General features: G+C 67.8%; 60 protein-coding genes, 1 tRNA gene and 6 pseudogenes (2 of these 67 cut by a window edge). 34 read left to right on the top strand and 33 right to left on the bottom strand.

The genetic code is table 11. From position 1 onward, the window contains the following. On the top strand, positions 1–373 hold the 3' end of the coding sequence (locus AAFF41_RS00655) for a helix-turn-helix domain-containing protein (RefSeq protein WP_343323212.1). It extends 1,100 nt beyond the left edge of the window; the window shows 373 of its 1,473 coding nt (coding positions 1,101–1,473); the start codon falls outside the window, past its left edge; its stop codon occupies positions 371–373. Positions 374–638: 265 nt separating this feature from the next. Here AAFF41_RS00655 and AAFF41_RS00650 read toward each other — a convergent pair. Then, positions 639–878: pseudogene (locus AAFF41_RS00650) on the bottom strand (site-specific integrase); the annotation flags it as partial. Then, positions 870–1,106 (bottom strand): annotated as a pseudogene (locus AAFF41_RS00645) (helix-turn-helix domain-containing protein); the annotation flags it as partial. The pseudogenes AAFF41_RS00645 and AAFF41_RS00650, both read right to left, overlap by 9 nt. A 56-nt stretch (positions 1,107–1,162) precedes the next feature. On the opposite strand from AAFF41_RS00645, the gene AAFF41_RS00640 reads away from it, so the two are divergent. Continuing rightward, positions 1,163–2,122, top strand: coding sequence for an IS481 family transposase (locus tag AAFF41_RS00640; RefSeq protein WP_343323211.1), 960 nt, complete (start codon positions 1,163–1,165; stop codon positions 2,120–2,122). 94 nt (positions 2,123–2,216) lie between these two features. On the opposite strand, the gene AAFF41_RS00635 is transcribed toward AAFF41_RS00640, so the two are convergent. Then, positions 2,217–4,040, bottom strand: coding sequence for an IS481 family transposase (locus AAFF41_RS00635; protein WP_343326226.1), 1,824 nt, complete (start codon positions 4,038–4,040; stop codon positions 2,217–2,219). A gap of 558 nt (positions 4,041–4,598) precedes the next feature. Next, positions 4,599–5,468 carry a hypothetical protein gene (locus tag AAFF41_RS00630; protein WP_343323210.1) on the bottom strand — a complete coding sequence of 290 codons (870 nt, stop codon included), beginning with the start codon at positions 5,466–5,468 and terminating at the stop codon, positions 4,599–4,601. A gap of 534 nt (positions 5,469–6,002) precedes the next feature. Between AAFF41_RS00630 and AAFF41_RS00625 the strand changes: the two genes are divergently transcribed. The 7 genes and pseudogenes from AAFF41_RS00625 to tpg all read left to right on the top strand — a co-directional run bounded on the left by AAFF41_RS00625 (position 6,003) and on the right by tpg (position 15,629). After that, entirely contained in the window at positions 6,003–6,515 is a 513-nt protein-coding gene (locus tag AAFF41_RS00625; RefSeq protein ID WP_319752602.1) for a hypothetical protein, read from the top strand. Between the two features lie 427 nt (positions 6,516–6,942). Further along, a pseudogene (gene dnaE / locus AAFF41_RS00610) lies at positions 6,943–10,518 on the top strand (DNA polymerase III subunit alpha). Beyond that, the gene (locus tag AAFF41_RS51295) at positions 10,500–10,889 is read left to right on the top strand and encodes a DUF6300 family protein (RefSeq protein WP_351521636.1); all 390 of its coding nucleotides are present in this window, start codon (positions 10,500–10,502) and stop codon (positions 10,887–10,889) included. Before dnaE ends, AAFF41_RS51295 begins: the two are co-directional and overlap by 19 nt. A gap of 147 nt (positions 10,890–11,036) precedes the next feature. After that, entirely contained in the window at positions 11,037–12,134 is a 1,098-nt protein-coding gene (locus AAFF41_RS00600; protein ID WP_319752600.1) for a hypothetical protein, read from the top strand. A gap of 66 nt (positions 12,135–12,200) precedes the next feature. Further along, positions 12,201–12,591: pseudogene (locus tag AAFF41_RS00595) on the top strand (helix-turn-helix domain-containing protein); the annotation flags it as partial. A 386-nt stretch (positions 12,592–12,977) separates the two neighbouring features. Continuing rightward, positions 12,978–15,068: a telomere-associated protein Tap gene (tap, locus tag AAFF41_RS00590; protein WP_319752598.1), complete on the top strand. Its 2,091-nt coding sequence runs from the start codon at positions 12,978–12,980 to the stop codon at positions 15,066–15,068. Between the two features lie 3 nt (positions 15,069–15,071). Then, positions 15,072–15,629: a telomere-protecting terminal protein Tpg gene (gene tpg / locus AAFF41_RS00585; RefSeq protein ID WP_319752597.1), complete on the top strand. Its 558-nt coding sequence runs from the start codon at positions 15,072–15,074 to the stop codon at positions 15,627–15,629. 250 nt (positions 15,630–15,879) lie between these two features. On the opposite strand, the gene AAFF41_RS00580 is transcribed toward tpg, so the two are convergent. After that, positions 15,880–16,224 (bottom strand): hypothetical protein, encoded by a 345-nt coding sequence (locus AAFF41_RS00580; RefSeq protein ID WP_343323207.1) that lies wholly within the window; start codon positions 16,222–16,224, stop codon positions 15,880–15,882. Positions 16,225–16,559: 335 nt separating this feature from the next. Here AAFF41_RS00580 and AAFF41_RS00575 point away from each other — a divergent pair, with 335 nt between their 5' ends. Beyond that, entirely contained in the window at positions 16,560–16,964 is a 405-nt protein-coding gene (locus AAFF41_RS00575; protein WP_343323206.1) for a hypothetical protein, read from the top strand. 26 nt (positions 16,965–16,990) lie between these two features. On the opposite strand, the gene AAFF41_RS51290 is transcribed toward AAFF41_RS00575, so the two are convergent. Continuing rightward, positions 16,991–17,182, bottom strand: a complete 192-nt coding sequence (locus AAFF41_RS51290; protein WP_425526224.1) for a helix-turn-helix domain-containing protein — start codon at positions 17,180–17,182, stop codon at positions 16,991–16,993. Positions 17,183–17,194: 12 nt separating this feature from the next. Continuing rightward, positions 17,195–17,704, bottom strand: a pseudogene (locus AAFF41_RS00565) (transposase); the annotation flags it as partial. Between the two features lie 177 nt (positions 17,705–17,881). On the opposite strand from AAFF41_RS00565, the gene AAFF41_RS00560 reads away from it, so the two are divergent. The 6 genes from AAFF41_RS00560 (at position 17,882) to AAFF41_RS00530 (ending at position 21,731) form a co-directional block, all read left to right on the top strand. Further along, the gene (locus AAFF41_RS00560; RefSeq protein WP_319752594.1) at positions 17,882–18,190 is read left to right on the top strand and encodes a hypothetical protein; all 309 of its coding nucleotides are present in this window, start codon (positions 17,882–17,884) and stop codon (positions 18,188–18,190) included. Positions 18,191–18,320: 130 nt separating this feature from the next. Next, positions 18,321–18,950, top strand: a complete 630-nt coding sequence (locus AAFF41_RS00555) for a nucleoside deaminase (protein WP_319752593.1) — start codon at positions 18,321–18,323, stop codon at positions 18,948–18,950. Between the two features lie 355 nt (positions 18,951–19,305). Then, a complete protein-coding gene (locus tag AAFF41_RS00545; protein ID WP_319752592.1) occupies positions 19,306–19,866 on the top strand; it encodes a Crp/Fnr family transcriptional regulator in 561 nt (186 codons plus the stop codon). A gap of 371 nt (positions 19,867–20,237) precedes the next feature. Then, the gene (locus AAFF41_RS00540) at positions 20,238–20,543 is read left to right on the top strand and encodes a DUF6247 family protein (protein WP_319752607.1); all 306 of its coding nucleotides are present in this window, start codon (positions 20,238–20,240) and stop codon (positions 20,541–20,543) included. A 76-nt stretch (positions 20,544–20,619) separates the two neighbouring features. Then, on the top strand, positions 20,620–20,799 hold the full coding sequence (locus AAFF41_RS00535) for a hypothetical protein (RefSeq protein WP_319752591.1): 180 nt from the start codon (positions 20,620–20,622) through the stop codon (positions 20,797–20,799). A 398-nt stretch (positions 20,800–21,197) separates the two neighbouring features. Then, positions 21,198–21,731 (top strand): hypothetical protein, encoded by a 534-nt coding sequence (locus AAFF41_RS00530; protein WP_319752590.1) that lies wholly within the window; start codon positions 21,198–21,200, stop codon positions 21,729–21,731. 250 nt (positions 21,732–21,981) lie between these two features. On the opposite strand, the gene AAFF41_RS00525 is transcribed toward AAFF41_RS00530, so the two are convergent. Further along, positions 21,982–22,503, bottom strand: coding sequence for a hypothetical protein (locus tag AAFF41_RS00525; protein WP_343323205.1), 522 nt, complete (start codon positions 22,501–22,503; stop codon positions 21,982–21,984). 368 nt (positions 22,504–22,871) lie between these two features. Between AAFF41_RS00525 and AAFF41_RS00520 the strand changes: the two genes are divergently transcribed. Then, positions 22,872–23,273 (top strand): DUF6009 family protein, encoded by a 402-nt coding sequence (locus tag AAFF41_RS00520; RefSeq protein WP_319752588.1) that lies wholly within the window; start codon positions 22,872–22,874, stop codon positions 23,271–23,273. Between the two features lie 273 nt (positions 23,274–23,546). Here AAFF41_RS00520 and AAFF41_RS00515 read toward each other — a convergent pair whose 3' ends face one another. Beyond that, complete coding sequence (locus AAFF41_RS00515) at positions 23,547–23,744, bottom strand: hypothetical protein (protein WP_319752587.1); 198 nt, start codon at positions 23,742–23,744, stop codon at positions 23,547–23,549. A gap of 163 nt (positions 23,745–23,907) precedes the next feature. Between AAFF41_RS00515 and AAFF41_RS00510 the strand changes: the two genes are divergently transcribed. Next, positions 23,908–24,273 carry a hypothetical protein gene (locus AAFF41_RS00510; RefSeq protein WP_343323204.1) on the top strand — a complete coding sequence of 122 codons (366 nt, stop codon included), beginning with the start codon at positions 23,908–23,910 and terminating at the stop codon, positions 24,271–24,273. A gap of 19 nt (positions 24,274–24,292) precedes the next feature. Here the strand turns inward: AAFF41_RS00510 and AAFF41_RS00505 are convergent, their stop codons facing one another. From AAFF41_RS00505 to AAFF41_RS00470, 8 genes are all read right to left on the bottom strand, one after another. Further along, positions 24,293–24,814, bottom strand: a complete 522-nt coding sequence (locus AAFF41_RS00505; protein ID WP_319752586.1) for a hypothetical protein — start codon at positions 24,812–24,814, stop codon at positions 24,293–24,295. Positions 24,815–25,194: 380 nt separating this feature from the next. Then, on the bottom strand, positions 25,195–25,503 hold the full coding sequence (locus tag AAFF41_RS00500; RefSeq protein ID WP_343323203.1) for a hypothetical protein: 309 nt from the start codon (positions 25,501–25,503) through the stop codon (positions 25,195–25,197). A 26-nt stretch (positions 25,504–25,529) separates the two neighbouring features. Beyond that, positions 25,530–25,976 carry a hypothetical protein gene (locus AAFF41_RS00495; protein ID WP_343323202.1) on the bottom strand — a complete coding sequence of 149 codons (447 nt, stop codon included), beginning with the start codon at positions 25,974–25,976 and terminating at the stop codon, positions 25,530–25,532. 137 nt (positions 25,977–26,113) lie between these two features. Continuing rightward, a complete protein-coding gene (locus AAFF41_RS00490; RefSeq protein ID WP_319752583.1) occupies positions 26,114–26,311 on the bottom strand; it encodes a hypothetical protein in 198 nt (65 codons plus the stop codon). Between the two features lie 3 nt (positions 26,312–26,314). After that, positions 26,315–27,010, bottom strand: coding sequence for a hypothetical protein (locus tag AAFF41_RS00485; protein ID WP_343323201.1), 696 nt, complete (start codon positions 27,008–27,010; stop codon positions 26,315–26,317). A gap of 438 nt (positions 27,011–27,448) precedes the next feature. Next, positions 27,449–28,327, bottom strand: coding sequence for a Rossmann-fold NAD(P)-binding domain-containing protein (locus AAFF41_RS00480; protein WP_343323200.1), 879 nt, complete (start codon positions 28,325–28,327; stop codon positions 27,449–27,451). Beyond that, positions 28,328–28,483, bottom strand: a complete 156-nt coding sequence (locus AAFF41_RS00475) for a hypothetical protein (protein WP_343323199.1) — start codon at positions 28,481–28,483, stop codon at positions 28,328–28,330. 373 nt (positions 28,484–28,856) lie between these two features. Beyond that, the gene (locus AAFF41_RS00470; RefSeq protein ID WP_343323198.1) at positions 28,857–29,123 is read right to left on the bottom strand and encodes a hypothetical protein; all 267 of its coding nucleotides are present in this window, start codon (positions 29,121–29,123) and stop codon (positions 28,857–28,859) included. Here AAFF41_RS00470 and AAFF41_RS00465 point away from each other — a divergent pair. Continuing rightward, a complete protein-coding gene (locus AAFF41_RS00465; RefSeq protein WP_343323197.1) occupies positions 29,017–29,994 on the top strand; it encodes a transposase in 978 nt (325 codons plus the stop codon). The genes AAFF41_RS00470 and AAFF41_RS00465 overlap by 107 nt on opposite strands. A gap of 42 nt (positions 29,995–30,036) precedes the next feature. On the opposite strand, the gene AAFF41_RS00460 is transcribed toward AAFF41_RS00465, so the two are convergent. Then, positions 30,037–31,251 carry an SMI1/KNR4 family protein gene (locus AAFF41_RS00460; RefSeq protein ID WP_319752578.1) on the bottom strand — a complete coding sequence of 405 codons (1,215 nt, stop codon included), beginning with the start codon at positions 31,249–31,251 and terminating at the stop codon, positions 30,037–30,039. A 385-nt stretch (positions 31,252–31,636) separates the two neighbouring features. Here AAFF41_RS00460 and AAFF41_RS00455 point away from each other — a divergent pair, with 385 nt between their 5' ends. Beyond that, positions 31,637–32,188, top strand: coding sequence for a GNAT family N-acetyltransferase (locus AAFF41_RS00455; RefSeq protein ID WP_319752577.1), 552 nt, complete (start codon positions 31,637–31,639; stop codon positions 32,186–32,188). Positions 32,189–32,431: 243 nt separating this feature from the next. Then, positions 32,432–34,057, top strand: coding sequence for a M48 family metalloprotease (locus tag AAFF41_RS00450; protein ID WP_343323196.1), 1,626 nt, complete (start codon positions 32,432–32,434; stop codon positions 34,055–34,057). Between the two features lie 297 nt (positions 34,058–34,354). Here AAFF41_RS00450 and AAFF41_RS00445 read toward each other — a convergent pair whose 3' ends face one another. Further along, positions 34,355–34,573 carry a hypothetical protein gene (locus AAFF41_RS00445; protein ID WP_319752611.1) on the bottom strand — a complete coding sequence of 73 codons (219 nt, stop codon included), beginning with the start codon at positions 34,571–34,573 and terminating at the stop codon, positions 34,355–34,357. 33 nt (positions 34,574–34,606) lie between these two features. Then, positions 34,607–34,975, bottom strand: a complete 369-nt coding sequence (locus AAFF41_RS00440; RefSeq protein WP_343323195.1) for a hypothetical protein — start codon at positions 34,973–34,975, stop codon at positions 34,607–34,609. A gap of 115 nt (positions 34,976–35,090) precedes the next feature. Here AAFF41_RS00440 and AAFF41_RS00435 point away from each other — a divergent pair, with 115 nt between their 5' ends. Then, the gene (locus AAFF41_RS00435) at positions 35,091–35,570 is read left to right on the top strand and encodes a hypothetical protein (protein ID WP_319752574.1); all 480 of its coding nucleotides are present in this window, start codon (positions 35,091–35,093) and stop codon (positions 35,568–35,570) included. A 148-nt stretch (positions 35,571–35,718) separates the two neighbouring features. Further along, the gene (locus AAFF41_RS00430; protein ID WP_319752573.1) at positions 35,719–36,399 is read left to right on the top strand and encodes a hypothetical protein; all 681 of its coding nucleotides are present in this window, start codon (positions 35,719–35,721) and stop codon (positions 36,397–36,399) included. A 187-nt stretch (positions 36,400–36,586) separates the two neighbouring features. On the opposite strand, the gene AAFF41_RS00425 is transcribed toward AAFF41_RS00430, so the two are convergent. Beyond that, positions 36,587–38,203 carry an ISL3 family transposase gene (locus AAFF41_RS00425; protein ID WP_343323194.1) on the bottom strand — a complete coding sequence of 539 codons (1,617 nt, stop codon included), beginning with the start codon at positions 38,201–38,203 and terminating at the stop codon, positions 36,587–36,589. A 126-nt stretch (positions 38,204–38,329) separates the two neighbouring features. Here AAFF41_RS00425 and AAFF41_RS00420 point away from each other — a divergent pair, with 126 nt between their 5' ends. Continuing rightward, the gene (locus AAFF41_RS00420; RefSeq protein ID WP_319752572.1) at positions 38,330–38,500 is read left to right on the top strand and encodes a hypothetical protein; all 171 of its coding nucleotides are present in this window, start codon (positions 38,330–38,332) and stop codon (positions 38,498–38,500) included. On the opposite strand, the pseudogene AAFF41_RS00415 reads toward AAFF41_RS00420, so the two are convergent. The 4 genes and pseudogenes from AAFF41_RS00415 to AAFF41_RS00400 all read right to left on the bottom strand — a co-directional run. After that, a pseudogene (locus AAFF41_RS00415) lies at positions 38,478–38,793 on the bottom strand (transposase); the annotation flags it as partial. The gene AAFF41_RS00420 and the pseudogene AAFF41_RS00415 sit on opposite strands and share 23 nt — an antisense overlap. A gap of 650 nt (positions 38,794–39,443) precedes the next feature. Beyond that, positions 39,444–39,746 (bottom strand): hypothetical protein, encoded by a 303-nt coding sequence (locus tag AAFF41_RS00410; protein ID WP_319752570.1) that lies wholly within the window; start codon positions 39,744–39,746, stop codon positions 39,444–39,446. 218 nt (positions 39,747–39,964) lie between these two features. Further along, positions 39,965–40,345, bottom strand: coding sequence for a toxin Doc (locus AAFF41_RS00405; protein ID WP_319752605.1), 381 nt, complete (start codon positions 40,343–40,345; stop codon positions 39,965–39,967). 8 nt (positions 40,346–40,353) lie between these two features. Continuing rightward, positions 40,354–40,602 carry an antitoxin MazE7 gene (locus tag AAFF41_RS00400; protein ID WP_319752569.1) on the bottom strand — a complete coding sequence of 83 codons (249 nt, stop codon included), beginning with the start codon at positions 40,600–40,602 and terminating at the stop codon, positions 40,354–40,356. Positions 40,603–40,787: 185 nt separating this feature from the next. On the opposite strand from AAFF41_RS00400, the gene AAFF41_RS00395 reads away from it, so the two are divergent. The 3 genes from AAFF41_RS00395 (at position 40,788) to AAFF41_RS00385 (ending at position 42,718) form a co-directional block, all read left to right on the top strand. Beyond that, complete coding sequence (locus AAFF41_RS00395; protein WP_343323193.1) at positions 40,788–41,390, top strand: RNA polymerase sigma factor; 603 nt, start codon at positions 40,788–40,790, stop codon at positions 41,388–41,390. Continuing rightward, positions 41,321–42,088, top strand: coding sequence for an ISAs1 family transposase (locus AAFF41_RS00390; protein ID WP_343323192.1), 768 nt, complete (start codon positions 41,321–41,323; stop codon positions 42,086–42,088). The genes AAFF41_RS00395 and AAFF41_RS00390 overlap by 70 nt, the downstream gene beginning before the upstream one ends. Before the next feature lie 246 nt (positions 42,089–42,334). Then, on the top strand, positions 42,335–42,718 hold the full coding sequence (locus tag AAFF41_RS00385; RefSeq protein ID WP_183127833.1) for a hypothetical protein: 384 nt from the start codon (positions 42,335–42,337) through the stop codon (positions 42,716–42,718). Here AAFF41_RS00385 and AAFF41_RS00380 read toward each other — a convergent pair. Then, positions 42,613–43,053, bottom strand: coding sequence for a transposase family protein (locus AAFF41_RS00380; RefSeq protein ID WP_319752565.1), 441 nt, complete (start codon positions 43,051–43,053; stop codon positions 42,613–42,615). The genes AAFF41_RS00385 and AAFF41_RS00380 overlap by 106 nt on opposite strands. 425 nt (positions 43,054–43,478) lie before the next feature. Beyond that, entirely contained in the window at positions 43,479–43,910 is a 432-nt protein-coding gene (locus AAFF41_RS00375; RefSeq protein WP_343323191.1) for a hypothetical protein, read from the bottom strand. A gap of 579 nt (positions 43,911–44,489) precedes the next feature. Here AAFF41_RS00375 and AAFF41_RS00370 point away from each other — a divergent pair. From AAFF41_RS00370 to AAFF41_RS00360, 3 genes are all read left to right on the top strand, one after another. Beyond that, positions 44,490–45,152 carry an ATP-dependent DNA ligase gene (locus tag AAFF41_RS00370; protein WP_319752564.1) on the top strand — a complete coding sequence of 221 codons (663 nt, stop codon included), beginning with the start codon at positions 44,490–44,492 and terminating at the stop codon, positions 45,150–45,152. A 204-nt stretch (positions 45,153–45,356) separates the two neighbouring features. Further along, entirely contained in the window at positions 45,357–45,944 is a 588-nt protein-coding gene (locus tag AAFF41_RS00365; protein WP_343323190.1) for a hypothetical protein, read from the top strand. Positions 45,945–46,269: 325 nt separating this feature from the next. Beyond that, a tRNA-Gln gene (locus AAFF41_RS00360) sits at positions 46,270–46,344 on the top strand. Positions 46,345–46,546: 202 nt separating this feature from the next. Here AAFF41_RS00360 and AAFF41_RS00355 read toward each other — a convergent pair. Together AAFF41_RS00355 and AAFF41_RS00350 are read right to left on the bottom strand one after the other, a co-directional pair. After that, on the bottom strand, positions 46,547–46,717 hold the full coding sequence (locus tag AAFF41_RS00355; RefSeq protein WP_319752562.1) for a cold shock domain-containing protein: 171 nt from the start codon (positions 46,715–46,717) through the stop codon (positions 46,547–46,549). A 79-nt stretch (positions 46,718–46,796) separates the two neighbouring features. Further along, positions 46,797–47,573 (bottom strand): polysaccharide deacetylase family protein, encoded by a 777-nt coding sequence (locus AAFF41_RS00350; protein WP_319752561.1) that lies wholly within the window; start codon positions 47,571–47,573, stop codon positions 46,797–46,799. Between the two features lie 433 nt (positions 47,574–48,006). Here AAFF41_RS00350 and AAFF41_RS00345 point away from each other — a divergent pair, with 433 nt between their 5' ends. Together AAFF41_RS00345 and AAFF41_RS00340 are read left to right on the top strand one after the other, a co-directional pair. Then, positions 48,007–48,393: a DnaA ATPase domain-containing protein gene (locus AAFF41_RS00345; protein WP_319752560.1), complete on the top strand. Its 387-nt coding sequence runs from the start codon at positions 48,007–48,009 to the stop codon at positions 48,391–48,393. A 141-nt stretch (positions 48,394–48,534) separates the two neighbouring features. Then, positions 48,535–48,921 carry a WD40 repeat domain-containing protein gene (locus tag AAFF41_RS00340; protein ID WP_319752559.1) on the top strand — a complete coding sequence of 129 codons (387 nt, stop codon included), beginning with the start codon at positions 48,535–48,537 and terminating at the stop codon, positions 48,919–48,921. 566 nt (positions 48,922–49,487) lie between these two features. Here AAFF41_RS00340 and AAFF41_RS00335 read toward each other — a convergent pair. The 3 genes from AAFF41_RS00335 to AAFF41_RS00325 all read right to left on the bottom strand — a co-directional run bounded on the left by AAFF41_RS00335 (position 49,488) and on the right by AAFF41_RS00325 (position 52,026). Then, a complete protein-coding gene (locus AAFF41_RS00335; protein ID WP_266588930.1) occupies positions 49,488–49,676 on the bottom strand; it encodes a hypothetical protein in 189 nt (62 codons plus the stop codon). A 732-nt stretch (positions 49,677–50,408) separates the two neighbouring features. Next, positions 50,409–50,639, bottom strand: coding sequence for a hypothetical protein (locus AAFF41_RS00330; protein ID WP_319752557.1), 231 nt, complete (start codon positions 50,637–50,639; stop codon positions 50,409–50,411). Positions 50,640–51,297: 658 nt separating this feature from the next. Continuing rightward, positions 51,298–52,026, bottom strand: coding sequence for a replication-relaxation family protein (locus AAFF41_RS00325; RefSeq protein WP_343326224.1), 729 nt, complete (start codon positions 52,024–52,026; stop codon positions 51,298–51,300). A 462-nt stretch (positions 52,027–52,488) separates the two neighbouring features. On the opposite strand from AAFF41_RS00325, the gene AAFF41_RS00320 reads away from it, so the two are divergent. Continuing rightward, on the top strand, positions 52,489–53,142 hold the full coding sequence (locus tag AAFF41_RS00320; protein WP_343323189.1) for a hypothetical protein: 654 nt from the start codon (positions 52,489–52,491) through the stop codon (positions 53,140–53,142). Between the two features lie 908 nt (positions 53,143–54,050). Here AAFF41_RS00320 and AAFF41_RS00315 read toward each other — a convergent pair. Beyond that, positions 54,051–54,857 carry a DUF6348 family protein gene (locus AAFF41_RS00315; protein ID WP_343323188.1) on the bottom strand — a complete coding sequence of 269 codons (807 nt, stop codon included), beginning with the start codon at positions 54,855–54,857 and terminating at the stop codon, positions 54,051–54,053. Between the two features lie 377 nt (positions 54,858–55,234). Here AAFF41_RS00315 and AAFF41_RS00310 point away from each other — a divergent pair, with 377 nt between their 5' ends. Then, positions 55,235–55,945 carry the 5' portion of an SAM-dependent methyltransferase gene (locus AAFF41_RS00310; RefSeq protein WP_343323187.1) on the top strand. 117 nt of this gene lie beyond the right edge of the window, so the window shows 711 of its 828 coding nt (coding positions 1–711); it begins with the start codon at positions 55,235–55,237; the stop codon falls past the right edge of the window.

Genomic DNA, 55,945 nt, shown 5'->3' with positions numbered 1-55,945 from the left:
TATCGTCAACCGCGGCGCCCCGGTCACCGGCAACGCGTACGCCATGGGCCAGGGATGCGGCGGCGGACTGGCGCCCCGTGACTTCTCCGTGAACCTGGACATCAACCGCCCGATCCCCCACGCGCGCGCCGTGCAGTTCCCCTACCGCGTCTCCGCCGAGGACCCGGAGGTGCTGCTGGTCACCGCGACGACCGAGACCTACGACTGCAAGTGGTACCTGGAACTCGACTGGTCCTCCCAGGGCCGCACCGGCACGGTCCGCATCGACGACCACGGCCGCCCGTTCCGCACCAGCAGCATCAAGGGCCTGTCCCACTACTGGTACGGCACGAACGGACACGGTGTGCGTCAGTGGGTGCCCACCGACTCTTGACGTACGCCACACGGCCAACGACGCCCCGGCCGGCCCTGAGTCCTGCCGGCCCCACTGACATCCAGCGCTGACATCAACGGCCATGAACAGCCGCCGTTGTCAGCGGATGCCCACGACCCCAGTGCAGAATGGAAGGCTTCACCTTGCCGGGGGTGGATCGGTGTCGCAGGTCCGAATCCTGCCGGGGGCACAAGGGCAAAGGCCCGAGACCGATCATGGTCCGGGGTCTTTGACATCCAGCTGACATCAACGAGCACGGTTCCTGACGACCGGGACGCCGCCTGAGCAGCCGATCCATGACTCGTGGCCTCGCGCTGTGTGTCCTGCACGACGTACGTACAGACGTCCATGGTGATGCTGATCCGAGGACCTCCATCACGACGCGGGGCGCGACTCCGGCCGCCGTGAGGAGGGTGGCCGTGCCGGGCGTCGTGCAGCCGGACGACTCGGTGCCGGCGGAGTCGGCGATGCGGGTGAAGGAGCGGTAGACATTCCACGGCTCGACCAGACCGTTGCGCACCAGGACCCGATAGACCGTCGCCCGCGACGGAACCGGCGTGATGCCCCTGCGTTCGAGTTCGTGCACCAGCCTGCGCAGGCCCCAGCCAGGACGCCGGCGCCGCAGCTCACACACCACCGCCTCCACCTCCCCGGCGATCCGGTGCGGACACGAGACCGGCCGATGCGACCGGTCCGCCAGCCCCGGCAGGCCCAACTCCTCGTACTTGCGCACTCTAAAACTGCCGATCGTCGTTGACACCTGGGTCTCTGATCAGTACGGAGATCGCCATGTCGAAGGCCACCCCCACCACCCCGCCGCTTGACCGTGAGGCCAAGCGGCGCCTGGCCGTCATACGCCACGTCGAAGAGGTCAGCGGAAACGTCGCGATGTCCTGCCGCTATTTCGGCATCTCGCGGCAGGCGTACTACACCTGGTACCGCCGCTACCAGGCCGAAGGCGTCGAGGGCTTGCGCACTCGGTCCAAGGCGCCGAAGACCTGCCCGAACGCGACCCATGTCGAGGTGGTCGGGAAGATCATCTATCTCCGGCAGAACTACCACTTCGGGCCCGAGAAGATCGCCATGTACCTCAAGCGGTACCACGACGTCCCCATCAGCAAATCCGGCGTCTGGCGCATCCTCAACCGCCTCGACATGGGCCGCCTGCCGGCCTCGCAGCGCTACAAGAGGCACGACCGCAGATGGAAGCGGTACGAGAAGCAGCTGCCCGGCCACCGCGTCCAGATCGAGGTGAAGTTCATCGAACCGCTCACCTCGATGCCCCAGGGGCGCCGCGGCGGCCGCAACAAGTACTACCAGTTCACCGCGATCGACGACTGCACCCGCCTGCGCGTCCTGCGGATCTACCCGACGCTCAACCAGGCCACCGCGATCCAGTTCCTCGACTATGTCATCCAGCGCCTGCCGTTCCAGGTCGAGGTCCTCCAGACCGACAACGGCGCCGAGTTCCAGTCCGCCTTCCACTGGCACGTCCTCGACAAGGGCATCGCCCACACCTACATCAAGCCCCGCACCCCGCGGCTGAACGGCAAAGTAGAACGCTCCCACCGCATCGACGCCGAGGAGTTCTACCGGCTCCTCGACGGCGTCATCATCGACGACGCCGAGGTCTTCAACGACAAGCTGCGCGAGTGGGAGGACTACTACAACTACCATCGCCCCCACGGCGGCCTCGGCGGCCAGACCCCCTACGAACGCCTCAAGCAGAAGACCACGACCCAGGCGTAATCGGTGATCGTCAGTTGCACAAAGCCCTACACCGAGTTGTCGGATCCCAGCTGATGTCTGACGTTCTGGTCCCACGTGATGCTTGACGGTGGGCCTAGACAACATAGGGAGCCCCGTGGGGCTTGTTCGCTTTCACGTTACGGACCGGGATGTCGGTCGTGCGCCGGATCACCCGGACCTGGCCGTCCAGGTCGACGGTGATCGTGGAGTCCGACACGTGTGCGGTCACGGTCTGTCCTGCATACGTCCGGCCGAGCGAGACGACCTGCCGACAGACCATGATCGTGCCCGTTGTGCTGATCCGCCGCTGCACCCGCACCGGCTCGACGCCCGGACGCGGTGGCGGTCCGGCCGGACGCAGGCCCCGCAAGCGACGGACTTCTTCGCCGCTCAGCGGGTTGGCCCGCACCCGCAGCAGTTCCCGTGAGGACGGATCGAAGAACGACAGCGTCTCTTCGTCGATGCGGATGCCCACCTGGCGGCCGCCCAGGATCTCCGCGGCCAGCACCTGGCGTCCGCCCAGGCCCACCAGGCCGCTGTTGTTCACGACCCGGTCCACCTCGAACGCGGCCCCGTCGTCGGCGGGAAGCGGGGCCACTCCGGCAGCACGACCGCCCCGGCCGGCCAGCCGTCCCAGATCCGCCACCGACAAGTGCGAACGCACGGTCTTGATCCGTGCTCCCGCGATCAGCAGATGGATCACCGAGGTGTCGGCCCAGAACGTCACCGTCAGCCCTGAGCGGGCCGGCCCCAGCCAGAACTGTTTGCCCGCGACCTGCAGATTCCCGCTCGCAGGCACCACCCGCTCGAACTCCACCGGCCCACCGGGCTCCACCGGCACCACTGCCGGAACCACCTTCGGCGGACCGACAGGAACAGGCGCCACCTCGGCGGGATCCGGCACCACAGGCGGAGCCGTCCGCTGCTGCGGGACCAGCGCCAGCACGCCGGGCACCCTCAGGCCCAGTACGTCCCGCTCCTGCTCGGGCACCGGGGTGAACCGGTCGGCAGGAGAGTCCATGTCCAGCGCCTGATGCGGCCGCGAGGAGTTGTATTCCTCGACCCACGCATCCAGCGCTGCCTGAGCCGCCCCGATGCCCTCGAACGCACCGCAGTCGTCCAGGAGTTCACGCCGCAGCGTCTGATGGAACCGCTCAACCTTGCCCGTCGTGGTCGGCGACGCCGGCTGGGTGAGCCGGTGCGCGATCCCGTTCTCCCGGCAGATCCGGTCGAACAACACCTCACCACCCTGCCCGAACCGGTCGGTGAACTGCTTCCCGTTGTCCGTCAGCACCTCCTCCGGCACCCCGAACGCCTGCAAAGCCCCGGCGAACGCCGAGCACACCGCCCTCCCGGTCGCCCGCTCGACCACCGACGCGATCACGCAGTACCGGGAATGGTCATCCACCCCGGTCACGACCTTGGCCTCGGACAACTCCCCGGTGACCGGGTCGACGAGCATCACCCCGCCGACGATGTCCATCTGCCACAGCTGCATCGGAGCATCCCGCTGCCAGCGCTTGTAATCCGACCGCTTCCGGCGCCGCACCCCCGGCTCCACCAGCCCATGCCGGACCAGAATCCGATACACGGTCATCCGCGACGGCACCGGACTCACCACCCCGGACCGCTCCAGCACATGAGCGATCCGCCGCGGCCCCCACCGGGGATGCTTGCGCCGCAGCTCGCACACCGCCGCCTCCACCTCGGCAGAAGCCTGATGCGGACACGACGCCGGCCTACGCGAACGGTCCGCCAGCCCGGCCAGACCCGAAGCGGCATACCGGGACTTCCACCCGCTGACCGTCTGCCGCGACACACCAAGCGACGCAGCGACCTCCGTCACCGTCGCACCCGCCAGCACAGCAAGCACAGCCCGGTATCTCTGCTCGACAACCGACAACTCCACCAGCGCCAATCCCGGCCTCCCCACACGCGCCGCAACGACGCGCACAGAAAACCCGATCACGGCCACTGTCAACCATCAGCTGGGACCGAACTGTCAAGCATCACCCGGGATCGGACAGCCCCACGCCAGGTACTGAGTTACAACTTTCTCTACTGGTTCAAGGGCCCGCGCACGGCGCGGGCTGGCCCCTTGGGCTCGGCCCCTCTGCGCCTTTGGCGCCGGGGCCGGGCCCCTGGGGCCGCAAGCGAGTTACAGCCCTGAGTTGAAACCCGTACGACAAGGCACGCGGTCAGAACGAGCCTCCGGCGGGGGCGCTCAGGCTCCGAGATGGAGGGGACGCCGTTCGCGAGTGGCGGCCGTGAGTGGCGTGCGTGGGGTGCTTCCATCCCGACCACCATCAACCCAGGCAGAGCCGAGCAGACGAGGCCCCTGGCGTCCAGGTCGTTCGTACAGTGGCGCGCTCCACCTGGACGCCAGGAACCACGCCCGCTCCACAGTGTGTGGGCCGATGGCAGACGGGATGGAAGCTGGAGAGGGTGGTGGTGGAGGCAGTCGGGAAGGCGAGCCCTAGTCGGGCTGCGCGGCGCCGATCCGCTGGAGTTCGCGCAGCATCCCCACCTGGCGTGCGCGGTCGGGGGCGGACTTGTCGGCGATGAGGATGGTGTCGCGGTGGTCCGAGCTCTGGAGAAACCCGATCTGCACGCCCAGCAGTGACTTCTCCAGGCCCGGCACGCTCCGCCAGTCGGCGCCGGCCGCCTGCTCTGCCGTCACCACTACCTGTGTCTCCGGATCTCGGCGCACCAGACGGGCCGGTACCGCACTGCGGAAGTCCAGGCCGCTGGTGATCCCGGAGATGTCGAGGGCCCAGTCCCCCTCGGAGATGAGCTCCACCCAGTGTTCTCCGTTCGCTCGCCGATACCGGGGCTGCAGCCCGGCATGCCACGGGCCGAGGTCAGGCAAGAGGGTGACATTACTGATACGCCCACGGAGCACCACCCGGTGGAAAGCGCACGCCAGCACCCGCTGATGGGGGTCCTGGGGCGCGGTCAGGCCGTCGATGAGGACGTCCTCCAGGAGAGCCCCCTCGAAGAAGCAATCGCGCACTGCACAACCACGCAAGGTGATGTTGCGAAAGACGGGCCGCTCGGCGGGGTCCTCGACGGGCAGGACCCGGCCGCCGAAAAGCTCATAACCATCGAGTTCCCGCCCCTCGATCACCGTTCCCGGACCCGCGCGTAGCGCTCCCGTGCTTCCCGGTAGTTGTTTCATCAGTTCTCCCGCCTCCAGTAGCAGCCGGGGGCATTTTGTCAACACCGCCTGCGGCGGCTGACACCAGCGTCTGACACCAACGACCACGAACAGCAGCGACCAGCGCCGAACCTCAGCAGCCGAAGAACCGAGGCTCAGATCCGGTAGATCGGCGGCAATGGTCTGCAATGATCGACCTGATAAGGATGAGGCCACAGGTTCAAGCGTGGCGTCTGCTCGCGTCAGCAAGGGCCAGGCCCACGATGACGAGGGCGAATGACACCGTACAGATGAACCTCTGTCGGCGGCTCCAAAGGTCCCAACCCCGCTGCAATTTGCTGCCCACAGCGAGGCCAAGCAGGCCGAGACCGAAGACGGCGAGACCGATCACGCCGTGAGCGTATACCCGCCGCACTGTGGCCGTCTCTGGGCCGTGGAAGGATGCTCAGGCCAGTGGGCGCCACGGGCAAGCCGGAAGGCCGGGAGAACGGCGCACGTGCCCCCTAGGTGCCCGATCCGACGGCGAGCGGCGGGGAACGTCGGCAAGTCGCCAGGAAACGCGCGGGGGAGCGCCTCACAGGTCAGGCCAGATCCCGTTACGCACTCTTCCAAACTAGTGCTCCAAGCCCCAGACAGCGGCGATTGACTGGGGCATTGGAACTCCCGGCCAAAGTCGCTACGCCGACCGCGAGATACGGTGCAGGCTGTAGATCAGGGGGGCACATGGGTGTACAGCTTCAGGTCGAGTGGGACCTGCAAGATCACGGCTGGGCCGTCTGTCGAATCAGCGAGGGACCAGCAAAGGTCAACCTTTCGGTCAGTTACTGCACTGATGGTTTGGCGGATCTTCTGTCAAGCATCGGCAGTCTCTACGGGACTAGCCAAACAGCGCGGTTCTTCTTTGACTCTGAGCCGACGGAAATTCGCTGGGTCCTGCGCAACCGGGGAGCCGACGTCGGCGTGTCGATCTACAGCTTCCCAGACGTGGCGATCAGTCCCGACCTACCGGACGGGGACGGGCGCCTCCTTTGGGCCGGCACGCAATCCCGCAGCCAATTGGCTCATGTCGTAGCCGAAGCGGCGCAGCGGGTGCTACGAGAGCATGGAGAAGACGGCTACCTCGCGAAGTGGGCCATGCACCCGTTCCCTGTCGCGATCCTTCAGGATCTCCGCAGACTGCACCTGCGCCATGACCGTTGCGATCTCGCGCACGACATGACGGTGCCGCCCAAGTAGAGGCTGGGCCGTCGCACGCCCCCGTCCCGTAGCCCGGGGGACGGTTCAGCCGTCGTCGCCATCGCGCGTGAGCCGGTTCAAGGCGTCTGCTGCCGGACTGGGCGACGAGGCCGGTCTGCTCTTGCACCCGGCTGCGTTCCAGGGCCGGGCGAGACGGCTGGAATCGGCCGCTTTCGTGAGATGCCGACGTCATCCGAGCAACGCTCACTGGCTGAGGCATTCCGGGCTGTCTGGGGCTCCTGAAGATCGCTGCCTACACGCGACGAGCCGCCACGCCGAGGGGCGTTTCGACTTCGTTCTGTGAGAGTGCGAGATCACCCGTGGAGGGCTTGGCCGAGGCGGCTTTGACGTCGTTTCAGGGCCGGATTCGATCATCGTTTGGGGGCTAGGGTGAAGTCCTTCCCACGACTCCGGAGGTGCCCTCCCGGTGACGGATTCCTTTGTTCACCTGCACAATCACACCGAATATTCGATGCTCGACGGCGCGCAGAAGCTCAGGCCGATGTTCGCCGAAGTTGAGCGTCAGGGCATGCCGGCCGTCGCTATGAGCGACCACGGAAACATGTTCGGTGCGTACGAGTTCCATCAGGTGTCCAAGGGTGTCGACGGCGTCAAGCCGATCATCGGGATCGAGGCTTACGTCGCGCCGTCCTCGCGCCGGAACCGCAAGCAGGAGTTCTGGGGTCCGGGCGGCCAGCGGGCCATGTCGGACGACGGTGAGGGCTCGAAGGACGTCTCCGGCGGTGGCCGGTTCACGCATATGACGATGTGGGCGCGGAACGTTCAGGGTCTGAAGAATCTCTTCTATCTGTCGACCGAGGCCAGTTACACCGGTCAGTTTCCCGCGGGTAAGCCGCGGATGGACATGGAGCTGATCAGCGAGCACGCGGGCGGCATCATCGCCACGACGGGCTGCCCGTCCGGGGCGATCCAGACGCGGCTGCGGCTGAACCAAGGGTGTTGTCGCAGGCCTCCGGCAGCTCTGCGAACAGCTCCCGCATCTCGGCGGCGGTCTTGAGGTAATAGCCGCTGCCCTGGAACCGGAACCGCTTCGGGTCGTCCTTGTTCTTGCCCACCCCGATGCACAGCAGGTTGTCATGCGCATCGGCCTGATCCTCGTGCACATAGTGCGCGTCGTTCGTGGCCAGCAGCGGAATGTTCAGATCCCTGGCCAGCCGCAACAGCCCGTCGCGGACGTCCTTCTCGATGGACAGCCCATGATCCATCAGCTCCAGGAAGTAACTCTCCTTGCCGAAGATGTCCTGGTAGGCGGCAGCGACCTCACGGGCCTCGTCGTACCGAGTCCTACGACTCCGTCTTCGAGAACGTCGACGAGATGCCGCAGTACCCGGACGTTCCGGAGGGGGAGACGCAGGAGTCCTGGCTGCGCAAGGAATGCCTCAAGGGCCTGGCCATGCGCTACGGCGACCCGGTCCCGGCCGAGGTCATGGAGCGCTTCGAGACCGAGATGACGGTCATCGGCCCCATGGGCTTCTCCTCCTACTTCCTCGTGGTCGCCGACATCTGCCGCCACGCCCGCGACAACAAAATCCCGGTCGGGCCCGGCCGCGGGTCGGCCACCGGCTCGATCGTCGCGTACGCGACCCGCATCACCGAGCTGTGCCCGCTCGAGCACGGCCTGCTCTTCGAACGCTTTTTGAACCCGGAGCGCATCAACCCGCCCGATGTCGACCTCGACTTCGACGACCGCCAGCGCGACGCCATGGTCCGCTACGTCACCGAGAAGTACGGCGACGAGTACACCGCCATGGTCAACACCTTCGGCAAGATCAAAGCCAAGAATGCGATCAAGGACTCGTCCCGCATCCTCGGCTACCCCTTCCAGCACGGCGAGCGCATCACCAAGGCGCTTCCGCCGGACATCATGGGCAAGTCGATCCCGCTGGACGGCATCTTCGACTCCGCGCACCCGCGCTACGGCGAGGCCTGCGAGATCCGGACGATGTACGAGAACGAGCCGGAGGTGAAGAAGGTCATCGACACCGCCAAGGGTGTCGAAGGCCTGACCCGCGGCACCGGTGTGCACGCGGCCGCGGTCATCCTGTCCAAGACGAAGCTGACCGAGCGTATTCCGCTGCACATGCGCGCCAAGGACGGCGTCAAGATCACCGGCTTTGACTACCCCAGCTGCGAAAACATGGGGCTGGTCAAGATGGACTTCCTGGGCCTGCGCAACCTGGGCGTGATCGACCACGCGCTGACGAACATCCGCGAGAACCGCGGCGTCAAGCTGGCCACGGTCGACCCGGGCAACGGCGACACCAGCGTCACCGTGATCCCGCTGGACGACAGGAAGACCTTCGAGCTTCTGGGCCGCGGCGACACGTTCGGCGTGTTCCAGCTCGACGGCGGCGGCATGCGCGCGCTGCTGAAACTGATGGAGCCCTCCCGCTTCGAGGACATCGCGGCCGCCCTCGCCCTGTACCGGCCCGGCCCGATGGCCGCCAACGCGCACACCAACTACGCGCTGCGGCAGAACGGCAAGCAGGACCCGGACCCGATCCACCCCGAGCTGAAGGAAGTCCTGGACCCGATCCTGGGCTCCACCCACCACCTGCTCATCTTCCAAGAGCAGATCATGGCCATCGCCCGGACCCTGGCCGGCTACACGCTCGGTGGCGCCGACATGCTGCGCCGCGCTATGGGCAAGAAGAAGCCCGAGGTGCTGGCCGCCGAGTGGCAGAAGTTCCACGACGGCATGGCCGACAACGACTACTCGGAAGAGTCCATCAAGGCGATCTGGGACGTCATGCTCCCGTTCTCCGGCTACGCGTTCAACAAGTCCCACACCGCAGGCTACGGACTCGTCTCCTACTGGACCGCCTACCTCAAGGCCAACTACCCGGCCGAGTACATGGCGGCCCTGCTCACCTCTGTCGGTGACGACAAGGACAAGGCCGGCATCTACCTCGCCGATGCCCGCAAGCTCGGCGTCACCGTCCTCGCGCCGGACGTGAACGAGTCGCTCGCCGAGTTCGCGGCCGTGGGCGACGACGTCCGCTTCGGACTGCTGTCCGTGCGCAACGTGGGCGACAACGTCATCGAATCGATCATCGCGGCCCGCAAGTCCAAGGGGAAGTTCACCTCGTTCTCCGACTTCCTCGACAAGGTCGACCTTCCCGCGCTGAACAAGCGGGCCGTGGAATCCCTCATCAGAGCCGGCGCCTTCGACTCCCTGGGACACACCCGCAAGGGACTGTCCGCCGCCCACGAGAGCGCCATCGACGCAGTCGTCCCGCTCAAGAAGGCAGCCGCCTACGGACAGGACGATCTCTTCGCCGGCCTCGGCGACACGGCCGGCGACGACAGCTTCAGCCTGGACGTGCCGGTCAGCGAAGACGAATGGCCCCGCAAGCAACTGCTGTCCATCGAACGCGAGATGCTCGGCATGTACGTCTCCGCGCACCCGCTGGACGGCACCGAGCACATCCTGTCCACCAACCGCGACACCACCATCGTGGACCTGCTGGCCTCAGGGCGAACCGACGGCGTGGTCCGCCTCTCCGGCCTGATCACCAGCGTCCAGCCCAAGATGACCAAACAAGGTAACGCCTGGGCCATCGTCAACCTCGCCGACCGTGACGGAACGATCGAGGTCCTCTTCTTCCCCGCCACCTACCAGATGGTTGCCGCCGCCCTGGTGGAGGACAGCGTCATCACCGTGCAAGGCCGCGTCAACGACCGCGACGGCGCCATCAGCATCTTCGGGCAGGAACTGCAGGTCCTCGACGTGACCTCCGCCGAACGCGACGGCGCAGCCCCCGTCCAGCTTCGGCTGCCCTATCACCGCATCAACGAGCTGTGCATCAACGAACTCAAACGCATCATGGGTGCCCACCCCGGCCAGAATCCCGTTCAACTCGCGGTGCGCGGCCCGCAGAAGACCATCGTCTACCAGCTTCCCTCGCTGGTGAACGCCGCTACCATCGCCTCAGACATCAAGGGATCCTTTGGCCCGGAGGCGTGGCAAGGGGTGGCGTGAGCGAGGAAGCCAGTACAGGCGAACCGCACGACTTAGAAGAGATCGTCCTCAACGTCGGAGTAACACCACCTTGCCCCAGCTGCAGCCGGCCGACGATACTGCTGGCCCGCTATCCCCACAGCTGGCGCAACAACAAGGGCGGCACCGTCAGCGGCTTCAGAGGATCCGTGCTGTGCCGAGTCTGCGACCGTGATGACTCGGCCGCCGCACCGCTGGTAGCCCTCTATGAAGAGGATGGTTCCTTCCAAGCCGAAAAACTCGATGTCTTCGGGCCACTCGCCGCGGTGTGGGTCGAAAACCGCCGGAACACCGCCGTCGACGAGGGACTCCTCAACAAGCAGGAGCGGCTCTGGCAAGACAGTGACCTCTAGCTTGCTACTGAAATTGAAGCGTGATGTCGGCCAGCCGGAGACGACCTCAGAGACGCGGCTCGAGGTGCGCTCGGCGGGGTTGGCGTTGCCCATAGGGTTGGGCTGTCAGGCCTTCGCGTCGTCCGTCGTCTGTGGCTGGAAGAAACCGTGACCATCGCCGCTCGTCTCATCACCACCATCACTGCTCCGCTGGACCCGGCGTCGGCAGAGGCTCCGCAGTTGCTGTGCTGGCCGAACCGCACGCTCCTGGTGCAGCGTGGCGACGCTGAGGTGGTGGCGCTCGATGTTGATGAGCCTGACGCTGGTCGAGGCTCTGAGATCCGCTTCCCGGCGCCCTGGCCCCGTCGTTTTGGGACGGTGACGGTGTCACCGGAACGGGATGCGGCGGTGTTCGCCGGCGTCCACGCAGCACGGTCGGTGGAGGCGACCGGTGCGACGCGGTGGGAAGTGCGGCACGGCTGCTGGGGCGGCTGTCCTCTGCTGCATGCGTCGTTCGACGAGTACGCGGACGACAGGGGCCACTTCTGCGCTGACAGCGGCTCGGCCGCCGTCAGCGCAGACGGCAAGCTCGTCTGGGCACACGTCCGCGGGCCGCTGGCCAGTGACGGGAACCCGGAGGACGAGCAGGAACTATGGGTGGTTCTGGACGCCGTAGCCGGAAGGGTCGTGGGACGTATGACCACCGGGACCGTGGCCTCCAGCTCCCTACACACGTCACACCCAGACCCTTCGCAGATGGGGCTGAGCCTCGGTGAGGGCGAAGAAGGGTCGCCCGTGCTGTGGGGACGGTGGGATGGGCAGCAGTTGACCGCCGAGCAGATTGGCATCGAGCGCATCCTCCTCGCGGTGAGCCCGTCTGGTCGGCGGCTCCTGACTGTTCCCGTCGGGCAGTGGTCGCTCTTGCTCCACCAGCTGGAGCACGGCTCGAAGGTCATACGGAAACTGGACGCCGCGGACGCCGTGCCCGCGCACCCGCGGAACACCGGCAACGACAGGGTCTACTGGGACTTCGAAGCTGCCTTCGTGGACGAGGACAGCGTCGTTGCCGGCACCTCCGAATGCGATGCCCGGTATGGACCGGTCCGTCACTGGCTGGTCGACGTAAACGGAATGGACCTGCTTGGCGAGCTCTCCTACCCCCTCCCAGTCTCGGGGCCTGCGCGCACAGCTGGGGGCGGCAGGTGGTACACGATCTCGAAGGACGGGACTTCCGTGCACCTGTGGGAGCTGGGCCAAGAGAAGTGACATTGAGCGGGTGACGCCTGCGCCATTCGGGGAACGCCGCCTGCCGGCACCCAGTAGTCCTGGGGTGTGAGATACGCGCAGGGCGGCGGGCTGACCGACGTCGAGAGGGGCAAGCGGGAGCGATTGCGGCTTCAGGTCGTGGAACGCTTCGAGACCGGGCAGAAGAACGCGGCGGTCGCTGCCGCGCTGCGGGTGAGTGTCCGGTCGGCGGAGCGATGGCGCCGGGCCTGGCGCGAGCACGGGGAGGCGGGGCTGCTGTCGAAGGGCTCGCCGGGAAGGCCGAAACTCAGCGAGCCCCAGGTCGCCAGGCTGGAGTGGGAGTTGGAGCGCGGTTCGCTCGCTCAGGGCTGGGCGGACCAGCGGTGGACGCTGGCACGAATCAAGACGCTGATCGGCCGGCTCTTCCACGTCTCCTACACGGTCGAGGGCATCTGGCAGCTGCTCAAGCGTCCAGGCTCCGAGACCTCGCCCGCCCGTACGGGCAGCGCCCCGCCAGACCGGACATGCATGAGCGTGAGGAAGGTGCACCCGGCGGCGGCTCGACAGCGCCGCCCAGCCGTGCCCGCTCCACCCCGTCCTGCTCTCGCCTCGTTCCGCCATGGTCGCCACCGTATCGAGCACGTCGGGGCGAGGGGACCTCTCCGTCGCCGCTCCTTGTAAGCCTCACACAGCGTTTCCCCAGGTGGAGGCGGTGCGAGGCGACCCTGTCAGCTGTGAGACAGGCCCTGCCGCAGCTACTTGACGCCGTCCACACCACCCTCGCAATCCATTCGAACGGGTTAAAAAAAGCGGTTAACTGAGCGGGTTAAAGATGCTAAGGTCGAGGCGCGAAGGGAGATCCACATGGCATCCGAGGAAGAGCTGTTCGCGAACATCGACGCACTGCTAGAGGAGGAGCCGCAGCTCCCGCCTCCGGCGGAGCGTGCTCGGCTGCGTGAGGCCGCCGGCATCACCCAGGCCCGTCTCGCGACCGCGCTGAAGACCACGACGCAGACGGTGAAGAACTACGAGAACGGCCGCTCGGAGCCGAAGTCGCCGCGCCTGGAGGCGTACCAGCGGCTACTGACAGGATGGGCGGCGAAGTACCCCGCGCACGCCACACCCGCCGCCCCGGCTCCCGTCCCGGTTGCCGCGCCGCAGACGTTCACCAGCCCGGCCGCGCCCGAGGCCCCCGAGCCGGAGACCGCCGCACCGGTTCAGGCCGCGCCCGCCCGTCCGGCCGCGGCGTTGCGGCGCCCGGCGGCGAAGAAGGCGGCGAAGCCTGCCGTCGACCCGCGGTTCCCGCACGGTCCGCTCGCGGTGCTGGACGGTGACGGCTCCGCGTACGGCGTCGACGGCATCGTCCTCGACTGCCCGGCGACCACGGTGGTGGAGTTGGTGGAGTGGACGCTGCGCGAGTCCGGTCTCGGTGCCGCCAAGCTCAACCGGTACGGCAAGGACTCCGATCCGCTGATCGTCCTCACGGCTGCGGCCGCCGTGAGGCTGGGGCTGCCGGAGCGTCTGGAGGGCCACGAGCAGCGCCGCTCCCTGCGCCTGCCCGAGGACCACCCGGTGGTCAAGCAGGTGGCGAAGGCGAAGTGGCAGCTCACGCAGCGCGGGTTCGGCCCGTGGGCGCGGATCTACCGCAAGGCGCAGGGGCGCGAGCGGCAGTGCGTGCAGTTGGCGATCCTGTCGTGGGACGCCCTCGATGAGCGGTCCTGGCCCGGCGTGACGGAGATGGAGCCGGCCGAGATCGCCCGTGTCCTCGGTGTGTACGCGACCCGGGTCATCACCCCGCGCGGCTCCACGGCCGTCTCGGGCCTGGAGCTGATGACCGCGCTGCGCCCGCCCACGAAGGCCGTGCAGGACCCGGAGACCGGGAACTGGGTGAGCGGCTACAACGCGGGATCGCTGGGGACGGAGCCGATGAACCCGGCGCCGCCGGAGGCCACCGCGGAACACCCCGTGGTCGTGAACTCCGGCTGGACCGGTGGGTTCCTCAACGAGGAGGCGTACCAGTGGGTGCGCGACGTTGACCTGCTGACGGATGAGGAGTGCACGCTGCCCTTCGCGGTGGGCCTGGACCTCAACACGGCGTTCCTCGCGGCGGCGGCGCGCCTGGTCGTCGGCCTGTCTGCCCCCGACCACTTCCACGCCCCGAAGTTCAACCCGAAGATCCCCGGTTCCTGGCTGGTCGACCTCAGTCACATCGAGCTGGACCCGCGCCTGCCGTCGCCGTTCACGCCGACCGGCGAGCGTCCGACCGGCCCGGCCTGGTATCAGACGCACACCGTCGCCTACGCCCAGGAGCTCGGCTACGACGTCCACCCGATCGAGGCGTACGTGCGCCGCGAGACCGGTGCGTACCTGGACCCGTGGCACGACCGGCTCAAGACGGCATACGTCGACACGCTCGCCGACCTCGGTGTCACCCGGGACCTGGACGACCGCCAGTTCCTCGCGGCGATGGAGCGGCACAAGGACGTCGACCCGGCCCTGGCCGCCGTGCTGTCCGCGATCAAGGCGACGGTGAAGGGCGGCGTGGGCAAGCTGCGGGAGCGCCCGCAGGGCAAGTCCTACAAGGAGGGCGAGCGGTGGCCGGCCTTGGGGCGTCCGACCTGGCGCCCGGACATCCGCGCGGCCGTCATCAGCAAGGCTCGGGTCAACATGCACCGCAAGCTCAACAACATGGCGAAGATGACGGGCCTGTACCCGCTCGCGGTGCTGTCCGACTGCGTCGTCTACCCGAGCCCCAGTGACAGCCCGCTGGACTTCCTGCCGTACGCGGCGTCCGGTAAGCCGCAGCCCGGCGGGTTCCGCCTCGGGCCCACGCCGGGCCTGGCGAAGCTGGAGGGCGTCCAGTCGATGCTGTGGGCGGTCGACCTGATGGAGAAGGGCTTCAACCCGGCCCGCCACATCAAGGGTGGCGACGCCGTCCTGGACGAAGGGGAGTAACCGGTGAGCGAGATCCACGACGCGATCGAGCGGGCCGACCGGGAGTCGTTCACCCACGAGCCGCCCAAGACCCTCAAGGGCCAGATCGGCTACCTGATGAAGCAGCTCAAGTCGACTCGCGCCGTCGCCCAGGAACTCGGGGTGAGCCAGCGGTCGGTGGAGCGCTACCGCAAGGGCGAGCGCAAGCACCCGCCCAAGCACATTGCCGACAAGATCGACGCAGCGGTGCGGTCCCGGTGGCAGCCCCTGGTCCGCAAACGCCGACGCAAGCAGGCCGCCGCCACCGGCGGGATCACGGTGGAGACAAGGGCCCGCTTCGGCTACACCGCGCCGGTCGGCACGACCGATGACGGACGGTTCCGGCGACTCACCGTGCACCTCCCCCCGGCGTACGCGCAGCGCCTGTTCGACGCCCGCGACGCGGGCGCCAGCGACCAGGAAATGCGTGAAATCATCGCCGAAGGATTTAAAGACATCTATTTCCAGGACGGCGGAGGACGCGCTATGGGACTGTCGGATGTAGCAATCAATGACATTGATTACCTGGACCTGAATTACTGAATAGGAGCGAAAGCATGACCGCTGGAATTCCGGCCATGAGCCGAAGCGCGATAGCTGTCACAGAGGCGGGCATGTTGTCACCGGGTCTTGTTCCGGCGGCGGCAGGCTCGCCTCGCATACAAACCCAGAGTGCAAGCGAAAGGCGCGCACCCGGCGGACCACGATCCGTCAAACGCGCGCCTATGTGACGCCCTGTCAATTCGGCATCAGATTCTCGGTACTGTGGCCACGGGCACCGAGACGGTTCAACTCAGTTGCCGGTAAAGACGATCAAGGTCAGATTCGCCCCGTAAGTGGGTGTGCACGCGCCTCGGTAGAAGTTCCAATTGCGTCCCGCGGCGTCCCGCACGTATCCCGTGTAGCTGTTCGAGCACACCTGATGGGAATTCACGATGTTCATCCAGCCTTGGTTGGCGGGCCCGCCGTCCCAGACGTAGCAGTAGTGGCCGCCCGAGCCGTAAGAGACGTTGACGACGGACGACAGGTTGCACGTGGAGTTCACGACCGTGGCGCTGGCCGGGGTCGCAGCGAGGACGCCAGCGGTGGTGAGGCCGGCCGCGATGGCACCGGTTGCCAGCTTTCGGGCGAGATTCATGTAGTTCCCCTGACGATGTGTGCTTGGTGAGTTGTCTCCCATGCAAGCCGCGCTGCCGAGAGGCGTGCGAGCCCCCGTGACGGGCTTTAGTGCATGACGGCTCATTGCGGGGCCGTTGTGCAAGGTCGAGGCTAAGAGCTGCCGTCCTAGGTCCGTCCTTGCGTACTCCGTTCACATGAGCGCATGTGACAAGTCGAATGCCTTGTTGGTGACACCAGACTGCTTCGACCGGTCCGAATCGCCAGCTCATCCCTCTCCGCTGGTGACACCTACGGTGCTTCGGCTCAGCAGTCCGACCAGCAGGAGTCCCCCAACACACAGGGAGCACAGGTCAGTTGAGCTACCAGCCGCGTGACTTACAGCCCGTCTACGACCTCGCCGCGGGCTACACCCACTTCGTCCTCTACACCGAGCCCAAGTACGGCGCCTTCGGGGCTGCGTGGAACGGCACGGTGTCCATCGAGCGGGAGTCCCCGTACGTGCAGGAGTGGCTGGGCAGGCTCCAGCCGTGCGAGCCGAACACCCTGTACACCACGCTCGTGGAGTCGGACAAGATCGCCAGCGTGTTCCACCCGTGCGCGGACGACGACAAGGACAGCCCGTCAGCGGTGGGCCGATCGGGCGGCCCGTGCTTCAAGAGCTTCACGGACCCGGACTTCGGTCTGCCCGTCGTGGCGCACCACTACCGCACCGTCGGCGGGAACATCGACCAGTGGACCTACAAGGCCCCGGAGTCCTAGCTCAGACACCAGCCGCAAGGTAGCGGTCAGGACTTCGTGACCTTGGTCTTCTTCGGCTGACGGGGGACGGTCTTGGCTTTGTCGAGGTGCCCGTACACCGTCGACCTCGGCACGTTGAACATGTCAGCGATCTGCTGGACGGTCTTCTCCCGCTCGTCGTAGAGCCGTTGGGCAAGCGCGGCCTGGCCCTCGGTGAGCTTCGGCCGGCGCCCGTCCACCCGGCCGCGGGCCCGAGCGGAGGCAAGCCCGTCGTTCGTGTTCGCCACGATCAGCTCCCGCTGGAGCTCTGCCAGTACGGACAGCATCCCGAACATCGCCCGCCCCTCCATCGTGGCCGTGTCAATGCCCTGCTCGACGACGTGCAGCCCGATACTCCGCTCGCGCAGCTCGGCGCCGAGGGTCACCGCGTCCGGCCGGAGCCAGTGGGTGATGTCCACCGCCAAGACCAAGCGCCCGTCGGCGGCATGCGGCATGGGCAACCCGGCCAGCACTTGTCGCAGTCGCGGCACGTCGACGTTCCCGTTGTTCAATGCGTCGTACATCGCGCCGTATCCGCGCCGATGTTCGGCCACCAACGTCAGGTCCACCGGTGCAGTCACCGGCCCGTCCGCACACAGCAGCGCGTCGGCCAGCTCGAACAGCTCGTCCCCGCGGGCGGTCAGGCAGTCGAAGAAGTCGTCCCGGAAGCGTGACGCTTCGGCGAACGCTTCCCCCGGGACATCGAGGTGCGGCAGGCTCATCCCCACGGCCTTCGTTCTGGTTCGGTGCATTCCTTGTTCGGAGCACAGAATCGGACGGAGGCCGCCCACACGTCTGGTGAACTTCCGCGTGAGGGAGCCAGTTCGACGGACAATTCGACACAACGGAGCTCGGGGGCTCAGGCAACCCGCCTGAAGTCGTAGCTGAAGGGAGCGGTAGTGAACGGGACGTGGTGGCTCACACAGGGCGACACCCGGATCGGCGAGCTACGGCAGTACACAATTGATCAGCCAACGTTCCTCTGCCGCTTCATCCCGGGGCCCGGATGGGAAGGGGTCCGTGCACTGTTCGAGACCTGGGCGGCCCTGCGCGGCCCGGACCCCGACGGCTCTCGAACAGCACAAGCCATCAAGCCCATCATGGACCTCGGACTAACGCTGGTTGCCGAAGACGAAGGTCGGCCCATGGCGCTCTTCAAACAGTGCATCGTCCGTATCGACGGCGACACCGCACGCGTGCGGTGCTGACCCTAACGAAGCCCCCAGCCATAAAGCACAAGCTGAGTAGCTGTTTTTCAACGTGACCGGTTGAGCGGAGACGTCCGGTGGATCACCTGCGGAGCTCTCATCGTGCGCTCAGGCCAGGCAGAATCGGCGCATGCCTGGTGACGAAACAACAGCGCTGCCAGCGATCTGGCGACTGCCCTTCGAGTTGGCGTGGGAGGCGTTCAGGGCGGGAAGTCGGCCCATCGGAGCCGCGTTGATCAATGCTGATGGTGAGGTGGTGGCCAGCGGGCGGAACCGCAGCCAGGAGACAGTTGCCCCACCCGGGCAGCTTGCTGGGGCAGCCATTGCCCACGCGGAGATCAATGTGCTGGCCCAGCTGTCGTCCCGGCGCCGGTATGAGGACCACCTTCTCTTCACCACGCTTGAGCCATGTCTCCTCTGTAGCGGCGCGCTCCTTCACGCTCATGTCGGCACTGTGGTCTATGCCGCCGCGGACCCCGTGTGGCGCGGAATCGAGCAGGTTCCTTCTGTGGGCGGTGCCATTGCAGCACGCTGGGCTCACCGGGAAGGACCTGTTCAAGGGCCCCTCGCCGTGTTCGGCGCGATGCTCATGCACCTCTGGACTCTCCGTCACGCGCCGGAGACAGGTGAGGAAGCAGGCAGCGGTGGTTTACTCGCACTGGCGCGGCAATCTCTCGGCATCCCCGGCTTCGCGGAAGCCGAAACGGCTGCGACTGCCTATCAGCTCGTTTTGCCGCGGATTGCGGAAGCCGGGCTTTGACCGGAGCGCTTCTTGGCCCAAGAGGCAGCGGGGTTCTTGCGGGTCAGGCGTCGGGTCATCATGGTGATGAGTGCCCAGTTCAAGTGGGCTTCGGAGTGTTGGGGCAGGCGTTCTCCCGGCCGGCGCGGCGTACTTCCTACCGGAGACACGGAAGGCATGCCGGGCCTCCTGGGAGGCCCTGATGTCGTCCTCACCGGCTCCGATAGCGAGACCACCCAGGCGCACGAGCAGTTGTCCCAGCAGTGGCCCTCACGCAGTCTGCTTGGAACGCTGACGCCACCGGCACGGCAGGAACTGCTCGGCCTAGGTACGCAGGTCCGGTTCGATGCGGACGATGTGCTCCTGATGGAGGGGGGTGGAAGACCGCCACGTACTTCTGCTGTTGTCCGGTTTCGCCAAGGTCACGGCGCGCGTGGAGAACGGTGAGTCCTCGCTCCTCGCCATCACGGCTGCTGGGGACACAGTGGGTGAGATGGCGGCTCTGGACGAGGCGCCACGCTCGGCGACGGTCACCGCCTGCGGTCCGCTGACCGCCCGTGTGGTGCGACAAAGTGAGTTGCAGGGGCTGCTGATGCGTCGCCCTGAGGTCGCGACTGCCTTGACTGGCATGGTTAGCAAACGGCTGCGCTGGGCGAACCAGCAGCGGTTGGACTTCCGCAGCTACCCGGTGAGCGTGCGCTTGGCCCGGCTGTTGGTGGACCTCGCCGCGTCATACGGATCTTCCATGTCTTCCGGAGTGGTGATCCCTCTTCGGCTGTCGCAGTCAGAGCTGGCCACAATGGTCGGCGCTGCCGAGACCACGGTCCACAAGGCACTGCGTCAACTACGCAACGAGCGCCTGTTGGAGACCGGTTACCGTTCGACCGTCCTCCCGGATCTGGACCGACTTACGGAGCATGCGGAGCTGACGGCCTAATGACCGTAACCGAGTCGGACGTCAGGCGATCGTAGGAGTACGCGCAGCGCGCCCACCCGCGTCCGCCGTGCCACAGACTGCTCAGTCACTCAATCGCTGACTGAAGCGCTCGGTCTCAGAGAACCGGCGGGGACGGCCGACCGACTGCTCGCCGGCGACCCGAGCGACTGCGAGTGGGCGACGGCTGAATTCCTCAACTACGTCGCCACCACCTGGGAGAAGCAGGACGTCCGGCTGCCCCAGCACGCGCCGGCCGTCGCCCGCACCGCCGTCTGCTCCCTGGCCCGGCAGGAGGGGATCGGCTCATGCCTGTCTCTACGGCCTCCCGTCGCGCGTACCGTGGCGGTACGACCCGCTGGGAGGAACAGCCGATGAGCGCGCAGCCCGACCACGCGCCCGTCACGCCATACGCCCCCGCCCCGGGAGCTCCGGCCGAACTGCTCGCCCAGCTGCGCGCCGACCGACGTGCGGACCGGTGGGTGCCGACCTTTGAGCAGGAGTGGGCGGCCGCGCTGGAAGAGTCGCGCCGGACGTTCTCCCTCGCCGGGCTGTACGAGGTCGTCCAGGTGTGGCAGACCCGCGTCGCCTCCGCGCCGGTGGTCGACGCGTTCCTCGCCTCCGGCAGTGACGACACCGGGTTCGTGGACCTGGAGGAAATCCGGAGCAGGCGCCGGTGAGCACTCAGCCGTATGCGGTCCGGCTGTCGCCGCCCGCGCGAAGGCGCTCGCCGAACTCCCGGAGCATGCGGAGCAGATGGTCTGGGACGTCCTGGACGCCGCGGCCGGAAACCCCTGGGGCTTCCCCCAGTGGGACGCCGGCGACCCCGAGGGCGAGGACGTGCGCATCGCATCTGTTGGCCAGTTGTCCGTCATCTTCTTCGCGAACCGTGCGCTGAGGCACCTGTCTGTCTTGGACATCGTCTGGCTCGGGTAGCCACCCGTGGCAACGCCCCGCCCCCGGCATTGCAGCGACACTGTTGGCTAATCCTGTCCTCGGAGTTCCTCTCGATTCCGGGAGCAGGTGTGGCTGGGCGCGATGGTTGGCCATGCAGCCAAGGAGGTGCTCAGATCCTGCGTGCTGCGTATGCCGGCGCCGAACGCGGAGACATGATCTTTACGGAACGGCCGTTACCCTCACTCAAGCGCCGCAAACACATTTCGAACAGCCTTGAAAACGTTGCTAGCAGTATGCGTACTGGGAATCGTGGGCGCCTGACAGTATCCATCTCCTGTGAAGGGGCTACTACATTGCACGGGTCCACACCCCACGGGGCACTGCGACTTCCAACGGTCACGTCGAGGATTAAACGGCTGGTCACCGTCCTCATCTCCGTGGCCGTCATAGGCCTGTCGATCGGTACTCCGGTGCACGCCGCACCACAGGCAGCTGAGCGCGCCTACGCCGCACAGGTAGCAAAGGCCGGGCTCACACCGGCGGAGGCCGACGAGCTGCAAGATGAGATCGATGCCTACTTGGCTCACCACGAAGGTCGGCAGACAGCGATCAACGAGGTCGCCCTGGATGACAAAGGTAGCTTCATGCGGCTGCCGCTTCCAGGCGAAGAGCGGGCCAGAGACCTCAAGTCCGGCGCGCGGAGTGCGGCAGGTGCCCCGTGCCTTTACCTGTACTTCTGTGCGTTCAACGGGCCCGATTTTACGGGCATAGAAAACGCCTGGTCCGCCTGCTACAACCACACAGTCGACGCCAATTACATCGGCACGGGGTCCTGGATCAACAACCAGACCCCGGGAACCGTCGCCCAGTTCAAAAGCAAGGACGGTGTAACTCGGTGGCGGGACAGCGGCGCGTTCAGCGCGGACAATGAAGCCGACTGGACCTGGGTGTGGTACCTGCAACCCTGCTGAACTCAACCCGGCTCTTTCCCGAGGGCGAGCCGGCGGACTCGCGAAACCTGTTCGCCGGCCCTTCCTCCCGCAGCGGCAAACTGCCTTCCTTCCCCGAGTGACTGCCCTGGACGACGTCTGCGCAGATGAGCCCGGGTTGGCGTCGCGGCGAGTTGGATCCGGCCAGGCGTTGTCCCCTTCTGCAACAGCGAGGAGGCCTCACGGCCGCCTGGGCGAGTTTGAGTGTGGCGAGGCGCTCTGCCGGGCCCTGTCAACCGGTGTCGGCAGCCATGGAGTTGAAGGTCTCCCGCATGAGCTGGTCGGTGGCGCCGGGCTGTTCGACCAGGCTGTCGAAGAGGTCGGCGAGCAGCCAGAGCACGAAGTTGTGTACCAGAGCCTCCTTCGGCGAGATCGTCCCGAACTGGTCGCGCCAGGCCACGGTGTCCATGCCCATGGCCGCGGCCATGAGGACGCCGGTGACCATCGGTACCTGGGCGGGGTCGGCCAGTTCGAAGCCGGGGAGCTTGCGGATCACGGCCGGGATCAGATCACTGAGCGGATCGAGGCGGTCCTCCTCCTCGCCGTCCTGCCGGCCGATGATGTGCGCGGTCAGCACGCCCACAAGGAAAACCGCACCCCGGGACACTTCCTCCCGGCCGTAGGCGTCCATCGCGGCCTGGACACGCTGCTGCGCCTGCTGGCGCTCCTTCTCTGGCGTGCGCGTCTCCAAGATTCGGTACGAGTCCCATGCCGCGCGGACTGCTTCGTCCACGACTGCACCGTCACTGGTCATGCGCTGACCGTAGTGAGTCGGCGGACTGCGGTGGAGGTCCTCGCACGAACCGCCGGCCTGCACCCGGTGCGGCCCGCCGTGTTCCGGCCAGAGTGCTGGTCGGAGGCTGCGGAGTTTCACAGCCTGGCCCTCGTGCGCCGGTGCCGGGTAGTACGGTGCCGATCACTGCCCGTGCTGCGGAGGTGGGGGAGCGCGATGCGGTTTCCGCCGTTCGACGACCGGGGAACGCTGACGGCGATCGAGTTGGAGGCGCTGCGGTCGTTGCACGGGGCGGGATCATCTCCTTGGGCGAGGCCAGGCCCACGAGTTCCCGGGGTAAAGTACTACCCCGGCATCGGACTGCTCACCGACGAGGAGAGGGGCCGCGCATGAGCTCCCTGATTACCGAGGACGAGATCAGCCACGAAGCCGACATCGTGTGGCTGGAGGACATCGACCACCTCGACTACGTCCGCCAGAGCCTGGACCGGCTCCCCACCCGCAAGGGAAAGCCGGCCTATCACCGCGACGGCCGCATGGTCGGCTACGTGCTCCTGGGCTCCACTGCCAAACCCTCGCGCGCCTCCGGCACGTTCCGCCGCCGCGTCTTCTGGCTCCTGCCCCACGACCGCGACAGCCAGCCCGTGGGCCTGTACGCCAAGAGTGCTCCTGCCGAGGCCGTCGATCCCCGTACCCTTGAACCCCGGGTCAAGGGCTACAAGACCGAACGCTCCGAAGGCGGCCCGCCTTCCAGCGCCATGCAGGAACTCGGCATAACGCTCCCACTGTGATGGGCCAGCCCTGGAGCGGGGACGATTGCTGGTGCCGCCTCGGCGTTGTCAAGCCGAGGGTCAGCAGGACTCGGTGCAGTGAGCAGACTTCAGGCGTACTCAGCCGCCGTTGAGAGTGAGCAGGCCCTCGTGCGGGCCCTGATCCTGGAAGACGGCGCCAAAGATGGCGATGGCAGAGGTGGTCAGCAGTGCGCCGATCTGCGTGGCGCCGGGCTGCTTGCCGCTGGTCTCCCAGGCCAGCCACGGAGGTGCACTGCCGTCGCGCGGGGGTAGTCAGTCCGGGTAGATGTCGGACTTGTACCACAGCGACATGGCGCGGGTCAGGATCGCGCTGCGCAGGGGAGTGCACGGGCGATGAGCCCACATTTGCTCGTGTGCGGCTTCTTCGCCGGTGAGCTCCTCCTTGTCCCACAGCCGGTCGATGGCGGGCTCGTTGTGCCACGCGGTTTCGCGGTGGAACATGCGTCGCATGTCCCGAACGTCGGGCCCGGCGCGATCCGCCCCGCCACCCCGCTCCTGCGTGTCTCCTGACCTGCCTGACCCCGTCGTGGAGGCGAGACTCATGCTGCTCCAACCGCCCGGACTTCCAGGCCTGTTGCCCCGCACTTTGCCGCACTGGCCGTATGCCACCGCGGTGGCCCCAGCGCTGGTCGGCCGTGGTGTCCCGCCGGGCATCGTCCGCCTCGACCTGGGCGCCCGCCCGGATGAGCGGATGCGTATCCGGACGGGGTGGGATGTGAGGCGCTGCGTCGGCTCGGGCGGAATCCGTCTCCTCTGGGAGGAGGAGACGGGCTGGGCGTATGCCTACGTCGGCCCCGGATACTCGATGCCCCGCGAGCCGGTCATCTCACTCCGGCGCGTCTACGCGACACCGGAGTCGGTCGCTGCCGCGACCGACTTCCTCGTGCACACCGGGCGGCCGCCTGCCGAAGTTCACGAAGAGGAGTGGCCGCAGGCGGACGCGGTACGCGCCGCGATTGACGCGTGCCGTCCGCGCTGAGCAGGCGAAGCGGAGTCCATCAAGCTTGCGTCTTGGCTTCGGGCCAGGTTGCATCGAACCAGTCCATGAACGGCAGGACGCCGCCGACCAGCTTTACCCGCTTGTGAATTGCAATCTGATCGTGCCCAGGCAAGAAGTCGCGTCCGGACGGGACCTCCTCGCCGCATCCGCACGCGCAGTTGGTGCGATCGAACGGGGAGTCGAAGTACTGCACCGGGTTCTGACTCTTGTCGACCGGGGACTCGTTGCCCACGTACTTGTCGTACACCGGATTGCCGGGCTTGAGGATCGCCCCGTGGATCGTGCGGCGACCGTCCGGGGCGGGATCTGAGATGTGATCGATCTCCACGGCCAGGACGACGATCCCCATGGCGCTGAACACCACGTACCGTTCCCGGTCCGCCCGTGTCCCCAGCTTCCAGCGGCCGTTCGCCGCCGCGTACACCTCCTCGTCGGACAGACCCGGGCGCCACCCGGCCGACGACTTCCCGTACTCGTCCTCCGGCCACGTCCGGTAGTTGCCAAGTCCGATGTTGAGCATGCCGAACCCCCGATCCGCTGCCCCGCGGTCCTTCACCCCGGGGCGATGAAATGACGGTAGAGCCCGGAGCCTTCGCAACGCAACCCTTAGATGTAGCGAATATGGATGCAGGGTGATGTCCAATACTTTCAATCCAAGGATTCAAAGTATCGACGGGGGCCCGCCGCAGCCCATGACGCCCATCCCTACGTGGGGTCGTCGAGGAGTGCCAGTCGGCAGGTACGCTGCGGTACCAGCGGCCGTGACTCAGGGCCTTGCCGATCAAACCTCGTTGACACAACTCAAGGTTGGACGGCTTCACCGTGCTGCGGCCCGGGCAGGGCATCGATGTCGGCACGCTGCTCACTGGCGTCCCGCTCCCTCTCGGTGCCGGACCGGGCCTAACCTTCTTCCACCGGTGGCGGCCGCAAGACAGATGACGGCCCTCCGAGGGGACCAGCCTCGTGTGGCTTCCGCTGCGGAACGTCATAGGCAGCCAGGACGTTCCGGAGCTCCCGCACGGCACGCTCGCCGTGGTGTTGGGCGGGGATGGCCTCGTACAGGTCCAGGACGCGGCGGCGGACCAGGCCGGTGCGGTAGCCGTCCGGCAGCCTGGTCAGGACGGCGACCGTACAGCGGCAGGCCTGTTCGCTGTCGCCGTCGTGGTTGGAGCAGCTGGCGCTGTCGATGTTCAGCAGGGTGCGCGTCATGGTGCTGGTCGGGGCGTGGCTTTTGGCTAAACGACGTTGTCCTGTTGGGTGCCTTGTCCTGACCGGGTTTCGGCGTTCAATTGCGCGGCGGCCTCGGCGAGCTGGCGGGCAGTGTCCTTGAGGAGGCCCCAGTCCTGGTTCTGGGCTGCCTGGATGCAGGCGGCGAGGTGAACCTGCAGAGCCACGTCCGAGGCGGCGAGGTGCTCCTCCGTAGGCGTGTGCCGTTCCGTGTCGGCCGGGGGCGCCTCTGTGGGGGAGTCCTGGCGTGCGGCGCGGCGCTGTTCGGCGGCGCGGATGGATTCCCGGAAGCGTTCGACTTCGCGCAGGCTTGCGGCGCGCGAGGCTTTCCCGCCGGGGGGGCTGGTCTTGCGTCGGCCTTTTGACTTCTTGTCCTTCGGCCCGCCATGGTCCCCGCTTGTGAGCTGCACGCGCTTGGAGGAACCGTCCCGTCGCTGCCGTCCGCCGCTCTTCATGCCTCCACGCTACCCAGGTCATGTCCGAGCAGGGCATCCCTCTGCGCGAGCTGACCGTGGAAGCATCCACGAGGCGAGTGGCTTCCCGCAGCGTCCGACAGTGGTTCGTGCGGACGGTAGCTTCCTTGCGTCGTGGGTCATCGCCTTCGGTGGCGCCAGTGCTGGTGGACCTTCAGGACCTCGTAGCTCCATGTCGTCTGCTGCTGTGTGGTGTTCGTGCCGCAGGGCAGGCCGAGTTGTTCGGCGATGACGGGAAAGCGCGGGTGCATCTGCCGGTTGCCGGTGGTGACGAGGGCGGCTAGGAGCGGTTCTCCTTCTTGTCGGTCTTCGTTCACCAGCTACAGAATCACGGACTCGTCGTCGGGGTGGAGCCGGGGCAGGCCGGGCAGGCGCTTGCGGATCAGGGGCCAACTGGTGGTGGCGCCGGCCTTCGCTGCCTCCTCCAGCAGCGGCCGCAGTCCGGTCGCGATCTCGTACAGCCGTGCGGTGTCCAGCAGAGCGGGCTGCGCCGGGCGAGATGGCCGTTCGGTCGCCGCTGCTGCAGGGGCGGGGCGTGCAGTCCGCCTCGCGCCCGGGGACAGAGTCTTCTTCGGCCGGTTCTGCTGTTCCGAGGTCCAGACCGGCTTCTGCTTTTCCATCCGGTCGGTACGCGTCGTCCGGGGCGGGGGAGCGGCGGTTCGGCCAGGGCGTGATGTGACTGATGGCGGGGCGGATGACGCCTGGAGCCGCTCCGTCTCCTGCCACCTGCGGGACCCAAGGATCTCCTTGTAGGACTGCAGGAGCGCCCGCTGCTGCCTGGTCTCGCTGGGCGGTGCCCCTGCCGCCTGCTGCCAGGCCAGCGCGTACAAGTCGGCCGCCGCCGCCGCGACGGAGTGCCGGCCGATGGCCCGCTTTAGCTCCGTCAGCGTGTGGTTCAGCATGCGGCGCACCGTGGCGATCTCCATCGCAGGGCGCGGCGCGCGGCCGGTGGTGCGGCGGCGGAAGTCCGTCTGCCAGTCGGCGCCGCCGCTCAGGCGCACCCGGTTCTTCGTCACGCTCACTCCCCCTCAACGCCCCCCAGGATCTGGTGACTTCACGCGTACGACGAGGCGCCGCAGCGGAGCCAGGCGGTACGTGAGAGCCATGACCTACCCGGGGCGTCCGGGGCCAATCCGCGGCGCTTGCGGAGAGGGGATTCACAGTCGGTTGCCGCCGCCGTGTGACCTACGCCAGCCCGGACAGCAGCGCCGGGCCACGCGAGAACGCTCGCGTGGCCCGCCGAGGTGGTCCACCATGTAGGAACGCACTTCGTCGCGCACCTCGTCGGCCTCCCAGCGAGCGCTTCGCAGCAGTTGCCCGAGTTGGCCCTCCCGGCAAGCGGCACGCAGTAGGGCGAGGTGCCGGTTCGGCTGGGCCATTCCACCAAACGCAAACCTCGTTGCTCGGCTCGCGCCCGGAGAACCGACGGCTTTCGGGCGTCCGCCGTGATCAAGTCATCGCACGACGCGGCTGGTGTCAACCGGATAGTCGGGCAGGTCCACAGTGCTGCTGATCTTCTCCCCCAGCTTGAGCATTCCGTTCAGGAACAAGGGGCGGGACAGCAGGGTGTTGCGGAGACGTATGCGGGTGGCGGTGCCGGGGGCGAGGAACCTACCGGTGCGGTCGCCGCCTGCCTGGCAGGTCTGGGCGTACTTCCGAAGCCTGCCTTCGTACCGGGTGAAGGCCGCCCGGTAATCGCCCTGGGCTCGCGCGAGTTCGCCGGCCAGCACGTAGGCGGCGACCACTGCGGTTCCCGTCCCCATGCCGCCGATGGTGGCCCCGCAGGCGGCATCACCGACGAGGCATACTCGCCCTGTGGACCAGGTATCTACGTCTGCGCGGCTGATCGAGTCGAAGTACAGGTCGGGGGCCTGCCGCAGTGAGGTGAGCAGGCTGGGCACCTCCCAGCCGAGACCGGCGAACGCGTTGTCGATCAGGCGTTTCTGCTGTTCGGGATCATGGCGGTCGTACGACAGTTCGGGCGCGGCGAAGACGACGAACGCCCCTGCCTGTGCAGGGTCCCGGTGGTCGGCTCCCACGGAGGCGAAACGCCCCGGCACGTTGTATCCCACCGACCCCTTTCGCACGCCCAGGTCATTGGGCAGCTGCCAGATGGCGGCGTAGTAGCCGAGGTGGCTCACATAGTCCTCCTCTGGGCCGAAAGCGAGGCGACGGACGCTGGAGTGCAATCCGTCCGCGCCGATGACCAGGTCGAAGTCCCGTGAGATTCCATGCTGGAAGTCGACCCGCACGCCGGAGGGCGTCTCAGTGAGGCGGGTGATCGAGTCGCCGAAGATGTGCTCGGTGTGGGGGCGGCTGTGCTCGTACAGCACCTAGGCCAGATCCCCGCGGAGCACCTCTATCTCGCCTCCGGCGAACTCGGCTGGCAGGTGCAGCAGTGTCCGGCCGCGTTCGTCGACGAAGCGCATCGGGCTGCCGCCTGTCTCGACGCGGCGCAGTTCGGGAGTCAGGCCCATGCGTTGCAGCACGGTCCGGTGCTTACCCGGGGTGGAGCTTGAGTCGCCGAACCAGAGCGGAAAGTCGATCAGATCTGCGACTCTGCACTGTCCTGGCTGATTGCAGCGGAGACAGCGGAATCGCACGCGGGTGTTGTACCGGGCCCGGACCGTGACGCGTACGTCAGCGGGCGCGAGCTGTCGAACTTCCAGTGCCGCGCGAACGGCAGCAGCCCACTGGGATCTTGTGCGGGGGACTGTCATCTGCTGTCCTACTTGCGGATCTCAACTGGGACATCCTTCTCATCGGCGTGCGCGAGCCTCGGCTTGAACCAGCCTGCAGAGTGTCCGGCCCATCGGCGACTGCCTCCTGGGGTTCGCCTCCGTCCTCATCCTCGCGGTTGTCTCAGGTGTCCTTCCCGCCGGGCAGGAGCTGCAGGGCGGGGGCGGGGGCGAACTCGCCCAGCTCCAGGGCGGCTTCCCGCCAGTTGGTCATGAGCTGGAGCAGCCGTTCGGTGTTGTGGGGGAAGGGCGGCGGCTCGGTTGCGGGGACGGCTGGCTGGAGGATGGCGGCGACGCGGACGGCGTGCAGGGTCGCGGTCGCGTGCGGGTCGACGCCCTGGACGCCGTGGCGCAGGGTGCTGCGGCTGCTGGCCTTGGTCGAGTGTGGCACCCGAGCGCTCATTACCGCCGCCTTCGGACCGGAGTCCGAGCGAGAACTCCCCTATGCCAAGAGGCTTCTGCCTGCCCTGGACAAGACGATGCTCCTGCTGGCCGGCGCGGCCTTCGACGGCAACGAGTTCCTTCATGCCGTCCATCAAAGCGGGGCGCGGTTCCTCGTGCGTTCCGGGGCCCACCGTGTCCCCACCTCCGCCGAGCACCTGGGCGACGGTTCCTACATCGCCCGCATCGGCTACGGCGTCCTCCGGGTACTGCTGCCGGTCCGCGTGATCGAGGCGACCCTCACCGTCACCCTGGCCGACGGCACCGTCCGCACCGAGCAGTGGCGGCTGATCACCAATCTGCTGGACCCCGTCAAGTATCCGGCCACCGAGCTCGTTGATCTCTATCACCGCAGGTGGCAGGCAGAAACTGCATATTTTTCGATCAAGGCCACGATGCTCGACGGCCGTGTCCTGCGCTCCCACAGCATCGACGGCCTTGACCAGGAGGTCTACGCCCTGCTCACCGCCTACCAGGCCCTGATCCGCGCCAGCGACGACGCCCTGACCGGGCGGCCGGACATACCCATGGAACGGATAAGCTTCACCGTCCTGCTGGCCGCCGCAACCGACACCGTCACCGCGAGCCATGGAATCTTCCCCAGCACCCTCGTCGACCTGGTCGGCACGATCGGCCTCGCGGCCCTGAGCGACCTCCTGCCCGCCCACCGACGGCAACGGGTGAAGGCCCACACCCGAAAGAACCCCACCAGCAAGTACGGCCCGAACGCGGGACAACACCCCCACAAGGCCCAGAACTACACCGTCCGCACCACCGTCGCGTTCTTCGCCCACGGCCTCAACAGCCGCTCATGGCCCTAACGCAACGGTGCTGAGGCCCCAGCCCGTGGTGACGAGGGGCCTTCACCACGGCGCGTCCGGCCCGAACGGTTCGAAGAACATGACGTCCAGCGGATGCAGGTCCCGGCCGGTCAGACCGGGGAAGCCGGATTCGGCGGGGCCTCCGCGCAACCACGTGAGCAGGGTCGCCGTGAAGTCGCCCGGCAGGGGCGGTCCTTGGTCCCAGTGGCGTGGGTCGACGGCTACGCGCCATGTCTCGGGCGGGCCGTCCGCGCACCAGCCGATCTGGTCCCCGTCGATCGTCGACGCGAACGGCAGGAAGCCGCCGGGCTCGGGCCACGCGGGCATCGGGTAGTACTGGGGATGGGCGGCGCGCAGTTGGCGGTATCCGTCAAGCATGCCCTCGACGGTGGCCGCGAGCCCCTGCTCCCGTGGCCGGTCCAGGGACAGTGGGGCGCTCATGTCCAGCCACCAGCTCCAGTTGCCCGCCCCGTACAGCTCCGCGAGCGCCACGAAGTCCGGCGGCAGCCGGGTGCCGAGCCGCTCGAAGACCTGCTCCCATGTGCCCTCGCCCAGATACGGCTCCAGGGGCGGTGGAACCAGCGCCATGACGGCGTCGAGGCCCGAGCCCTCGGTGAGCGCCGCGTGCTGCCGCGCGTCCACGGCGGTGCCCGCAGGCGGTGGCGACCAGGGTGCGGCCCCGGCCAGCGGCGGCCAGACCCGTATCTGTGAGGACAGCGGGCCCAGCAGCCCGCCGGGCTCGCCCGGGTGCGGCACGCCGGTGCGCAGCAGCGTGAACAGCAGCTCCAGGAACGGGACTTCGTAGTCCACCCAGGGCTCGCTCACCCCGACTGCCACATTCGTGGTCATGAGCGTGACCGGCCACTCGTCGGGGTCGTCCGACGCGCCCGTGTTCCAGAAGAGGTGGTCGCCGCTCCTCGTCGTGGCGAAGGCGAGCAGGCCGCCCTCCTCGGGCAGGAAGGGGCGCCGACGCGCGGTGAACATGCCGGGCCGGATCGCCGAGTGCCGGTGCGTCTCGACGATCCATGCTGCGTACTCGAAGCGGCCGTCGGTGCTGACGCACGGGGGGTGCAGCCGGATCGCCGCGCCCGGGCCGCCTATCTCGGCCGCACCGTACGCCGACACGAGCGCCTTGTAGTCACCGGGCAGCGGGGTGCCGAGCCAGCCCTCGACCGCCGCCCAGTCGACGGCGGGCGCCGGGCCGGGCGGCGGTCCGACGAGACCTGTGAACGCGGTGATCCGCGCAGAGTGATCCATGGAGCCGAGGATGACATCCCCCACCGACATTGAGACTGTGACCTGGCACCGCTCGGGGGTCTGACCCGCCCACTGACTGACGTTTCGGCCGTCCTCGGCTTGAATCGCTCGGCTCACGGGCGGTGCCACCGCACGCGTGACCGGCCGGGCTACCGTGACCTCATTGCCTCGCCCAACCCCCTTGCCCCGCAGATCACAGCGTTAGCGCAACGGCGTTGACGCCAGAAGGGATCGCTGATCGCCTGCGGGGCTGGTCAGGGCATCGGTGAGGTAGGTGACGGCGTCGTCCAGGTCCTCGTGGGCGAGGACTCGGCGAGAGGAGAACTCCGGGGCTGGGACCTCTTCCTTCGGATCACCCCCACGGGCGAGCGATAGGTTGCCCGCCATGACCGAGCTCGGACCCGTCGCCTGGCCACCTGCTCCGATCAGGACCGAACGACTCGTACTCCGCGAGTCCGAGGCCCGTGACCGTGCGGCGTTCATCGAGCTGTTCGCCTCGCCAGAGGTGCGCACCTACCTCGGTGGCCCTCGACCGCGTGATGAGCTCGAACGCGCAGTGCCCGAGATACCCGGGCGGCGCCCTGGCCTTTTCGTGGTCGCTCTCGACGGAGCGATGATCGGCACGATCACGCTTCTCGATCGGCGCGACGCGGAGCGTCCGGGACACGTTCGTCTGGAGGCCGGGGAGGCCGAGCTCGGCTACATGTTCCTGCCGGAAGCGTGGGGATGCGGGTACGCCGCCGAGGCGTGCGCAGCGGCACTCGACTGGTTCGCCGACGCGCTCCCCGGCGAGCCGGTGGTGCTCTGCACCCAGACCGCCAACGAGCGCTCGATGCGCCTCGCGGCGAAGCTGGGGTTCACCGAGGTGGAGCGGTTCGAGGAGTGGGGCGCCGAGCAGTGGTTCGGCGTGTGGTCCTTGGTCACACCGTTCGGTTGAGCTAGATGATCAATTCCAAGGGATGCCTGCGGACGGCAGCCGACGGAATTCGCTGACCTGGTGAAATGCGGCTCTGATCATGTGTAGGTCCCGCGATGAGCCAGGGGGATTCCCAGCGAGTCCATGTGGCTGGGTTCCGCGGGCGCGGCGCCTGCCGTGGTCAAAGGGGGGCGGCGGACCTGCTCGGAGAGCTGGGGGTAGGATCCGCGAGCGTCGTTGGCCCGTTCGGGCTGGCCGAGCCCTGTGGGGGATCTTCCGACGACGTTCCGGCTGCGCGCTGTCCGCGCGCTCGTGCTGCTGGCCGGCTTCTTTCTGATGGGCGTGGTTCTGCTGGCGGCCATGGCGGTGCTCGACTGGCTGCTGGTGACACGGTTGTTCACCGCGCGGGCGGCCTGGTTCGAGGGCGCGGTCCTGACCGTCACCGTTCTGCTGGCGGTGGCGATTCTGCGGGGCATGTTCGCCTTTCTGCGGGCCGGGCGTCTGCGCCGGGTGCCGCATGGGGTGGCGGTCACGCCGCAGGACCAGCCCGAGCTGTGGGAACAGGTGTGCGCCGCCGCCGAGGTGACGGGGGAGCGGCCGCCGGACGAGCGCTACCTGGTCCCCGAGGTCAACGCGGGGGTCGCTGAACAGAGCCGCCTGCTGGGGCTGTTGTCCGGACGGCGCCGTATGTTCTTGGGCCTGCCGCTGCTCGCCGGGCTGACCGTCCCGCGGCTGCGCGCCGTCCTCGCCCACGAGTTCGGGCACTACGGCAACCTCGACACCCGGCTCGGCGGTGTCACGATGCGCGGCCGGGAGGCGGTACTGCACACGGTGGAGGTGTTCCGCGAGGGCAGTACTCAGCTGCACTACGCGATCGGCGCCCTGTACATCGGCTACGCCCGGATGTTCCTGCGGACCTCGCAGTCCGTGGCCCGCCACCAGGAGCTCGCAGCCGACCAGGTGGCCGCCCGGCACGCGGGCCGTGACGCGACGGCCGCTGCGCTACGCACCCTTCCGGTGCTCGACGCCGCGCACACCCACTACCTGGAGATGTACGCCGCGATGGGCGGGCCGTTGGGAGCGCTGCCGCCGGTGGGCGAGGTCCACGGCGGTTTCCGACGGCTGCTCGCCGCCCGAACGGGGGAGCGGCTCGCTGCGCTCTCCGCCGGGCAGCGTCCGCCGCGGCCACACCGGTACGACTCGCACCCGCCGACCGCCGAACGGATCGCCCTGATCGAGGAACTGCCCGCCGACGACCGAACCGACGGGTCGGCCGACGAGCCGGCCGCGCTCACCTTGTTGCACGACCCGGACCGGGTGTTCGCCACGCTGGAGGCGCGCACGCTGCCGCACGAGGCGGTGCGGCTGCGGCGCATGAGTTGGGACGACCTTGTCATGGCCCGTGCGGTCGCCGACGCGGAGGGCTGGTCCCGGCCGCTGCGGCTCGCCGTCGCCAGGACGCTGCGCTCTGCGGCGCAAGTCGCGGACGGGGCGGCGCCCGCACGCCGGGGTGCCCCGGCCGAGAAGGTGGAGGACGCTGAGTTGCCCGGTCTGGAGGAAGTGCTCGACGCGTTCGACCGGGGCCTGCTGTGGATGGAGGTCGCGGACCGTATACCCAAGCCCACCCAGGCGGCGCGGCTGACCGGGGCATCGGCCCGCAACTTCATCCGGCCCAAGGTCTACGACGGGCTCGCGGGCATGATCCATCTGCGCCTCGCCGGGACCGGACACGCCGCCCCGGACATCGCGTGGTCGGGGCAGCCCGGACTCACCCTGCCCGAGGCGTGGGAGAAGGACATGGACGACGCCCTCGACGCGGCCGTCGCCGACACGCCCGACACCGCGCCTCTGCGCGCCCTTCTCGCCGGCACCCACCGCGTGTCCGCGTAACCGCCGCTCGAACTTGCGATCCCCCACACCGCCCAGGTGCTGGAGTTCATGTCTTGCAAACCTGGCCAGTGGAGCTGGTGGCCGGGTCGCTGGACGTCACGGGCTGGCCCCCTGAGCACAAGACACCGTAGCCGCGACATAGGGGTCCGTTTCTGGGCCCGTCCTCAATCCGTCACCCCACAACACCACATTTCGCCGGTTCCCCGCGGAGGGTGTGGGGTGGGCGGCGGCCGAAGCCACCGCGAGACGGTCAGGCGGCGGGCTGCCGGCCCTGGTTGTCGAGGTGGCAGCGGGCGGTCAGGCGTCAGGGTCGACTTCGGGGTGCGTGAACCGCACGGGTTTGCCCAGCGACCGGGCGTAGGCGATTTCGGCTCGGGTGCTGTCTCCGATGTAGTCGCCGACTAAAGCGCCTAAGTTCGCGATTTCTGAGGCGCTGGCACCACGAACTTGGCCCTGCCGGCCGGGATCCTCGGCTGTGTACGGCTCGGTTCCGACTGATTCGGTGTCGAAGTGCATGACGTTTTCGGTGCCCGGTGAGCCGATCCGTGGTCAGCCGACTTCAGGTACCGCGCCAGGCGGAGCAGGCTCCTCCGCGGTGACACGCCGGATGTGGCCTACCCACGAGTCCGGCGTCAGGGAGGACCACTCAACGTCGATCTCAACGCCGTGGAATATGCGGGTGAGGTCCGCAAGCTGTGTGAAGATCGCCGTCTGTACCTCCTCAGGGGCCGCGTCGGCGGGCATCGGGACCTTGCCGCATCCGCCACCCGAGTCGTCGGCGATGAACGTGTAGGGCCACACGTCTTGCCCAGTCAGCAGGATGATCTCCTTCGGTATGCCGAAGGGGGCCGCTTCTTCTTCGTCTTGGGTCGCCTCGCCACGGTGCCATCCATCCTGACGGACCGCGGGGTCAGGCACCCGCCATACACACCTCAGCCACCACAACCAGGCCTGACCAGAGCCGCATGACGCCACCCACCCAGGTGAAGGTAGGTTGATCGCCAGTCGGCTGGGGCCATGGGGAGGAACTGCTGTGACAGATATCGAGGTCCCGGGACCTGAGCCCGACTGGCAGCCGGCTACACAACCGCCGTACTACACCGGCAAGAACCCCGCCCACCAGTACAGCGTCTGGGAGCACTCCGCTCCGCTGTTCCAGATGGTCGGAGCGCTGGCGCTGCCAGTACAGCCTGTGGCCCAGCGGCTACGTCTGCACGTGGAGCGGTCGTGGGACGGGTTGGACGAACTCGACGTCGTTCTGTTCCGGCTGGATGGGTTCAGCTTCGCGATCAGCAAGCACGACGGCAATCCGCTCGGCGTCTCGTATGTCTGGCTCACCCAACCGCACGAGCAAGCCGACAAGGCCCTGGACACCCTCTTGGAGGTAGTCGGGATCGGGGAGGACGTCGTCGCGTTCCGTGGGGACGCTCACGATTTCCGAGCAGAGCGGGTATTCACCGGACAGGACGTTGGCTCCTGTCAGCAGTCAAACAATTCCCCACGATCTGCATGATCAGCGTCACGTAATTCGGCTCTGTCGGAGATCTTGTGATGAGCCGGGACACGGTAGTTGGAACCTGGCCACGCATATTGGAACTGGGGTGGTTCGCGACGTTCCTGGTGGCGGCCTGGCTGTCACCGGTATCGGCTTGGATGGGCACGTGACTGTCTATGACGTAGCTCGCCAGCTCCCTGCCATCGCCGACCTGCGGGACCTGTGCCGTTCACTGGCGATGCTCGATGCGATCCTCAGCCCGGACTGGGAAGACCGGTACTACTCCATGAACGCCAATTGGGCCGACGGCGAGGAGATGGCCTCGATGCGCAACGGGTCGGGAAACGAGTACTCCATCGTGTTCTCGACTGCCGGGGCTTATATACGTGGCTTCGACCATGAATCGCCGATGAGCCCGTATGACAATGACGGCGAGCCCTGGCTGGGAGTGATCGACGAGGTCCCCGAGCTCTTCAAGCCCTTCGTCGAGGAGTCAGCGTTCACCGACGAGGACGGCGTCCCTGTCGTGACGGCCTGCTTGTGGCGGGGAGCGACGGACGATCGGTGGCATCACGGGACGATCGATTTCCCCGATCGCGCTGTCGATCCTGACGGAGCGACGGGCCTGTTCGAGCTCCTGGTCGACCGTTCGCCAGAAGCGTTCCAGCGCTTCGCCGAGGACTACTACGAGGTCCCCGTGGACCTGGAGGCCGTGAGCCAGGTGTATGCCTTGCGGCCGCTGAGCCCGGAGCTCGTGTCGTTGCTGAACCCTGAGGTCAGCTTGACCGGCCTGGCCCAGGACATCTCCGAGGTCGGCTACCCGCAGCCGGACCAGGAGTCGACCTGAACGCCATTTTGCGGGAAGTGAAACGCGGGCCGGTGTTGTTTCACTATCTCGATGGTCCGGGGGCCAGAGCCAGTCAGGACTACTGCGTGCGGCAGGCCATCGCAGACCAGCAAGAACGATTCGCCCACCGTGTCCGACCCCTCCATCAGCCCGCAGATGGCCCGCAGCATATGGCGAGGCTTGGCGATCACGTCCTGAGGAGGATGCGTCTGCGGAGCAGATCAAGATTGGCGCGGCCGTAGCCCATGCGCTTGAGGAGCTTGGCTCTGGTCACGTGTCCCTCGACCTGGCCAGAGCTCCAGGGCGTAGATAGGCCGGCGGTGACGGCGTCCAGGTCCCGTTTCATGCCGTTGACCAGGGAGTGCAGGGCGGGCAGGTCGTCTGTGAGGACGCGGTCCATCCATGCGGGCAGGTCGTTGCCGCGCAGGTCGTGCATCATGTCCGCGAAGTCGCGGACATGGCGTGCGGTGGCGTCGAGGTGTGGGCAGGCGGCCCGGATCTCTTGGAGTTCGGCCGCGTCGGTCTCGGCGAGGTGTCCGGGGTGGGTCATGATCCAGCGGACGACGCGCCGGAGTTTCGGTGCCGGCCTCGGCTCGGGAGCGGGCGTGGGCGGGTTCTTCGGCTTGGGGGTGTGCGGCTTTTTGAAGGGGCGGAAGTATCGACGGACGCACTGGATGTCGCCGGTGAAGCCGTGCGCGCGCAGTTCGCGGTGCAGCTGTGGGATGTCGTGGCAACCCTCCGCCCAGCGTATGTGCAGGTAGGGCTTGTGTTCGTCGAGAATGGATGCCCGGTTGGTGGCCTTGACGAGCAGTTCGTCGAGACTCCGGGCGCGGGCGGAGCGCCGGACGGTGGAGTAGTCCAGCCGCAGCCGGCGGCTGATCGCGGCCAGGGACTTGCCCTCGGACAGCAGTTGCTGCACCGCCGTGTACCGCTCGGTGGTGCGGGCCACCAGCCGCCTCGGACGCCCGAGGACGTCCCGGGTGCCGTCCGGCAGGACGAACGACGGTTCCTCCACGGGCGGCTCCGCCGTCCCGCTGGGGGCGGTGGCGCACTCCGTGACGGCCGTGGGCGTCGTGAACGCCCTGCGGATGCACTGGTCATGGGCTCCGACCGTCTTCTCCACTGCTTCGGCGAGGTTGCGCAGCAGGTGCCAGGCGTCTGCCACTTGCCGGGCCTGCGGAGCCCCGCTGCGGGCACCTTCGGCGTAGGAGCCGGCCCGGTCACGGCAAGTGACTTCGACTTCCGGATGGCCGCGCAGCCAGGCGGCCAGCGGCTCGGCGTCTCGGCCCGGCAGCACATCGACCGGGCACCGTCCTTCCAGGTCCACCAGGATCGTGCCGTACGAGTCGCCCTTGCGCAGCGCGAAGTCGTCGACCCCCAGGACGCGCACGCTGACCTGCGGTAACTCCGGTAACCCGCGAAGGAGTTCAAGGAGCTTGTCCTTGGCGACGCGGATGCTCAGCGCGGCCGCGAGCCGTGCACCCGGCCGGCCCGCCAGACACGCGGCGATTGACGTGAGCAGCGTGCGCAGCAATGGTGTGTACCGGGCATGCGGGCTGGTCAGCCCTTCGATCTGCTCGGCGAACGTCACGGCCGGACACTGCGGGTTGATGCATTTGAACCGGCGCACCACGAGTTCGACCACCGCCGGGGCTCCGCCGACGGGCACGTCAGCCAGCCGGCGCGCGTACCGGCCGTGCACACGCCACGACACCACCCCGCATCTTGGGCACCTCGCAGTCGGTACCGCGGAGTGAGCACAGAACGTGACCGTCCCGGCCGCACGCTCGATCGACTCGACCACCACACCAGCTAAATGCGGCAGCAACCGCCCCAAACCCCCTGAACCGCACACTTGGTAGATACCCAGGTCGGACAGGTGACGTCACAAGATCCCCGACAGAGCCGAATTACGTGACCGTCGACACACGTGGCGCTGGACCAGCGGTTCCTCGCACATGTGCAGGGCAACGACTGGACTGTTCCGCAGCTCACTGACGAGGAGCTGCTCGCGTTGGAGGCCGCACTTTCTGGTGGCGTCACTGGCCGACTCAAGTTTGCATCAGCAGAACCGTTGATCACCGAGAAGGGATCCGCGTGAGCGGTCGGGGCCCTGGCCGTGAAGCCGTTTCTCTGCGTGTGAGGCGGCGAACCATGATGTCGATCATCGCCCATCGGATCATCGACTCCGAGTGTGCCGGGCTGGTCTCGTAGACCCGGGCAAGGCGCCGGTGGGCGGTGATCCACGAGAACGTGCGCTCCACAGCCCACCGCTTGGGTTTGGACCTGGAAACTGCGCTGGTCGGGGGATTTGCGGACGATCTCCAGCTCGCGGCCGAGGATGATGGCGGTCCAGTCGACTAAGCGGCCGGCGAAGCCCTGGTCGGCCCAGACTTTTACGAGCGCAAGGCCGAGCACTTCCTCGCCTTCGTCGGCCTCGCCAGCGCTCTGATCTGCTACCGGCGACCGCTGTGATCAACCATTCTGAGCAGCAACGCCGGCAAACAGAACAGCCGCCGCACCGAGAACGAGCAGGTGAACGGACCCAGCGATCCACAACCGCAGGCCGATCAACCCACCTCCCGCCACGACCGCTGCGCAACCACAGCTCCACGCCCCGCGCCGCCCGGCTTGGGCAGTACGAATGCCGGGGGATTTGAAGTCATCACCCGAGAACATAAACATGCATCCCGAGCCAGGCGATAAGCATGACCGACACCGGTAGAAGCGCGATCGCGAGTCCAAGATCCAACCACACCGAAGGACGCTGCATGTCCGCCAGCATGCTGCGCCACCCGCAGATACACCTGAGTATGGGTACTCATCCTGCACGCCAACTGAGACGACCACTCAGCCACCGGTTTCAAGGTCCGCTCTTCGCTCCCCAGCCTCCCCACATACATCAAGAACCAACCAAGTAAGGCAAGGAGCGGCCCCGGCTGTTTTCACGAATCGCCGGCGCCCGGTTGGGATCTGTCGGCCTTTCACGGTGCCGGTGCCGGCCCCCGACCGCCGTGCAGCGGTCCGGGGCCGGCACCGGGCTGTCAGGCGATGAACAGGCTCCTACCGGGGGCCGGGTTCATCATCTCCCCCGGCTTGACGGTGGCTCTCACCCGCCCGTCGCAGGAGGGCCCCGACCACACGAAGGCCGTCTCGTCGGTGAAGTTGGCGACCTCGGAGGGCACGAAGTCCCCCAGCGGGTAGCAACCCGACGGGGACAGGTGGGGCGCCCTGTCGATGAACAGCACGCCATTGGCCGCCTGCGCCGTACCCGGCGCCGCCAGCGCTAGCGTCAGCGCCACCGCGCACGCTCCGAGCACCCGCGCCGCGCATTGTGTACCACGCATCCGTCGTCCACCTGCCACTTCCATCTCGCCCGAACCACTGCCGTCACGCAACGTAGCAGAACGATTACATATGGTGACGAATGTGTGTAGTGAAAGAGGGACGCGGAGAAACGGTCACGGGAGGCGGGAGGGACGGCAGCGCCCCGGAGGCAGGCCGAAGCCGTTGCGGCTCCTGGACCTGCGCACGAGAGCTGACGAACCCGTCGTGGCTGACAAGCTCATTCGGTCGGGTGCATGGAGCGCAGCCGGTCGGCGATGTCGTAGACGGTCAGGCGCAGTCCACGGATGTCGGTGACGAGGTCGCGCCAGGGTTCGTATGCGGTGTCGATGCTCTCGCCGGACGCCCGGATGTAGGCGATGGCGACGCCATACCCGAAGTACTCGTTGCGGGCCGGCAGGGGCCGCAGCAGCACGATCTGCTCCAGCAGTGCGGCCGCCCGCCAGTACGCGTCCGGCGATCCGACCTCGATCTGCGGGGTGTTCACCCGGTGCCGTGCGACGGCGGCCACCAGTGCCGAGTAGTCCCGTACGGCGAGTTCCTTGCCGAGCAGTTCCTCCTGCCGGTCAAGGAGCCACCGGATATCGATATGCAGTTCGATGGGCAAGGTCAGGCCGCCCGGCTGCTGGTGTGAGCCGCCTGGGGGAGACCCCCGAAGTCACGATCGAACGCCTCGGCGATGCCGGGCTGTGCGATGGCTTTGCGGAACTCGGCGGTGGCCACGCCCAGGTTGAGCTGGTTCTCCTGCTCGATGGCCAGCTCGGCGAGGAGAGCGCGCACGCTCGTGCCGCGGGCGGCGGCGATCGCGGCGAACCGGTCCCGCGTCTCGGTGTCGATCTTCACTGTGGTGTCAGCCATACTCCAAGTATGCATCCATGACTACCTCCATGAATACCGTTCGGGGAATATGCCGGTCCCCGGTGCACGCGGAAAGCCGCGAACACTTTGCCGGGGGATGCCTGGGCGGTCGGCGCGAACGCTCCGCGTGCCACGCGACAAGTACGGGTTGAGACCGCCGTCGGGCGGTCGGAGACGGAGGATCCGTGGAATCGGATCACAAACACGAGGGCAGCGATGACAGGGACGCCCTGCTGACGTGCGCTGTGGGCGACCCGGCCGCGTTCACACCGTTGGTGGAGCAGTTCTCGCCCGCTCTGCACGGCTACTTCGCCCGTCGCGCGCCGGGTGCTGCCGACGACCTGCTGGCCGAGGCGTGGCTGCAGGCCTTCGCAGCGCGCGGCACCTTCGACGCCTCTCGCGGATCGGCTCGGGGATGGCTGTTCGGGGTGGCCCGCAACGTCCTGGCCGGGCACTTCCGGCGGGCTGGGCGGGTGATGGTCACAGCCGACCCTGTTGAGGTCGACCCGTGGCAGGCGGTGGACCAGCGGCTGGACGCCGCCGCCCTGGCACCTGAACTGCGCCGGGCACTGGCCGATCTGCCCGCTGAGGAGCGGGAACTGTTGCTGCTGGTGTCCGGGGAGGGACTGACGCCGACGGAGGCCGCCGCTGTGGTCGGGATCCCCGCCGGCACGGCTCGCTCCCGCCTGCACCGTGCACGCGGCCGGCTGCCCTGGCGGTGGACGGCAAGAGCGCCCGGGGCTCGCGCCACGACGACACCCCCGGCGCGCATCTGCTCGCCGCCATGACCGGTGACGGGCTGACCGTCACGCAGTTGCGGGTACCGGACAAGACGAATGAAATCACCTGCTTCGCCGGCCTGTTGGCCCCGTTCGACCTGACCGGGGTGACCGTGACGGCCGATGCCCGGCACGCACAGCGTGGCCACGCCCGCTTCCTGGTCGAGGACAAGAAGGCGCACTACGCGCTGTGCGTGAAGAAGAACCAGGCCGGCCTCTACGAGCGGCTGCACACGCTGCCCTGGACGGAGGTGACCGCGAAGTTCTACAACCGTAGCGAGGGGCATGGCCGCAAGGAGACCCGCGTGGTCCAGGTCCTGACCGTCGACGGCCTCGACTTCCCGCACGCCGCCCAGGCCGCCCGGGTCGTACGCCATCGCACCTGTCTGAAGACCGGCAGGCGCAGCCGCGAGACGGTCTATGTCATCACCGACCTGACCAGCCAGGAAGCCTCCCCGCGGCGACTGGCGAAGATCATTCGCTCGCAGTGGGTGATCGAAAACAGACTCCACTTCGTCCGTGACACCGGCTTCCTCGAGGACGCATCCAAGGTGCGCACCCAGCACGGCCCGGAGAACATGGCCACCCTCCGCAGCTTCGCGATCAACCGCCTCCGCGCCGCCGGGCACCACAACATCGCCGCCGGACTCCGCGAGATGTCCTACGAGCCGTTCACTCGCCCTCTGGCTCTCCTCGGACTCCGCTGACCAGCACGGACGCATGAACAGTCAGACACTTTGAAACCACCCTGCCCCCAACCCCAGCCCCAACTCCCGCCCGCAGTACGAGCCTCTGAGCAGCCTGTATGGCAGCTATGAACGTCGTTGACAAGGTCAGAACAAGTCCGCAGACTGTGCCTTTCACACAGGGCATCTCGGAGGGGGACACTCGAAATGGCTCGCACAAAAGCAAGACTCGGCGCACTCGCCGGAACACTCGCTCTCGCAGCCGGCATGACGCTGACGAACGCCGGACCGGCTTCCGCCGCTCCCACTTTCACCTTCAGTTACCAGTCTTTCTCCAACGGCGACTACACGATCAACGTCTACAACAACGGAGTGCTCGCAGGGTCGGCGGATTGGTACGCGGACCCCCACGGTGTCTACGGTCCCGGAACGGGAGACACCGTGGGTGCGTGGGACGGCCTGGCCGACGGTTACGGGATCGCGGCCCATCTGGCCGGCGACTACCGGATCGCCACGACCGCCGGGCACGCCTCTCCGTACACCGACTACGTATCGGGTGACATCCCCGAAGACACCCCGCTGATCCTGCGCGCGTACGTCGTGAAGGGCGGCGACGTGGCGTATTCGCTGGGAAAGACCGTGTACTCCTGACCGGAGGCCCGGGGGAGTAGAAGCCCACGCGTACATCTGATCGTCGCGGTGCTCGGGGCGGTGCGAACGGTGAAGGCGGACACGGTCCGGGCGCCGAGCCGGGCCAGGGTGTCCTGCGGAGCGTTTCGCGCCCCCTGTCCGATCGCCGCGAAGGACCGGGCCCCGCACATGACCGCGGAGCAGGCCGCCAGCAGCACGCTCACGAACGGGTGACGCCTGCCGCGCCGGTCACGTGGATCAGGCAAGGTCGCCAGCCTCGACGGCAGTTCGCCGACCGCGCGATGCCGACGCGAGGGCGACTTGACCAGACACACAGTGGCAGACTGACGACACATCGAAGCTCCGGTCGGTACAGGCGACTTGGTAGGTCACCGGCATCAACCGGAGCTTCGTTGTGTGCGTGACGGCCCGCCACCCCATCACCACGTTGCCGTGACCAGCACGGATCGTTGATCGAAAAGACTTTGAAACCGCCCTGCGGCTTCCTGTTGGCCGAGCCCCAGAAGTTCGTTAGGAGCGAGAGCCGCGGCGAGGCCCTCCAACTGGTTTTGGTATGAGGCCATCTGCCGGATCACGACATCCAGAGGTTCATAGGGGCGTCGCCCTCCCCGTTCACACGGATATCGGACTCTAGCGACTGCCCCCGACACGGGGGCAACGGGGTTTGCGAACCCGCGGAGGAACCGCCCCTGCCTGCCGAACTGTTAAGAATCCCACCCAGAGCGGTCCGCCGCTGTCAGGGCGACCCGACGACGACCGCTCATGCCCAGTCGGCCGGTGCGTCTGGTACGAGTCGGGATCTGCGCCATGGACGGCACGGCGCCCCAGGCGGTACGAACGGCACGGCGCTGAACAGCTGGGGCTCCTCCAGGGCGACGGCCAGCATGGGGTCGATCACCTGTACCGGTCCGAACAGCGCCGAGGCCTCGATCGGCGGCACTCCGCCCGGAAGTAGCCCCAGCGACCGCGGAGCGACCAGGTACCGGCCCCACCCCGCCTTCACACCCCGCCCGCCCGGTTGCGGCTGTGCCTGCTGCACCGGCTCCTGCCGCTGCTCGCCCTCACCGGCCGCCGCGCCCGCGACCGGCTGTTGCTGCCCGGCCTCGCCCGCGGCGGCCTGCGCACGCGCACCCTTCGCGCCCCTGCCGCCATTGCCCGGCTTCACGTTGTTGCCGTCTTGCTGCTCACTCATCACCCAACCGCCGTCTCACAGAAAGAAGTCGTCGCACGCCCCGGATCATCAAACAGCCCGCTGGCCGGGGAGCGGGCGTGCTCGCGCTCCCCGGCCGACTGCCGCCGCGCCATCGCTTCGCAGTCCCGGCACGGCAGCACCGGACCAGCCAACGCCCTCTCGTCCACGGGAGAAGAAAGTCCACGGGAGAAGAAGGAGGAGCAGGCGCTGCTCGGTCGGGGGTCACATGCCCAGCAGCGACAGCTGCCCGAAGGCCCCCGGGCCCTGGAACTGGCCACCCTGGCCGAAAAAAGGATCTGCGGCTGCGGCATGTGCAACTCCTCCTTGAGAAGTCTCTTGGGGAAGCACAAGCGAAACGGCGACCGTAAGGGCCCGGCCCGCCGCCACCGAGCAGCAAACCATCAACCGACCAAGAACACATTCCAGGGCATACCGCCAAGCGGCGGAGCCGCCCGGGCGGTGCGTTGACGATCAGCCACGGGGCGGCGGCCGCCCCGGGTCGCAAGCGGTCGGCGGCACCGGGAGAAGGGCGCTGGGTGGCCCGGGCGGGCAACGGGGCGCAGGCTGGGGAGTATGAGCGTGGATCCGCCCCCTGGCGCCGAGGGTGTGCTGCCGTTGCTGGCGCCGATGCTGGCGGTGATCGGCCCGCCGCCCGGGCCCAGGACCGAGGCGGAGTACGCCTACGAGACACTGTGGAACGGGGCGCGGGTCATTACCCACCTGCCCGGCGACGGAGGCCTGCGCCTGCTGTCCCAGACCGGGGTGGACGTCACCGCCCAGTACCCTGAGCTGGATGTCCTCGCTTCCCTGCTGCCGGGACCGGAAGCGGTGCTCGACGGGGAGATCGTCGCGCTGGATGACGTCGGGCGGCCGTCGGTGGAGCGGCTGCAGCAGCGGATGAGTCTGCACCAGCCGGAGGCGATCACCCACGCCCTTGAGGAGCTGCCCGTCCAGCTCATGCTCTACGACATCCTCTACCTCGGCGAGCCGGTCGTGCAGCTGCCCTACACCGCCCGCCGCGACCTCCTCGACGACCTCGGGCTCACCGGTCCCGGCATCAGCGTGCCGGCGGCCTGGCCCGCACTAGCCGCCCAGGCCCTCCAGCACAGCCTCGCCGAGGGATTCGACGGCGTGGTCGCCAAACGCCTCGCCAGTCCCTATCTGCCCGGCCGCCGTACCCGCGACTGGATCAAGATCAAGCACATCGAAGCGGACAGGAAGCCCTCCACAGCGACGGGTTAACGAGCTCACGTAGCCCTTGGAGGGGATACGCCCGAAAGGCGCGGTGCGCCCTACTTCTCGGGGCCCGGCGCACCGGGCCCTGCGCCTCCGGCTTCGCTCTGCGGTTGTTTCGGGGCTTGTATCCGGGCCCGTCCTAGACCATCACGTTCGCCTTCGCCACGCTTGCGCCGGTTTTGGGTTTCTGATCCGGATAACGGGCAGCTCGTGCTTCCATGGCTGTGCGGTGCGCCCGGGAATCACTCCGGGGCGCACCGCACAGCGCGCCTTGAGTCAGCCGATGCCGAAGGGCTGACCCACCTGACCGAAGCCGACGCCGGGCTGCTGGTGCTGCTGCGGGTACGGCTGGCCGAACGACTGCTGGCCAAAGCCACCGCCCCACGGCTGCTGACCCTGCAGGCCATGCTGACCCGCCTGGCTCTGCTGGACCAGAGTCAGGATCGCGGTCGGCAGCGCCTGTTGCACGGACTGCTCCACCGCGCTGCGCACGCCCTGGGTCAGCGTCGTGTGCAGTGCGACAGCCAGGTACGGGTGCGCCTGGTGGGCCAGGCCCTGCTGCTGCAGCTGCTGATGGACCTGCTGGATCTGCTGCAGCGTCTGCTGCATGCGCTGCGCAATCTGCTGACTCGCCTGCTGACAGGCCTGCTGGATCGCCTGCTGGACCACCTGTGCGAGCTGCTGCTGCGGGCCACCCATCTGCGGGCTGCCGATCTGCTGGCCAAACTGCTGCAGGGCGGGGTACCGGTCATCACCGACATGAAGACTCCATTCGACGCAACGGGGAAGCCGACATAGGGGAATATGTTGTCTTTTTCGGAATGATTCCGACGCGCTGAAGCTATGGTGACGTCACCCCGGCCGCAATCGGGCGAGTCGCTCAGAAGCAAAGAACCCCCCCGATCGGATCCGGCAACCGCCCACCCGTGCGTCACGGAGCTGCGCGCGACAGCCACAACTCACCAGCCCGAGGGCCTACCGGTACTACAACAATCCTCCCGTCCGACACGCCGGGCACACATCACGGAGCATCACGCAGAGCACGCGTAGAGTAGGCAAGGCCGTACAGCGATACGCGGTAGGGCACGCACGGTTGGCCGAGCCCCGCGGTCTTCGGGGCAAATGGGATATGGGGTAATTGGCAGCCCGACGGTTTCTGGTTCCGTTAGTTCAGGTTCGAGTCCTGGTATCCCAGCCAGCGCGGGAGCCGCCCATCCCGGAAGGCACGGAGCGCGTCGACGCCGAGGCGCGCGTACCGCTCCGGGAAGCGGACGGAGACATGGCGGGAGCGGCCGGCAGCATCGGGGTGGAGGTGCCGCGCTCGGCGTCATGGATGAGCGCGGCCAGACATGAATGCCCGGCACCCTCCTTCCGGTGCCGGGCCTGTTCGGGCGCCGGGGTCAGATGACGCGGATGTTCTCCGCCTGGGGGCCCTTCTGGCCTTGGGTGATGTCGAACTCCACGCGCTGGCCCTCCTGCAGTTCGCGGTAGCCCTGACCGGCGATGTTGCGGTAGTGGGCGAAGACGTCCGGGCTGCCGCCCTCCTGCGAAGGGGATGCCGAACGAGTCACCGGAGTTCGGCGGAACCGGTGGCCGCCGCTCCCGTGGGGGCGAGGGGCCCAAGAAGGCGTACGCTTCGCGCGTCGTCAGTCACTTGTAGATCTTGCCGGGCTCGGCCTTGGCCGGAGCGAGCAGCTGGGAGACGGTCACGAAGGTGTAGCCCTGCTTGCTGAGCGCTTTCAGGATGGAAGGCATGGCCGGCACGGTGCCTTTGTGCAGGGGGTGGAGCAGGATGATCCCGTCGCGGCCGGCGCCCGCGAGCACGCGCTTGGTGATCAGCGCGGTGTCGTCCGTCTCGTAGTCCTTCGCGGTCACCGTCCACAGCACCTGCGCCATCCCCAGTTCTTTCGAGACCTTGGAGACGCGGTCGTCGGTGCGGCCCTGGGGCGGGCGCATCAGCGTCGGCTCGCTGCCGGTGATGCTGGAGATGGCCCGTGCCGTGCGGCGCAGCTCGTCGCGGATCTGCGCATCAGAGACATCGGTCAGCACCGCGTGCGTCCAGGTGTGGTCCCCGATCTCGTGGCCGTCCTTGGCGATCCGCCGCACCACATCCGGGAACTTGTGGATGCGCCGGCCCTCAAGGAAGAACGTCGACGGCGCCTTGTACTCCTTCAGGAGGTCCATCAGTCGGTCGGTGGGTTCGCCCGGGTTGCCGTCGAAGGTGAGCGCGATGCACTTGACCTTCCGGCAGTCCACCTGCCCCGACGGTACGACTGCTCCAGACGCAGCCCGGTCACGTTCCTCGCGCGGGGAGAGCGTCTCCATCTTGTTCGCCTGGATGACCATGACGACGGTCACCGTCACGGCCGCCACCACGGCCAGGGTCAGGAGTATGAGTAGGCGAGGCCGCCTCTTCAGGATCTTCATCCCAAGGAGAAGATTTCAGCTCCCGAAGGGTTGCCCAGCGGCCTCGATTGTGAGGCAGGACACGTGTGTGCAGCGCGTTTCAAGTGCGCTGCGGCGCCACCTGGGCTGCGATCCGCTCCAGCGCCTCTCCGACGTGTTCGGCCGCCGACGGTGGCGCTTGTGTGCCTCGTACCTTGCAACGGCCCGCTGCTGCGGCCGCCGCCACGTCAGCACCGCGGCCACCCTCCGTCCTCTCCCGCCCCGTGAACTCCCTTGATTCCGTGGGCCGTAGACGGCACGGACGTCCCGCGGGCCCAGATCCGGCGAATCACTCCATGACCAGACGATCACCTGCTATCGATCACGCCACCGACCAGCATGAGCACGCCCATGACCGGCCACACCAGCCCCGTGACCTGTAACTGCAGCAGGATGAAACGATCTCATTGGTCCGGTGTTGGCCTGCTCGCGCAGGTACTGCCACAACGTCGGCGCAGCAGGCTGCGTCTTGTGCCGTTCCCTGGCCCGGATACGCACGTGCGCTGTGAGCTCCGAGGAGTTCACCAACGAGTTCATCAACTCCATGCGCGACGGCAAGAGCGACACCTTCCGCAAGCGGTACCGCGAGATGGACATCCTGCGGGTCCACGACATCCAGTTCCTGGCGGACAGGGAGTCGTCGCAGGAGGAGTTCTTCCACACCTTCCATACGACCGTCATGCACGCCGACCGCAAGATTTGCGCTGATGGCCGAGCGCCGCCCCATCTGGCCACCGAACTCACGAACCGCATCAAGAACGGCGGGCCGAGAATGACGGCATCGCAGGCGGCCCCCGGCTGAGGTTCTGCTGGCGGCTCGATCGTCGCATCCACCCTCGGCACTACCGACCTCACCCGGAGTCCTACATCGAGTCCTCCGTCGCGAACAGCGCGCTCCACAACCACAAGGGACAAGGGCGACAAGTACAAGGACGACGGCCTCGTGTTCCTGAAGCTGACGCCCGACTTCATCGTGGCGAAGTTCGAGGTCGTCATGAGAAGTCCTTCACGAGGCTGGTGCCGGCGTGGCCAGTTCTCGTCCGTACAACTGTGGGACGTGCACCGCCGCCGCCTCACGGCAACACTCGCGGGTCACACCGACTCTGCACAGTCGGTGGCCTTCACCCCGGACGGGAACACCCTCACCACCAGCAGCGACGACGGGACCGTACGGCTGTGGGACACCGACGCCTTCAACGACCTCGCCACCCTCACCGACCATGCCTGCACCGTCGCGGGCCGGTCACTGACCGAACAGGAATGGCGCCGCTACGTCCGCGACGGAGTCGCGTACCACCGGATCTGCCCTGAGCCGTGCCCGAATCCATGATCAACAGCCGTGTTCAGAAGAGCGGGTGACCAGCTCACGCCTGCCCTGAGCGCGTTGGGGTCGACGGTTTCCTGGACGAGCGGATCGAGCACGCACGCGATGTCGGCGTGCCGGAGTTGATCACCGGCCCGCTCGGCTACGACCCTGAGTTCGCCCCGCCGGAGGACGGCCGGCACTGCCCGCCTGCCGCACCGACCTGCGCCAGCAGTACCCGACCCTGCGCCAAAGCGGTCTTCGGACGGCGCTCGCGCAGCAAGTGACCCGGCACCGTTGAAGCGTGTCAGAGAGTAATGGAGACGTAACGCTCAGGGGCGCGCGGGAGGGGGACTTGGAACAGACGCTCGTCATGGGCGAGCGCGCCCTCGAAGGCGAGCGCCAGTCCGTCCTACGCTCATCAGGACGAGCCGCGAGCTGGCAGCCGAGATGAGGAGTTCCCACCCGCCACGTGCTTCCGGGCCGACTCGGACCCAGCGTGCCCGACGGGTCGGCACGGTCCCTGCGACTCTCCCGGCTACGCTCGCGCGGGAGCGCCCTGCAGCGCGTGGCTGCGGGGCGCCTAGTGGGGTTTAGTCGACCATCTGCCCGTCGTACATACCGCCCCTGCAGGTGTTGTTCGCCCAATTGACTGTTCCGCCGCCCTGTTCGCACTCACCCGGGGTGAGGCTGGCGGCGGTGGCGGTGGCGGCGCCTGTGAGGCCGAGTCCGGCGAGAGCTGCCGTGGCGATGACGGCGGCGAGGATTCGTCGAATGCGCATTTGGTTCCCCTTTCACGGATTGCCTCAATTGGGGCACTAGTCAGCCTGACCTTCACCCATTTGGGTGGCACGCCATGTTGCGCCATTCGGGTGACATTGCCGTCGGGCGCGGGGTCGGTGACGCGACCCGTCAGGCAGGCCCTAGCCACAACGGAGTACGCGCCGGTGGCGTCACCAGCGACGCCACACACCTCATGAGATGGCGCAGCTCGAACACGGCGGGGAGAGGCGGTCTGCCGTCGTCTACCCCGGGTCGGGGCATTCCGGCATGGCGTCGTTTGTGCGGCCGGCGCTGAGGGCTCGTCGCGGGCTCGGCAGTGCTGTGGGGTGGGCGCCGAGGACTCCTCGGGCTCGCAATTCGCCGAGGTCTGGCAGACGGACGCCGGGCAGTGCGTCGAGAAGGTCGGCCTGGGCGGCGCGGATGTTCTGCGCGGGATCCGTGGGCCGGCGCCAAGAGTGCGGCGGGTGGTCACGGTGATCATCGTAGGGGCGGCCCTTGGCCGGAGGATAGCGGGAAGCCTGGCGCCGTACGGTGGGCACGTCGCCAGGCTCACTTGGGCAACGCGCCGTCCAGCAGGTGGTTACGGCCCCTTCCACCCCGCCGGGGATCGGCAAGGCCGAGGCCGGCCGGGGTGGTTGGCGCTCCTGGTTCCTCCCGTACGCGGCGCTCCACTCGCGGGCGCGCAGCAGTGCGTTCTGCGGCGCGGCGGCAGGCTGCCAGCCTGCCCCGCATCACGACTGAGCCTTTGCACGGGCGAGCTCCTTCAGCGCCATCCGGGCCGCCGGCGTTCCGGCTGCCGTCTGCCAGTACGGGTGTCCGGCGATGCGCCGGGACAGTTCCTGCAGGCGTCGCCGGTGAGCGGCGGTGCCGTGAGCGGGCGAGGTGTCGGCGAGCTCCTGGTATGTGGCGTACCAGGCGGTCTGAGCCTCCACGAGTTCACTGGGGAAGACGTTGGCATCCATACCACCGATTAGATCGCATGTTCGATTTTCGGGCAAAAGTAGACCGCTTCCCTGCGCGCCCGCTCCGTCTCTCCGGCGGCTCGGCTTCCCCCAGCGCTGCTCAGCCACCAGCGCGCGACGTTCGGCTGCGGCCTGCTGCTGCTCTGAATCCGCCAGGTCCTCCAGGAGCGACTCGAAACGGGTCTGCCACGACGCCTCCTGGCGAAGGTGTCTGTTCCGGTGGCTTGGACGACGGCGGCACCGCCCGCTCCGGCCACGGCCATGAGTGCTTCGGCGAGCATGCGCCAATCCTTTGGTCCAGGGAAAGCCGACACCTCAAAGTGCGACGCTGAGGCTTGCGACCAGTGTCCCCGGCACCACTGACAACAGGACCCTCGGCATTCGGCAGGCGACCCCGACCATGACCCCGACCGTGCCGCGCCCAGCCCCGACCATGGCTGGTCAGCGCACGGCCGACGCCTCTCTGTGGCGGCCGCATTTCATGTCTGCCGATGCCCGGAGCCGGTTTAGGGGACTCGCTGGTCGGGGTCGTGGACGGGGCGCCGTACGGTTGCGGAGGGGCTGTGGTGGAGCAGGTCGGCCAGCGGCGCCGCGACGATGGGCACGTCCTGTAGGAAGCGGGACGGCGCCAACTGCCTGGCGGCCGAACACGGGGCGGTCACCCGGTTCTCGATGTCGGCGGGTCCGGTGCCGTCCAGGACGAACAGCAGCCGCGGGAACAGTGGGTAGTGCCGCCGCCAGTCCTCCGGTTCCGGCTTCTGGCCGATGGACGGCCGGCGGCGCCCCCGGACCGTGGGCACGTAGCGGTGGAGGCGCCCGTACGCGGGCAGTTTGGCGGCGAGGCGTTCGGGGCCCATGGTGGCCCGGTCGACTTCTCGAAGGCCCGCAGCATCGCCCCGTTGTCATCGTCGGCGGGGCGGCGCTTGTAGTACAGGAGGGCGTCGGGGATGACGGCCTCGCCGCTCCCGATCGGGTGGTGAACCTCGGTCAGCCAGTCCAGCGGCCGGCACAGGTCGCCGTGGCGTCGGGCGTCCTCGAGGAAGGCGAGCGCGGTCTCGGTCACGGTCAGCGTGGGGCCGACCTTCAGCCGCACGGCGGTCGGGTCGGACACGGTCCCGGGGGGCCGGTGCCCGCGCATCTCGGGCCATTCGGAGGCGAGTTGCGCGCCGTATCGGGTGGGGAACCACACCCGGGTTCGTCCGGCCTGCGGCAGGGTGATGCGGTCGACCAGCCCCTCGGTACGCAGTCCGGCCAGCCTGCGCCTCGTCTGCTCGATGCGTACCGCGGGGGCGATCACCCGGTGCATCTGCTCAGTGGTGGCCATCCGGTACTGCGTCAGCACGGCCAGTGCCATTCGGTCCCCGCTGCCCGCGTCCACGCCGATCATCACGGTCCGCCCGCTTCCCGTCCGGTGCGGCGCCGTCCTGCCCCGGCGCCGCGTGTACCGGTCAGGTCAGCAGCCGGCCCCCGCCAGAACCCCGACCACGAGGGCCCGACCACGGTCACGAGGCGACAACGCCTCCGTGGACCAGGCCGTAACCCCCCTCCGACGACCCGGCCGACAACCGTCCGCACCCACTCCCGCACCCGCCCGTGAACCCGCAGGTCACCACGCTGGTGCGGCCGTGGTCGGGAGGCCGACATCCCCTCTACGCCCCCGGACCCGCCCCACAGCAGGAAGAACAAGGAAAGTGGGTGGGTGGGACAGGTCCCGGGCGGCGGGCGAGGGGATCGGGCGCCGCCGGTGCTCCTCGCGCGCGACGCCGAGGCCGCGCGTCGCCCACCTGCGCGCCGACATCCAACTGTTCCAGTCGGGCGCGTTCAGCATCGACACCGGGATCCGGTCGTCATGGCTGGCTTCGAGGTCATCATCACGACAGCCGTCGAGAACGCCGCCACACCGGATCAGACCTTCGACGAGCACGAGAGGCCCCAGCGCGAGAGCATCGACTTCCTGCTTCGTGGCCAGCGCACTTCGCCTTTCGGGCGCTGGCCACCCCACGCCGACCCGGTGACCGTCTCGCGTTCGCGGTCACCGGAACAGCACTTCTTTCAGGTCCTGTTTCCCACACTGAAGTTTTCCTCAGAAGTCCCTGAACGGGCTGAGGCACACAAGGTGGCCGGGGACGATCGTCTTGACGATCACCACACGACGGTCATCAAACCGGATAATCCGGATCACTACGTGGCGGTGCACGAAGAAGCAGAACCGGTGGTGCAGCCGGAAGTGGTGGATGTGGTTCCGGTCACCAAACCCGGGGCCTGGCCGGACGTTGCCGAACCCGAACCCGTTGTCTTGCCCGTGGCCGACCCGCCCCCCGTTGTCGGATCCCGAAGCCGTTCCGGGCTGCGGCATGGTGCTGGTGGTGGGTGGAGTCGGGCCGGGCTGCGGCATGGTGCTGGTGGTGGGTGGAGTCGGGCTGGGCTGCGGATCTGCCACAGCGGGCACCGCCCCCGTGAAGGCGACCCCGGCTGCCAAGAGGGGGATGATCGTGGCTGTTGAGAGACGCATGGTAAGTGATCCCCTAAGCTGGTTCGCCCCATATGTCGTCTACATGTACGTATCCGGCGCCCTCAGAGATTGCGCGGGTGGCACGTCCGGGCGACGGTGCCTCCCGGGCGACGTAGGGGGAGGGGACACCGTGGATTCGACCGCGTCGCCCGCAACCCGGTGTGCCCAGACTCCAGGGGCCGCGCATCGTGGACCGCGCCGCCGACATCGTCACCAGCTACGACGAGGTCGGCGGCTGCACCCTGCGCCAGGCGTACTACAGGCTCGTCTCGGAGGGCCTGATCCCGCACACCGCGCCGACGTACCGACGTCTGTCGGCACGCCTTGCCCAGGCCCGCCGGGAAGAGCGGTTCCCCGACCTCATCGACCCGTTGCGCGAGGTCCACGTTCCGCCAGCCTGGCAGGACGTCGGGGGCGTTCCTCCGGGACGCGCCCGACTGGTTCGCCCTGGACCGGACCGCCGGCCAGTCGTCAGCCCTGTACGTGGCCTGCGAGAAGGACACGCCACGGGCCCAGTTGACCGGCTGGCTGGAGCGCACGGGGATCTCTGTGCTCGTCCGGCCGGGGATTCGGCAGCCAGAGCTACGTGCAGGTCGTCCGCGAGCGCACGGCCCGCGACCCGCGCCGGGCCGTGCTCCTCTACGTCGTTCTCCCAGGCTTCCGGGAGTGGGGCGTGACGCTGCGCTGATCGTGTGAGTTGGGGTTCTTCCTCGCATCTCTAGTAGGACTCCGTTAGGTCTTCCGGTTTGGGCTGTTCCTCTCGGCGTCGCTCGAACTTTTCAGCCGTCGCCGACACCCACGAAGGAGTGTGGAGTTTCCCGGTGAACCGCGGTACGCCGGTGTCGTCGATTGGGTGCTCATGACCGGTTCCTGCCGACGCGTCACTGTAAGCGTCGCGCTCACGCCGGCTGGTTGCCGGAGCCGTAGGCGCGGGTGTGGGTGAGGTCGAGACGGGCTGGCGGATACGGCGGCTCGGTTCCGTCTTCCGGCATGGGGAGCAACAGGGCGTAGGCGCGGACCATCGTGAACGCGTTGGGTTCGGGCAGGTTCATGGCCGCCAAGGCCGCGGAGGCCGCTTCGTGACGCTCCCCGTTGACGCGGATCTCCGCCCGCATCTTGCCGGGTTGCCCACCGTAGAAGACCTTGATGCCGTTGAAGAACGGCGATTCCAGGTCTGCCGTGAACGTGTCCGCGATGTGGTGGAGCACGTTCGCGTCGACCAGGGAATTTTGCAGGCGGCGGCTCTCCTCGGCGTCGACGCCGAGGCCGACGGCCCCGGAGGCGATGCAGTGCCACCCGGGAACGCCGCGTTCGTCATCGGGACCGGCATGGTCGGCGAAGCACTGGCGCCGGTCCAGGAGTTCCAACATGCACGCACCGGCGGTTTGCACCCATGTGTCGGCCGCCTTGGGGGCGTCCCCGGCGATCGCCACAACGCAGTCCATGAAGCACGGCACGTCGGGCTGGAGGCTCGTGTCCGGCAGCGCGACCAGGTCGTAGTGGTGGGGACCGCCGTGCACGGGCGGCATCACGCCGATCGCCCACCCGTGCGGGCTGCTCAAGGAGTTGCCTTTCAGCTCGGTCCGTTCCGTCACACCCGGCGCGTACCTCTCCAGACCGGCCTTCACCAGAGCGAGGAACTCCAGGTCCGGCAGGCGTTCGGGCGGCGGTTCGGCGTCACGCGCTCGGCGACGTATCCAAGACATGCGGTGGATCTTAGAACGCGGTCACGCTCCCGGGGACCCGTCGCCGTCCCGCGGTCCGACGTAAAGCCCCGAGGCAGCCGCCCAACCGACTGACCTTGCGCCCCGCGCATTCCGTCACCCCGAGCACCGCATTTCGTTGGTTGCCCGGCTTGGGCCGCGGGTGCGGCAACGGCTCACCCCGCCTGCGCGGGGAGGACAAATGCCTGGCGTTCACGCCCGAGGGCACCGGTGTCCCGGGGCTGCTACTCATGCCCGATCGAGCCTGCTTGAAGGGTACGGGCGTTTGACAGCGAGCCCAGGCATCCATGCCCTCGCGCCGTCCCCGACCGGCCGGAGGATCCCAAAACGAGGGTCCGCAGGCGACGTTGCGGGGAAGAATGGCCGCCATGACGTACGAAGGCTCCTCCATCGACCCGGCCAAGCCCAGCATCGCCCGCGTCTACGACTACCTGCTCGGCGGCAAGGACAACTACGCCGTGGACCGTGAGATCGGCGACGTGTTCAAGCGCGACCTGCCCGGTTCGGTGGCCATCGCTTTCGCCAACCGCGCGGCCCTGACCCGGGCGGTCAGGGAGATCGCGAAGACCACCGGCATTCGGCAGTTCATCGACCTGGGCAGTGGCCTGCCGACCGCGGACAACGTCCACCAGGTCGCGCAACGGCACGCCCCCGAGTCCCGGGTCGTCTACGTCGACATCGACCCCCAAGTGCTGGTCCACGGCCGTGCACTGCTGGAGAACAACGACCGGACCCGCGTCGTCGCGGTCGATGTGCGCAACCCCAAAGGCATCCACACTCACCCCGACACCCTGGAAATCATCGACTTCACTCGTCCCGTCGCCGTCATCCTCAGCGCCATCCTCCACCACGTCAACGATGACGAGGACCCGGCCGGCATCGTCCGCTACTGGCGAGACCACGTCCCCTCCGGAAGTTACTTCTTCATCAGCCACTTCCGCTCCGGCAACAACCCGGAGACCGCGGAGGCCGAGAAGGTCCTCCAGCAGACGTTCGGCCGCGGCCGGTGGCGCACCGACGCGGAGATCGCCTCCCTGCTGGACGGCCTGGAGATCCTCGACCCCGGGATC

The sequence above is a fragment of the Streptomyces mirabilis genome, from assembly GCF_039503195.1.
GTDB lineage: Bacteria > Actinomycetota > Actinomycetes > Streptomycetales > Streptomycetaceae > Streptomyces > Streptomyces mirabilis_D.
Note: the sequence above shows the minus strand (reverse complement) of the source record. Positions and strands in the feature narration are given on the sequence as shown.

Coding starts and splice junctions, on each gene's coding strand:
- AAFF41_RS00325 (WP_343326224.1), bottom strand. CDS start 52,026: ATGATCGGCGTGGACGCGGGCAGCGGGGACCGAATGGCACTGGCCGTG.
- AAFF41_RS00335 (WP_266588930.1), bottom strand. CDS start 49,676: ATGCGCATTCGACGAATCCTCGCCGCCGTCATCGCCACGGCAGCTCTC.
- AAFF41_RS00580 (WP_343323207.1), bottom strand. CDS start 16,224: ATGAATCTCGCCCGAAAGCTGGCAACCGGTGCCATCGCGGCCGGCCTC.
- AAFF41_RS00500 (WP_343323203.1), bottom strand. CDS start 25,503: ATGACGCGCACCCTGCTGAACATCGACAGCGCCAGCTGCTCCAACCAC.
- AAFF41_RS00375 (WP_343323191.1), bottom strand. CDS start 43,910: ATGAGTGAGCAGCAAGACGGCAACAACGTGAAGCCGGGCAATGGCGGC.
- AAFF41_RS00380 (WP_319752565.1), bottom strand. CDS start 43,053: ATGTGTCGTCAGTCTGCCACTGTGTGTCTGGTCAAGTCGCCCTCGCGT.
- AAFF41_RS00350 (WP_319752561.1), bottom strand. CDS start 47,573: ATGAAGATCCTGAAGAGGCGGCCTCGCCTACTCATACTCCTGACCCTG.
- AAFF41_RS00555 (WP_319752593.1), top strand. CDS start 18,321: ATGCCTGGTGACGAAACAACAGCGCTGCCAGCGATCTGGCGACTGCCC.
- AAFF41_RS00460 (WP_319752578.1), bottom strand. CDS start 31,251: ATGGATCACTCTGCGCGGATCACCGCGTTCACAGGTCTCGTCGGACCG.
- AAFF41_RS00385 (WP_183127833.1), top strand. CDS start 42,335: ATGACGCTGACGAACGCCGGACCGGCTTCCGCCGCTCCCACTTTCACC.
- AAFF41_RS00535 (WP_319752591.1), top strand. CDS start 20,620: ATGGTCTGGGACGTCCTGGACGCCGCGGCCGGAAACCCCTGGGGCTTC.
- AAFF41_RS00625 (WP_319752602.1), top strand. CDS start 6,003: ATGGGTGTACAGCTTCAGGTCGAGTGGGACCTGCAAGATCACGGCTGG.
- AAFF41_RS00315 (WP_343323188.1), bottom strand. CDS start 54,857: ATGTCTTGGATACGTCGCCGAGCGCGTGACGCCGAACCGCCGCCCGAA.
- AAFF41_RS00465 (WP_343323197.1), top strand. CDS start 29,017: ATGGCGGCGACGCGGACGGCGTGCAGGGTCGCGGTCGCGTGCGGGTCG.
- AAFF41_RS00330 (WP_319752557.1), bottom strand. CDS start 50,639: ATGGATGCCAACGTCTTCCCCAGTGAACTCGTGGAGGCTCAGACCGCC.
- AAFF41_RS00515 (WP_319752587.1), bottom strand. CDS start 23,744: ATGCGACGCATGTTCCACCGCGAAACCGCGTGGCACAACGAGCCCGCC.
- AAFF41_RS00540 (WP_319752607.1), top strand. CDS start 20,238: ATGAGCGCGCAGCCCGACCACGCGCCCGTCACGCCATACGCCCCCGCC.
- AAFF41_RS00505 (WP_319752586.1), bottom strand. CDS start 24,814: ATGCTCAACATCGGACTTGGCAACTACCGGACGTGGCCGGAGGACGAG.
- AAFF41_RS00320 (WP_343323189.1), top strand. CDS start 52,489: ATGGCTGGCTTCGAGGTCATCATCACGACAGCCGTCGAGAACGCCGCC.
- AAFF41_RS00455 (WP_319752577.1), top strand. CDS start 31,637: ATGACCGAGCTCGGACCCGTCGCCTGGCCACCTGCTCCGATCAGGACC.
- AAFF41_RS00525 (WP_343323205.1), bottom strand. CDS start 22,503: ATGACCAGTGACGGTGCAGTCGTGGACGAAGCAGTCCGCGCGGCATGG.
- AAFF41_RS00445 (WP_319752611.1), bottom strand. CDS start 34,573: ATGCACTTCGACACCGAATCAGTCGGAACCGAGCCGTACACAGCCGAG.
- AAFF41_RS00520 (WP_319752588.1), top strand. CDS start 22,872: ATGAGCTCCCTGATTACCGAGGACGAGATCAGCCACGAAGCCGACATC.
- AAFF41_RS00640 (WP_343323211.1), top strand. CDS start 1,163: ATGTCGAAGGCCACCCCCACCACCCCGCCGCTTGACCGTGAGGCCAAG.
- tap (WP_319752598.1), top strand. CDS start 12,978: ATGGCATCCGAGGAAGAGCTGTTCGCGAACATCGACGCACTGCTAGAG.
- AAFF41_RS00495 (WP_343323202.1), bottom strand. CDS start 25,976: ATGAAGAGCGGCGGACGGCAGCGACGGGACGGTTCCTCCAAGCGCGTG.
- AAFF41_RS00400 (WP_319752569.1), bottom strand. CDS start 40,602: ATGGCTGACACCACAGTGAAGATCGACACCGAGACGCGGGACCGGTTC.
- AAFF41_RS00410 (WP_319752570.1), bottom strand. CDS start 39,746: ATGCGTGGTACACAATGCGCGGCGCGGGTGCTCGGAGCGTGCGCGGTG.